Source organism: Erwinia sp. CGal63, from assembly GCF_037026505.1.
Lineage (GTDB): Bacteria > Pseudomonadota > Gammaproteobacteria > Enterobacterales > Enterobacteriaceae > Erwinia.
The window spans coordinates 114,554-172,224 of the sequence record NZ_JAKUMN010000005.1 but is presented as its reverse complement, the minus strand read 5'-3'; the positions used below and the strand labels follow the sequence as shown (position 1 = coordinate 172,224).

45 protein-coding genes and 1 pseudogene (2 of these 46 running past the window's edge) are annotated in these 57,671 nt (G+C 58.4%); 36 read left to right on the top strand and 10 right to left on the bottom strand.

The genetic code is table 11. The annotated features are described in order from the left end of the window. From MKZ79_RS16035 to MKZ79_RS16015, 5 genes are all read left to right on the top strand, one after another. On the top strand, positions 1 to 3,276 hold part of the coding region annotated (locus MKZ79_RS16035) for a BapA/Bap/LapF family large adhesin (RefSeq protein ID WP_336143551.1) (this coding region is incomplete at its 5' end). Its footprint begins 1,607 nt before the window's first position; 3,276 of 4,883 annotated nt are visible. Between the two features lie 105 nt (positions 3,277 to 3,381). Further along, on the top strand, positions 3,382 to 4,821 hold the full coding sequence (locus MKZ79_RS16030) for a TolC family outer membrane protein (protein WP_336143550.1): 1,440 nt from the start codon (positions 3,382 to 3,384) through the stop codon (positions 4,819 to 4,821). Positions 4,822 to 4,826: 5 nt separating this feature from the next. Continuing rightward, positions 4,827 to 6,998: a type I secretion system permease/ATPase gene (locus MKZ79_RS16025; RefSeq protein WP_442897168.1), complete on the top strand. Its 2,172-nt coding sequence runs from the start codon at positions 4,827 to 4,829 to the stop codon at positions 6,996 to 6,998. Further along, entirely contained in the window at positions 6,995 to 8,173 is a 1,179-nt protein-coding gene (locus MKZ79_RS16020; RefSeq protein WP_336143548.1) for an HlyD family efflux transporter periplasmic adaptor subunit, read from the top strand. The genes MKZ79_RS16025 and MKZ79_RS16020 overlap by 4 nt, the downstream gene beginning before the upstream one ends. 137 nt (positions 8,174 to 8,310) lie before the next feature. Further along, on the top strand, positions 8,311 to 8,769 hold the full coding sequence (locus MKZ79_RS16015; RefSeq protein WP_336143546.1) for an RcnB family protein: 459 nt from the start codon (positions 8,311 to 8,313) through the stop codon (positions 8,767 to 8,769). Positions 8,770 to 8,916: 147 nt separating this feature from the next. On the opposite strand, the gene MKZ79_RS16010 is transcribed toward MKZ79_RS16015, so the two are convergent. From MKZ79_RS16010 to MKZ79_RS15990, 5 genes are all read right to left on the bottom strand, one after another. Next, positions 8,917 to 9,312 (bottom strand): hypothetical protein, encoded by a 396-nt coding sequence (locus MKZ79_RS16010; RefSeq protein ID WP_336143544.1) that lies wholly within the window; start codon positions 9,310 to 9,312, stop codon positions 8,917 to 8,919. Positions 9,313 to 9,546: 234 nt separating this feature from the next. Beyond that, positions 9,547 to 9,948, bottom strand: a complete 402-nt coding sequence (locus MKZ79_RS16005) for a hypothetical protein (protein ID WP_336143543.1) — start codon at positions 9,946 to 9,948, stop codon at positions 9,547 to 9,549. A 267-nt stretch (positions 9,949 to 10,215) separates the two neighbouring features. Next, complete coding sequence (locus MKZ79_RS16000; protein WP_336143541.1) at positions 10,216 to 10,611, bottom strand: hypothetical protein; 396 nt, start codon at positions 10,609 to 10,611, stop codon at positions 10,216 to 10,218. Beyond that, a complete protein-coding gene (locus tag MKZ79_RS15995) occupies positions 10,612 to 11,790 on the bottom strand; it encodes a hypothetical protein (RefSeq protein WP_336143539.1) in 1,179 nt (392 codons plus the stop codon). It abuts the gene before it with no gap. Positions 11,791 to 11,918: 128 nt separating this feature from the next. Continuing rightward, on the bottom strand, positions 11,919 to 12,440 hold the full coding sequence (locus MKZ79_RS15990) for a PAAR domain-containing protein (RefSeq protein ID WP_336143537.1): 522 nt from the start codon (positions 12,438 to 12,440) through the stop codon (positions 11,919 to 11,921). Between the two features lie 268 nt (positions 12,441 to 12,708). Between MKZ79_RS15990 and MKZ79_RS15985 the strand changes: the two are divergent. Beyond that, positions 12,709 to 12,831: pseudogene (locus MKZ79_RS15985) on the top strand (RcnB family protein); the annotation flags it as partial. Positions 12,832 to 12,878: 47 nt separating this feature from the next. Here the strand turns inward: MKZ79_RS15985 and MKZ79_RS15980 are convergent. Together MKZ79_RS15980 and MKZ79_RS15975 are read right to left on the bottom strand one after the other, a co-directional pair. Next, positions 12,879 to 13,490 carry a hypothetical protein gene (locus MKZ79_RS15980; RefSeq protein ID WP_336143535.1) on the bottom strand — a complete coding sequence of 204 codons (612 nt, stop codon included), beginning with the start codon at positions 13,488 to 13,490 and terminating at the stop codon, positions 12,879 to 12,881. Positions 13,491 to 13,635: 145 nt separating this feature from the next. Continuing rightward, the gene (locus MKZ79_RS15975) at positions 13,636 to 14,226 is read right to left on the bottom strand and encodes an HD domain-containing protein (RefSeq protein WP_336143533.1); all 591 of its coding nucleotides are present in this window, start codon (positions 14,224 to 14,226) and stop codon (positions 13,636 to 13,638) included. A 66-nt stretch (positions 14,227 to 14,292) separates the two neighbouring features. Between MKZ79_RS15975 and MKZ79_RS15970 the strand changes: the two genes are divergently transcribed. The 25 genes from MKZ79_RS15970 (at position 14,293) to MKZ79_RS15850 (ending at position 47,622) form a co-directional block, all read left to right on the top strand. Beyond that, complete coding sequence (locus tag MKZ79_RS15970; RefSeq protein WP_336143531.1) at positions 14,293 to 14,751, top strand: MarR family winged helix-turn-helix transcriptional regulator; 459 nt, start codon at positions 14,293 to 14,295, stop codon at positions 14,749 to 14,751. Positions 14,752 to 14,869: 118 nt separating this feature from the next. Continuing rightward, on the top strand, positions 14,870 to 15,298 hold the full coding sequence (locus tag MKZ79_RS15965; RefSeq protein ID WP_336143529.1) for an organic hydroperoxide resistance protein: 429 nt from the start codon (positions 14,870 to 14,872) through the stop codon (positions 15,296 to 15,298). Between the two features lie 285 nt (positions 15,299 to 15,583). Next, positions 15,584 to 17,284 (top strand): kdo(2)-lipid A phosphoethanolamine 7''-transferase, encoded by a 1,701-nt coding sequence (gene eptB, locus MKZ79_RS15960; protein WP_336143527.1) that lies wholly within the window; start codon positions 15,584 to 15,586, stop codon positions 17,282 to 17,284. Positions 17,285 to 17,500: 216 nt separating this feature from the next. After that, entirely contained in the window at positions 17,501 to 17,833 is a 333-nt protein-coding gene (locus tag MKZ79_RS15955) for an EmrE family multidrug efflux SMR transporter (protein WP_336143526.1), read from the top strand. A gap of 622 nt (positions 17,834 to 18,455) precedes the next feature. Beyond that, positions 18,456 to 20,066, top strand: coding sequence for a dipeptide ABC transporter periplasmic-binding protein DppA (gene dppA / locus MKZ79_RS15950; RefSeq protein ID WP_336143525.1), 1,611 nt, complete (start codon positions 18,456 to 18,458; stop codon positions 20,064 to 20,066). A 182-nt stretch (positions 20,067 to 20,248) separates the two neighbouring features. Then, on the top strand, positions 20,249 to 21,268 hold the full coding sequence (gene dppB / locus MKZ79_RS15945) for a dipeptide ABC transporter permease DppB (protein ID WP_336143524.1): 1,020 nt from the start codon (positions 20,249 to 20,251) through the stop codon (positions 21,266 to 21,268). Positions 21,269 to 21,276: 8 nt separating this feature from the next. Beyond that, positions 21,277 to 22,179, top strand: coding sequence for a dipeptide ABC transporter permease DppC (dppC, locus tag MKZ79_RS15940; protein WP_336143522.1), 903 nt, complete (start codon positions 21,277 to 21,279; stop codon positions 22,177 to 22,179). 9 nt (positions 22,180 to 22,188) lie between these two features. Then, complete coding sequence (gene dppD, locus MKZ79_RS15935) at positions 22,189 to 23,178, top strand: dipeptide ABC transporter ATP-binding protein (protein WP_336143521.1); 990 nt, start codon at positions 22,189 to 22,191, stop codon at positions 23,176 to 23,178. Then, complete coding sequence (gene dppF, locus MKZ79_RS15930; RefSeq protein ID WP_336143520.1) at positions 23,165 to 24,190, top strand: dipeptide ABC transporter ATP-binding subunit DppF; 1,026 nt, start codon at positions 23,165 to 23,167, stop codon at positions 24,188 to 24,190. The genes dppD and dppF overlap by 14 nt, the downstream gene beginning before the upstream one ends. A gap of 187 nt (positions 24,191 to 24,377) precedes the next feature. Continuing rightward, the gene (locus tag MKZ79_RS15925; RefSeq protein ID WP_442897162.1) at positions 24,378 to 24,725 is read left to right on the top strand and encodes a type II toxin-antitoxin system MqsR family toxin; all 348 of its coding nucleotides are present in this window, start codon (positions 24,378 to 24,380) and stop codon (positions 24,723 to 24,725) included. A gap of 2 nt (positions 24,726 to 24,727) precedes the next feature. Further along, positions 24,728 to 24,937: a type II toxin-antitoxin system MqsA family antitoxin gene (locus tag MKZ79_RS15920; RefSeq protein WP_336143517.1), complete on the top strand. Its 210-nt coding sequence runs from the start codon at positions 24,728 to 24,730 to the stop codon at positions 24,935 to 24,937. Positions 24,938 to 25,593: 656 nt separating this feature from the next. After that, positions 25,594 to 26,325, top strand: a complete 732-nt coding sequence (gene bcsO / locus MKZ79_RS15915) for a cellulose biosynthesis protein BcsO (protein WP_336143516.1) — start codon at positions 25,594 to 25,596, stop codon at positions 26,323 to 26,325. Next, positions 26,316 to 27,113, top strand: coding sequence for a cellulose biosynthesis protein BcsQ (bcsQ, locus tag MKZ79_RS15910; protein ID WP_336143515.1), 798 nt, complete (start codon positions 26,316 to 26,318; stop codon positions 27,111 to 27,113). The genes bcsO and bcsQ (MKZ79_RS15910) overlap by 10 nt, the downstream gene beginning before the upstream one ends. A gap of 74 nt (positions 27,114 to 27,187) precedes the next feature. Continuing rightward, positions 27,188 to 29,284: a UDP-forming cellulose synthase catalytic subunit gene (gene bcsA / locus MKZ79_RS15905; protein ID WP_336143514.1), complete on the top strand. Its 2,097-nt coding sequence runs from the start codon at positions 27,188 to 27,190 to the stop codon at positions 29,282 to 29,284. Then, entirely contained in the window at positions 29,281 to 31,629 is a 2,349-nt protein-coding gene (gene bcsB / locus MKZ79_RS15900) for a cellulose biosynthesis cyclic di-GMP-binding regulatory protein BcsB (protein ID WP_336143513.1), read from the top strand. The genes bcsA (MKZ79_RS15905) and bcsB (MKZ79_RS15900) overlap by 4 nt, the downstream gene beginning before the upstream one ends. Then, positions 31,622 to 35,395: a cellulose biosynthesis protein BcsC gene (locus MKZ79_RS15895; RefSeq protein WP_336143512.1), complete on the top strand. Its 3,774-nt coding sequence runs from the start codon at positions 31,622 to 31,624 to the stop codon at positions 35,393 to 35,395. Before bcsB (MKZ79_RS15900) ends, MKZ79_RS15895 begins: the two co-directional genes overlap by 8 nt. Beyond that, complete coding sequence (gene bcsD / locus MKZ79_RS15890; RefSeq protein WP_336143511.1) at positions 35,395 to 35,859, top strand: cellulose biosynthesis protein BcsD; 465 nt, start codon at positions 35,395 to 35,397, stop codon at positions 35,857 to 35,859. Before MKZ79_RS15895 ends, bcsD begins: the two co-directional genes overlap by 1 nt. An 11-nt stretch (positions 35,860 to 35,870) precedes the next feature. Next, positions 35,871 to 36,869, top strand: coding sequence for a glycosyl hydrolase family 8 (locus MKZ79_RS15885; protein WP_336143510.1), 999 nt, complete (start codon positions 35,871 to 35,873; stop codon positions 36,867 to 36,869). Positions 36,870 to 37,349: 480 nt separating this feature from the next. Continuing rightward, the gene (locus MKZ79_RS15880; RefSeq protein WP_336143509.1) at positions 37,350 to 40,055 is read left to right on the top strand and encodes a type VI secretion system Vgr family protein; all 2,706 of its coding nucleotides are present in this window, start codon (positions 37,350 to 37,352) and stop codon (positions 40,053 to 40,055) included. Then, positions 40,055 to 41,923: a phospholipase gene (locus MKZ79_RS15875; protein WP_336143508.1), complete on the top strand. Its 1,869-nt coding sequence runs from the start codon at positions 40,055 to 40,057 to the stop codon at positions 41,921 to 41,923. The genes MKZ79_RS15880 and MKZ79_RS15875 overlap by 1 nt, the downstream gene beginning before the upstream one ends. Beyond that, positions 41,923 to 43,206, top strand: coding sequence for an SEL1-like repeat protein (locus tag MKZ79_RS15870; RefSeq protein ID WP_336143507.1), 1,284 nt, complete (start codon positions 41,923 to 41,925; stop codon positions 43,204 to 43,206). The genes MKZ79_RS15875 and MKZ79_RS15870 overlap by 1 nt, the downstream gene beginning before the upstream one ends. Positions 43,207 to 43,236: 30 nt before the next feature. Beyond that, positions 43,237 to 44,433 carry an SEL1-like repeat protein gene (locus MKZ79_RS15865; protein ID WP_336143506.1) on the top strand — a complete coding sequence of 399 codons (1,197 nt, stop codon included), beginning with the start codon at positions 43,237 to 43,239 and terminating at the stop codon, positions 44,431 to 44,433. Between the two features lie 16 nt (positions 44,434 to 44,449). Continuing rightward, positions 44,450 to 44,713, top strand: coding sequence for a PAAR domain-containing protein (locus MKZ79_RS15860; protein ID WP_336143730.1), 264 nt, complete (start codon positions 44,450 to 44,452; stop codon positions 44,711 to 44,713). A gap of 2 nt (positions 44,714 to 44,715) precedes the next feature. Continuing rightward, positions 44,716 to 45,933, top strand: coding sequence for a hypothetical protein (locus MKZ79_RS15855; protein ID WP_336143505.1), 1,218 nt, complete (start codon positions 44,716 to 44,718; stop codon positions 45,931 to 45,933). 198 nt (positions 45,934 to 46,131) lie between these two features. Continuing rightward, on the top strand, positions 46,132 to 47,622 hold the full coding sequence (locus tag MKZ79_RS15850) for a T6SS phospholipase effector Tle1-like catalytic domain-containing protein (protein ID WP_336143504.1): 1,491 nt from the start codon (positions 46,132 to 46,134) through the stop codon (positions 47,620 to 47,622). Between the two features lie 47 nt (positions 47,623 to 47,669). Here the strand turns inward: MKZ79_RS15850 and bcsG are convergent, their stop codons facing one another. From bcsG to bcsE, 3 genes are read right to left on the bottom strand one after another with little or no spacing between them, the layout of a single operon-like run. Beyond that, entirely contained in the window at positions 47,670 to 49,313 is a 1,644-nt protein-coding gene (bcsG, locus tag MKZ79_RS15845) for a cellulose biosynthesis protein BcsG (RefSeq protein ID WP_336143503.1), read from the bottom strand. Then, a complete protein-coding gene (gene bcsF, locus MKZ79_RS15840) occupies positions 49,310 to 49,495 on the bottom strand; it encodes a cellulose biosynthesis protein BcsF (protein ID WP_336143502.1) in 186 nt (61 codons plus the stop codon). The genes bcsG and bcsF overlap by 4 nt, the downstream gene beginning before the upstream one ends. Then, positions 49,492 to 51,033 carry a cellulose biosynthesis protein BcsE gene (gene bcsE / locus MKZ79_RS15835; protein WP_336143501.1) on the bottom strand — a complete coding sequence of 514 codons (1,542 nt, stop codon included), beginning with the start codon at positions 51,031 to 51,033 and terminating at the stop codon, positions 49,492 to 49,494. The genes bcsF and bcsE overlap by 4 nt, the downstream gene beginning before the upstream one ends. Before the next feature lie 176 nt (positions 51,034 to 51,209). Here bcsE and bcsR point away from each other — a divergent pair, with 176 nt between their 5' ends. The 5 genes in view from bcsR to bcsC are tightly spaced (at most 21 nt apart) and all read left to right on the top strand, a layout consistent with a single transcriptional unit that may run on beyond the window. Further along, complete coding sequence (bcsR, locus tag MKZ79_RS15830; RefSeq protein ID WP_336143500.1) at positions 51,210 to 51,404, top strand: cellulose biosynthesis protein BcsR; 195 nt, start codon at positions 51,210 to 51,212, stop codon at positions 51,402 to 51,404. Beyond that, entirely contained in the window at positions 51,404 to 52,132 is a 729-nt protein-coding gene (gene bcsQ / locus MKZ79_RS15825) for a cellulose biosynthesis protein BcsQ (RefSeq protein ID WP_336143499.1), read from the top strand. Before bcsR ends, bcsQ (MKZ79_RS15825) begins: the two co-directional genes overlap by 1 nt. Continuing rightward, the gene (gene bcsA / locus MKZ79_RS15820) at positions 52,129 to 54,723 is read left to right on the top strand and encodes a UDP-forming cellulose synthase catalytic subunit (protein WP_336143498.1); all 2,595 of its coding nucleotides are present in this window, start codon (positions 52,129 to 52,131) and stop codon (positions 54,721 to 54,723) included. Before bcsQ (MKZ79_RS15825) ends, bcsA (MKZ79_RS15820) begins: the two co-directional genes overlap by 4 nt. A 21-nt stretch (positions 54,724 to 54,744) precedes the next feature. Beyond that, the gene (gene bcsB, locus MKZ79_RS15815) at positions 54,745 to 57,042 is read left to right on the top strand and encodes a cellulose biosynthesis cyclic di-GMP-binding regulatory protein BcsB (RefSeq protein ID WP_336143497.1); all 2,298 of its coding nucleotides are present in this window, start codon (positions 54,745 to 54,747) and stop codon (positions 57,040 to 57,042) included. Further along, positions 57,042 to 57,671, top strand: the beginning of a protein-coding gene (gene bcsC / locus MKZ79_RS15810) for a cellulose synthase complex outer membrane protein BcsC (protein WP_336143496.1). The gene runs 2,838 nt beyond the window's last position; 630 of the gene's 3,468 nt are visible here — the first part of the coding sequence; its start codon is at positions 57,042 to 57,044; its stop codon lies beyond the right edge, outside the window. Before bcsB (MKZ79_RS15815) ends, bcsC begins: the two co-directional genes overlap by 1 nt.

The window sequence follows — 57,671 nt, the reverse complement described above, 5'->3', positions numbered from 1 at the left end:
CCGGCGGGTCAGCACAATGGTGAGGTGCTGCTGACGCTGGATATGTCGACGCTGGTTGACCAGGCCGGAACTTACCGCCTGGCTATCGTCACCACCGGCGCGGAAAACAAAGTTATCCTTGATATGGATGTCACCGTCGCCAGCACCACGGACTACGACATCACCGCCAGCCAGGCCGCGACGGGCAATCTGCTGACGGACGAAGGCGCCGACGGCGGCGTGGACAAACTCAGTTCTATTTATACCCGTCTCTATGCCAAAGCGGGCGACGCCAGCGCCGACAGCGGGATTGACGACAGCTATACCGCCGTGACGGAAAGCGGCGTGACTCTGGTCGGCGAGTACGGCACGCTGCTGCTCTACAGCGACGGCACCTATGTCTATACGCCGGACAGCACGACATTGCCGACAGGCTCGCAGGATATCTTTACCTACGCGCTGAAAGGGGCCAACGGCGCCGTAGTCAACGCCACGCTGACCATCAATCTGGGCGTGGAGGTGGACGGTAGCAGCGGCGGTTCGCTGATATTCCAGGGCACAGAGGCGAACGATGTCTTCGCCATTTACGATACGGATTTCGCGCAGGTGGACGGCGCGAACGGCAGCGACACGCTGGCGTGGCATGGTAAAACCGCGCTGACGCTGGGCGATATCGTCGCCAAAGTCAGCGATATCGAAACCCTGGCGCTGGCTTCCGAAAACTATGACGACAACGTCGTGGTAACCGCTCAGGACGTGGCGGATATCACCAATGACGCCAACACGCTCTATATCACCGGCGCGGCGGGCGATACGGTCACGCTGGAAGGAAGCTGGAGCGACAGCGGTACCGTAGTGGTCGACAGCGTATTCTATACCCACTATACGGGCGTGACCGCCGCAGGCGAGACGGTGGAACTCTATGTGCAGCAGGCTGTTGCGCTATCCACGGCCGCTTACGAAGAAAGCGTTGCAGGTACGGAATATGATGTGGCCGCTGCAGCAGAAGTGGCGGGAACGGACAGCGACGATCTCTTTAACGTCAGCAGCGCCGATTTCACCAGCATCGACGGCGGCGACGGATTTGACACGCTGGCGTGGAGCGGCACGGGCACGCTGACCCTTAGCGATATAGCTGCCAAAATCAGCAACATAGAAGAGATAGAGCTGGTAAACGACAGCGGCGTGAATACGCTGGCGGTCACCGCGCAAAACGTGGCGGATATCACCGACGAGAGCAATACGCTGTATGTGAAAGGATCGATTACCGATACGCTGACGCTCTCCGGCAGCTGGACGCTGGCCGATGGGCAGGTTCTTAATAACGTCAATTATCTGCACTACACCAGCGAAACCGCAGAGGGTCAAACGGTGCATCTCTACGTCGATGGCGATATCAAATCCAGCGGCGTGGAAACCGCTTCTGAAACCAATGCGGCGCAGGTCACGGGCCAGGTCGAGCTGCTCAGCGACAGTATCGATCAAACCGCTACGATGAAGGGCGCCACCGGCAGCTTTACCAGCGACGAGTTCACTATCAACAGCGCCACGGATTTGCAGACCATCCATATCAATGTCTATACGACAGTGCTGATGAATGCCAATAACAACCTGACGGTAAACTGGGCGTTGCAGGTCTACAACGAGCAGACCTATGGCTGGGATACGGTAAGGGAAGGATCGAAAGCCTATACGCGCGCAGACTCTTCTATCGACGTTACGCTGTCAGGTCAGGAGGCTGGAACCTATCGGGTGGTGGTTGAAGATACCCAGTCCGGCTATACCGGCGCGCTGTGGACCACTCAGTACGATGAAGTGACGGTGAAAGTCTCGGCGAAAATCGTCAGCACCTCGGACTACCGGGTCACCACCAGCAGCAGCGCCGCGGGTTCCGTCTTCAGCAGCGACGCGGCCAGCGACAGCAATCCGCTGGTGAAATCGATCGCGGCGGGCATCGTCAGCGGCACGGCCAGCTACACGCTGGTCACCGAGGCGGGCACCACCATTGCCGGCACTTACGGCTCGCTGACCATTCACAGCGACGGCAGCTACACCTACACGCTGAACAGCGATTCGGTAATTAAGCTTGCCGGCAGCGAGGATGCCTTTACCTATGTGCTGAGCGACGGCACCACACAAAACCTGACCATGACGCTGGGCGTCGCAGTGGATGGTTCGGACGGCGGCGCGCTCACCTTCGGCGGCACCATCGGTGACGACAGCTTTGCCATCTACGATACGGCCTTCACCACGCTGGACGGCAAAGCGGGCCACGATACTCTGGTCTGGCGCGGCACGGGCGAGCTGCAGCTTAGCGAGATCGCCGACAAGGTCAGCAACATTGAAGCGATCGACCTGCAGGATAACGGCACGGCCGCCGTGCTGGCGTTGAACGCGGACGATATCGCCAGCGTGACCGATGACGGCAACGCGCTTTATGTGCGCGGCGGCAGCGAAGATTCGCTTTCGCTGTTGGGCGCATGGAGCGCTGGCAGCGTGGAGACGCTGAATAATATCGTCTACCAGCTTTACACCGGCACCACGCTGGACGGTACGGCGGTGAAACTCTACGTGCAGGAAGGGTTGAGCTTTAACGAAGTGGCCGAAACGCTTTCCGGATCGCTGAGCGCGGAAGCGCTGCACGGCGGCACGGTGGTCTCCATCAGCCAGAATGGCGAAACCGTCGCCGTCGGCGATGAGGCCGCCAGCCTGAAAGGCGCCTGGGGCACGCTCACGCTCGACAGCGCCGGCCACTACAGCTACGTGCCGGACGATGGCGCGGCGCACAGCGGCAACACCGACACCTTCACCTGGACCCTGTCGGACGGCAGCAGCGCCTCGCTGAGCCTCAGCCTGGGCCTGACGGTAGACGGCAGCGCGGGCGGCGATATCACTTTCAGCGGCTCCGGCGGCAGTGATGTCTTCCAGCTTTACGATACCGACTTCACCTCGGTGAACGGCGCGGAAGGCAGCGATACCCTGGCCTGGTACGGCAGCGGTTCGCTGAACCTGAGCCTGATCTCGGCCAGAGTCGACAATATCGAAACCGTGGATCTGTTGGAGGACAGCGGGAACGACAACCTGATTGTCAGCGCGGAGAGCCTGCTTAAAGTCACTGACGACAGCAATACGCTCTACGTCAGGGGCGCGGACGGCGACACGGTGACGCTGAACGGCAGTTGGGAGCAGTCGACGGCTCAGCTGGTGAACGGCGTCCACTACGAGCACTACACCAGCGTTACCGCTGATGGCTCGGTGGTGCAGCTCTACGTGGAGGATGATGTCACCATCGGCTAACGGCCTGGCGGCATCGTTCTCCGCCACCGATTAGATAAGCCTCAGGCGACGGGCCGCATGCCCGTCGCCTCTGTTTCATGCTGCAAGTCAGGGACGCAATCTATTATGGAAAAGCGCTTTATCGCCTTTTGCTGCCTGCTGGTGCTGCCTTATGCCAGCCTGGCGCAGCTCTCTTCCCCTGTTAAACCAGCGCCGGACGGCTTCTGGGGCGTTTTCTCCGGCACGCCCGATAACGATCCTGCGGAGGTCGCGCAACTCAGCGCCGCCGCGGACGAAGCGGAAATGCAGCCGCCCGACGGCGGCGGCCGAGTTCCCGTGGAGTGGCGGGCCGCCGTTTTGCTGGCGGTAAATCATCATCCCGCCATCAGCAGCAGCGTCGCCACGCTGGAGTCGGCGGGCTTTGGCGTCGATAACGCCAGCGCGGGCTATCTTCCCGCGATCAAAGCGGGCATCACTTCAGGCCGCCAGCAGGACGAAGACAGCGGACAGATCGCCACGCTGGGCCTGTCGCAAATGCTTTATGACTTCGGTAAAACCGGCAGCGCCGTCGATCGGGCTACGGCGAGCTACCTGCGGCAGCAGGCCTCGCTGCTGGCGCAGATCGATAGCGTGATTGAACAGACGGCGCTGGCGCTGAACGAGGTGTTTCGCTATACGCGACAGCTGGAAAACGCCCGTAAGCAGGTCAGGGCGCTGCGGGATATTTTGCGGCTCACGGAGCTGCGCGCCGCAGCAGGCGCCAGCACGCGGGTCGATCCCGTACAGGCGCAGGCGCGCGTCGAGGCGGCCGAGGCGCAGCAGCAGGAGAGCGAAATCAAACTGCGCCAGGCGAGATACCACCTGCAGGCGCTGTTGGGCCAGCCGGTAGCGGATCGACCGCTTTCCGCGCCGCCCGATCTACAGCCGCTGATCCGCCAGATCGGCGCAAAGCTCGATCTGAACAGAAATCCCGCCGTGCTGATGGCGCAGGCCGACGCCGCCATCGCCAGCGCCGAGCTGCGCAACAGCAAAGCGCAGCGCTATCCCACGCTGTCGCTGGAAGCCAGCAGCAACAAATATATCGGCGATATCTCGCGCTACCAGAGCCGCAGCCAGTATCAAAACGTCTACCTGTCGCTGAACAGCACGCTTTATCAGGGCGGCGCGCTGGCGGCGCAGGAAAACGCCAGCGCCCGCGCGCTGGCTGCCGCGCGCGAGGCGGTCAACAGCCAGAAGCTGGAGCTGACCGATCGGCAGCGCAACGCCTTTCAGAGCATGAAAGGGCTGCAAAGCAACATCAACATTCTCTCGCGACGGCTGCGTACCATCACCGAAACGCGGGCGCTCTACCGCGAGCAGTATCTGGCGCTGGGCAACCGCAACGTGCTCGATTTACTCAACGCCGAGCAGGAGATCAGCCGCGCAGAGCTGGATCTGATCAACGCCCGCAGCGACCTGTGGGCCGCCGCCGTGGAGTATATCGTGCTGGCCGGCTGGGCCAGAGAAGCCTTCAGTATCGATCCTCTGAGCGTTCAGGGATCACGACAGACAGCGGACGAACTATGAGCCTTATGGAAAACGCCTTGACCGAAAACGACGCGGGCCAGGAGCAGAGCCGCTATCTTCCGTGGCTGGAAGCGCTGCTGCTGATCGCCAGACACTATCGCCTCGACGGCTCGCCGGAGCGGGTGAGAGGCGAAGCGGAATGGCAGCTCAATCAGCTGCCGCAGGAGCAGCTGGTGGAAAATATGGCGCGCCAGCTCGGCCTGCTGGTGCTATTCGACGATTTTCATTCCGACTGGCTGGACGCCTGGCGGCTGCCGCTGATCGTGGATTTCGGCGCGCGCGGCGTCGGCGTGGTAACCGCGATAAGCGCGGAGGGCCAGGCGAGCGTAATGCTGACCGGCGAACGGCAGCTGCAAAGCGTGCTTAGCGTAGAGGAGCTGAGCCTTCATGCGCGGCGCGTGCTGCTTGCCCGGCCTGAAACCGCCGTGCCCGACAGCCGGGTTGACGACTATATCCAGCCCTATCGCGCCAGCTGGCTGTGGCGCACGCTGCTGCAGGAGTGGCCGAGCTGGATTAACGTGATGTTCGCCTCGCTGATCACCAACGTGCTGGGCCTGGCGGCGATGCTGTTCACCATGCAGGTTTATGATCGCATCATTCCTTCGCAGTCCGTGCCGTCGCTGTGGGTGCTGTTCGGTGGCGTAATGATTGCGCTGACCTTTATTTTTATCCTGCGCGTAACCCGCACGCATATCTCGGATCAGGCGGGCAAGCGCGCCGATCTGCGCATCTCCGACAAGGTATTCGGCCACGCTTTGCGTATTCGCAACGACGTGCGGCCTAAATCCACCGGATCTTTTATCGCGCAGATCCGCGAACTGGAGCAGCTGCGTGAGTTGATCACTTCCACTACGATCTCCGCGGTGGCGGATCTGCCTTTCCTGATCCTGTTTCTGTTCGTGCTCTGGCTGCTGGGCGGCTGGCTGGTGCTGGTGCCGCTGACGGCGATCCCGCTGATCGTGCTGCCGGGACTGCTGGCGCAGCGGCCACTGGCGAAGCTGTCGAAATCGACCATGCGCGAGTCCGCGCTGCGCAACGCGATGCTGGTGGAGTCGGTACAGGGCGTGGATGACATCAAGCTGCTGCGGGCTGAGCCCTATTTCCAGAATCAGTGGAACCATCTCAACGACACCATCGGCAAGGCCGCGACCCGCCAGCGTTTTATCAGCGGGCTGCTCGCCAGCTGGACCAGCGAGGTGCAGACGCTGGCCTATATCAGCGTGGTGCTGGTGGGCGCCTTTCTGGCGATGAACGGCGATATCTCCACCGGCGTGCTGATCGGCTGTTCGATGCTGGCCTCGCGCATGATGGCGCCGCTGGGCCAGCTGGCGATGATTTTTGGCCGCTGGCAGCAGGCGAAGGTCGCCAGAGAAGGGCTGGAAAGCCTGCTGAACAGCGAGGTCGACCAGCCGGAACGCGGCGCGCAGATCCATCGTCCGCGGCTTTATGGCGAATACAGCCTGGAAAACATTCGCTACCGTTACGATCCTGACGCCGCGCAGGCGGTGCTGGCTATCGACAAACTGAAGATTCAGCCGGGTGAAAAAATCGCGCTGCTGGGCCGTAACGGCTCCGGGAAATCCACGCTGCTGCAAATGCTGGCCGGCTTGCTGACGCCCGAGGAGGGCGTGCTGCTGCTGGACGGCGTCCGGCTCTCTTCGCTCGATCCGCTGGACGTGCGGCGCGATGTCAGCCTGGTCGGCCAGTCTTCCTCGCTGTTTTTCGGCACCATTCGGGAGAATTTACGGCTGGGCATGCCGCTGGCGACAGAAGAGGAGATGCTGGCGGCGCTGGAGCTTAGCGGCGCCCTGAGCTTTATCCGTCAGCTGCCCGCCGGTATGGATTATCCGCTGCAGGAGGGCGGTAAAGGGCTCTCCGGCGGCCAGCGGCAGCTGCTGCTGTTGGCCCGCGCGCTGCTACGTCGACCTGGCGTGCTGCTGCTGGACGAGCCGACTGCCTGGCTGGATGACGCCGCCGAAAGCCGTCTGATTGAAAAACTCAAAGCCTGGTCAGGCGAAAAAACGCTGATTATCGCCACGCACCGTCCGGCGGTGATGCAGCTGGTGGATCGTATTCTGCTGCTGGAAAACGGCAAGATCGTGCGCGACGGAACCAAAGAGCAGCTGCTGGTGAAACCGGCCGCGCGGCGGACGAAAACAGAGGGAACGTTATCATGAGCGGTTTTTTCGGCGAGCGGAAGCGGCCTTTGCGACGGCGGCCAGGGCGCGGCGGCGCGCTAATCGTCTGGTCGGTGATGGCGATGCTGCTGCTGTTTTTTCTCTGGGCCAGCCTGTTTGAGCTGGACGAGGTGACGGTTGGCGTCGGTAAGGTGATCCCCAGCAGCCACGAGCAGATTGTGCAGTCGCTGGAAGGCGGCATTCTGAAAGAGCTGAAGGTACGTGAAGGCGATGTGGTGGAAGCGGGCCAGGTGCTGGCGCTGCTCGATCCCACGCAGCTGGATTCCGGGCTACAGGAGAGCACGTCGCGGATGCGGGCGGCGCTGGCGACGGCGGCGCGTTTGCAGGCGGAAACGGCGGGCAGCGAGCTGAGGTTTCCCCCCGAGGTACAGGAAGACCCGCAGCTGGTGGCGGCGGAGACGGCGCTTTACCACTCCCGCCGGGAAAACCTGCAAAAAACGCTCAGCGGCCTGCGCGAGGCGCTGGATCTGATCAACCGCGAGCTGAAGCTGACCTCGTCGCTGGTCGCGCAGGGCGCGGCGAGTGACGTAGAAGTGCTGCGGTTAAAGCGGCAGGCCAACGATCTGCAAAGCAAGCTGAATGACGCGCAAAACCAGTATATCGTGCGTGCGCGGGAAGATCTGGCGAAAGCCAACGCCGAGGCGGCTTCCCAGCGATCGGTGATTATTGGGCGTGCCGATTCGCTAAAAAGAACCACCATAGTTGCGCCGGTCAGAGGCGTGGTAAAAGCCATTGAAATCAATACGGTAGGCGGCGTAATCCCGCAGCGTGGTAACCTGATGGAGCTGGTGCCGCTGGACGAGCAGCTGTTAATAGAGGCGCAGATATCGCCGCGCGACGTGGCCTTTATCACGCCAGGCCAGCGCGCCGTGGTAAAGCTGACTGCCTATGATTTTAATATCTATGGCGGACTGGAAGGCAAAGTCGACTCCATTTCGCCAGACACCATTCAGGACGAGGTGCATCGGGATAATTACTACTACCGCGTCTATGTCCGCACCGATAAAGACTATCTGGTTAATAAAAAAGGGAAAAAATTCCCGGTGCATCCGGGGATGATCGCGATGGCGGAGATCCATACGGGCAGCAAAACCATTATGGCCTATCTGCTAAAGCCGCTGAACCGCGCGAAAGAGGCGCTGCGCGAAAGATAACGCGGCGGGAAAAGAGACGGCAGGCGCTTTTTCCTGCTTCCCTTGCCCGAAAAGAAAAGATAATGTGCGCGTGACGCAGTGGCGCTTCCTCGCTGACGGGTGCCACCTGATAATTCCTTTTCTCAGCGGAGAAACTCATGAGTAAGTCGAAGTCCGTTCTTTTTTCTGCCCTTTTACTTGCTGCCGCGCCGTTAGTTTCCACGGCTTTCGCAGAGGATGCCCAGCCACAGGTGCCGCAGACGCAGGACGCGCCAGCCGCGCCGGATGCCCCAGCCGCACCGGTCGCGCCGGAAGCGCAAACGCCAGCCCAGGCGCAGTCGCCTTCAGGCGAAGCCGCCGCGCCGCAGCGCGATCCGGCCCATCCTTATGAGATTCAATACTTCTTTGCCGATTTCCAGCGCTTTACCCTCGGCAGCGTGGTGCCCGATCGCTATCGCACTAAAAAATATGAGATCGTGGACTGGAAAACCCGCAATCTGCCCGCGCCAGAAGAAGGCAGCAACTGGACCTATATGGGCGGCAACTACGTTCTGATCTCCAAAGCCGATGGCCGTATCCTGAAAATAGAATCGGGCGATATTTTCTATAAGCAGTAAGGATAAGAAAGCCCGGCGCGATGCCGGGCTTTGCGGACTATCTGGCTATTTTTAAGCGGTCGCTACAGAGATAGCGAAGCGAGCAGGCAGAGCATATAACTGAACAGCATCTTATATCCGTGGAGAAATTCACTATATCAAACGATGTTAAGAAGATCCTTCTGCCTCTTTAATCTTGAACGTGTAGGTTTTATCAAACCGGCCACCTGTTGCTACATTAGTACCGAACAAGCCACCCGAGACGCGTACATTAACAATCCCGGGCTTAACCGGTACGCCCTGAACTCTGACACAGTTGCGGGCAGGAGAATCATTACAATACTGCAAACTTAATCCCGTATCGGAGGGAGTTATTTCGCCTATAAATCTTTTTTTACCATTGTAATCCAGAGAAGATACAGCTCCCCCAATTATATTTATTTCACTGTTATAGGGTATTCCAACTGTTGCATCGTTAAGAACATTACCTGCAGGAGTTACATCAGCATGCAAGGTGCAAGCTGATAACAGGATTGAAATGAAAGCTATAAAGAAATTCTTCATGTTTGTTTTAATGGTTTGAAACCATTCCTCCAAATTTTTGGTAAAAAATTCAAATGTTCAATCTCATTAAAGCAGTAAACAAACTCTTCCCAGAACAGTAAATTAAAAATTACCTGTCCAGTGCGCAGGGAAAGCATTGTAGACTGAGGGTAAAGCTTGACCAGGCCGATAAAAAACTGCTGTCTGAACAGCTTTTCGTATCCGCGAGAAGGTATGTGAACCACTCAAACAGTCTTAAAAATAACCTTCTGCACCTTTAATATTAATCGTATAGGTTTTATCGAATTCATCAGTTTTTTGAAACATCGCCACATTGAAAAAACCGGATATTCTGACTTTAATCACCCCTGTCCTGGTTGGTGTTCCTCTGATTTCAATGCAATTATTATCATATTTATTATCGTTGCAATGTTTTAAATATAACCCAGAATCGTCAGGGCTTATATTTCCAACAGGTTCTCTGTCGCCATAAGAATTTTTCAGCGAAGCAACATTCCCACCAACAATATTTATTTGAGCATAATATGGCACACCAACTAATGCATTATTAAGCTCATTGTTTTTCGGGGAAATGTCGGCATGTAACGTACAACCTGATACAATTAAGGAAATAAAAGAAAATTTTAATGTTCTCATGTCATTTTAATGGTTTGTATACCATCCCTCCAAATATTTTTTGCGAAAAAGGCAAATATTTTGCTGATCCAATAAGTTGTTTTTGCTAAAGGGAATAGCTTCAATTTTACATGTCCATGAGTGTCCTGTGTTACGGTTTATCCACAACGAAAAAATATCATATATTAAGGCTCAATCCTGGCCATTTCGATACGAGAGTGCCGCTACCCAAGCGGATTCTCGTATCTTTTTGGAATATTTGATACTGCATATTAACTTAAAACAATATTAAGGGTACTCTTTTGAATCTTTGATCGTAATTGTATAAGTTTTATCGAACTCACCTGCTTTCGAAAACATGCTGCCACTTAGGCCCCCATAGATGCGCACCCTGGCTATGCCTGCTTTTTGGGGTACTCCGGTAATCTGCAGGCAGTTATTGAGTTTTTTTGCATTACAATATTTTACCTGGAGGCCTGTATCATCTGGTTGGATTGTACCTGCAATTTTTTGGTGGCCATCAATGTCGTGAGAGAGAACCCTGCCGCCAGATATATTTATTTGACTATGGTAGGGAATACTAACAATAGCGTCATTAAGTTTTTCTCCTTCCGGAATAAAGGTTGCCCGTACAGAGCAGGCAGATAATAAAAATACAAAAAACACAAGGAAAAATATTCTCATTTAGCTTAATGGTTTAAAAACCATTCCTCCGAAAAATCTATTGATAAAAAAGTGCAAATCTTTTTGGGGTTTTATCCAGTTAATCGCTTTCCCCCAAGAAAAAAGATTCAAACTAATATATCCGTTAGTGTCTTGTGTAACTGGACTTTCCCATACAATCCAGTGTGTAGGTAACGTTGTTTTTTGCGTACTATTTTCGAGGAGCCCGTCATTGATCAGCGTAACGACTCTGTAGTCTTGCTCTATATATTTATTTAAATTTCTGATTCCCTGAATGCCTGCCTGAGTAATTCCCACATTACTAAAAACCTTTTCATAACCGGCTTTTTCAAACCATTCAGTTAGTGTTTGCCACATTGTGATACCTGCGACAGGGGAATCGAGAGTATCAAAACTTAATATCATGTTCTCTGAATCCCTTAGTCCAGCTAAAGTCATCCAGTCAGTTCCTGTTATCTTTGGATCGCCATTATCGAAATAGAAAATGCCAGCCGGGTGCCGGCAGCCTTCACCCGGTAAGATGATTAAATTACCTATTTTAGTTTTCCCGTATTGCCAAAGTTCACGGGCGGCTTGCGCATACACATCTGGACGATCCTTTTGCAGGCAGTAAAAAAATGCAGCGGGCCCACAGACACTTGCAGCTATCTGGCCAGGAAAATCGAATCCATTAAATCTTTTATCTATCTGGCGTTCTATTGTTTTTTTTTCAAAAGGGTCTCTGGGACTACCAACAGGATACTCTTTTGCAATAAACGGACGCTTCGGTCTGGTGATAGTTACCCGTTTTGTTTCGCCTCCCTGGCTCTCAGGCTTCATGGTTCCTGTGGTCTCAAAATAGCAGGGGTTCTCTCGCTTAACCGGGGACCAGGCTTTACCCGATGAAAATTCTGCCAGCGTGTACATTTTAGTAAAGGATTCAGGCGTTACGCAGCGCGTGTGCAACATGGTTTTTCGGTAGAGCCTGACTTCCATAATATAAATAGTTGTGGGCGAGTCATTTATATCTTCGGTTGGGTGGCTTTGCGTTTCGTAATTATGCTGAAGCGGCTGCTGTTTTACATCTACCAGAGAAAATTTATTCCTTTCGGAATCCATGCGATAAATACAAAGGTCGTACAACAGGGAATCTGCTGGAACATTAGAGTTGATACGGGTACTGAGGTGATAAACAGCCATAATTAATCCATTAATAAATGCAGGTTAATATTTTTAAAAAATTCAGCAAAAACCGCTCTGGCTTCCGCCATCGTAGCCCACTCCTGCTGATATTTTGCCGTATACGCTATTGTCGACATAACGCCTTTTTAGTCAGTGAGAATATGCAGACTAATATCGGCTGCCGATTCGGCATAATGCCATTCCGTCATGCCTTGCTCATCGGTTACGCCTGCTTCGGCGTGACCATCCGGAAACATCAGGGTATAGCGGCAGCTCGTCATTAACTGGCCATCGTCATCGACGCACTGGAAACGAATACAGTTTCTGGCGTTGGTGTCTCTTACCTGCTGGGCGGGCAGAGAAGAATGGCTGGTGCCTCGGGAAACCAGGGAGCCAGCTTCAGTGCTGGTAAATTGCATGGCAGAACCGAAGACATAATGGTCGGGACAGCGGCACAGGACTTTATCGCCAGTAGCAGCATATGCTTTGCCTTCTTCTGCCCAATCTTGTGCAGAGGCGAGGATGTCAAAATGGCCATTACATCTGCTGCATGACGCCTTATCACCAGTACGAGCAATGGCTTTATTGCCTTCAAACCAGCTCGCGGTTGCGGAAATAATTTTCCCATAACTTGTGTTATCGCCCAGACAGGCCAGCGCTCTCGCCATCACTAATCCCTCAGTAACTATGTGGTTAAAAACCCCGACATACTACAGTAATGATGACTTAACTCAAATCACCTGTTTCCGTTTATTGGCTCAACTTCAAAAAGATCGTGCGCCACTCCCACAATGATATTTTCCTGCTGGCCTGAACCAGATAGATGGCATGTGATGCGGCTTTCAGTAACGCGGTCTGCACGTGTTTGCCACCAGAGAGACGCAGGCGAAGTGTGGAACGTAATAAATAAGCAAAGCGGGTGCTATCGATATCCTTAATCTGCCCGCGCCGGAAGAAGGCAGCAACTGGACCTATATGGGCGGCAACTACGTGCTGATCTCCAAAGCCGATGGCCGTATCCTGAAAATTGAATCGGGCGATATTTTCTATAAGCAGTAAAGATAAGAAAGCCCGGCGCGATGCCGGGCTTTGCGGATCAGGATTTATTAACCCTTGAGCGGTCGGCTACAGAGATAGCTTAGCGAAGCGAGCAGGCAGAGGCTGTAGCCCAGCAGCTCGCAGCCTTCCTCCGCCATATTTTTCACCGTGTGGTTATAGCCGTCCAGCATCAGATGCTGCCAGAGATCGCGCATGCCGAACAGGCGGGCGAATACCAGAATCGTCAGCAGTCCCGCACACATCATGCCCCAGCCCGGATGGCGCAGCAGATCGGCCAGGCCAGCCACGGCGCGCTTCGGCTGCAGCAGGGCTACAGCGACGCAGACGGCGGCGGCGGCCAGCGCAAACCAGACCCAGCTGCCGTGCGACAGCTCGTCAAACAGAAAGTCCAGTTCGCGGATCAGCATACAGCTGAAAAAGCCGCCGATTAACATCAGCGAAGGCCGCACGTCCGGACGCCGATAAGCGGCGTGAAAGAAGAGCAGCGCGATAAACAGCAGGATCAGCTCCTGCGCCACCTCGGTAAAAGAAGATTCATGGACGCCGTCGTTCATCCAGCGAACATCGATAAATACCATTCCCATCATGGCGGCCAGAAACAGTGCACAGCCAATAAAAGCCAGCGCCTTGCGGCGGATAAAAAGTAAATCAGATTGCATAACACCCCTTATTTTTTGTCGGGGCGATTATAGGTTTTGATTTGGTAAGGGATTACCAAATAATGGCGCCAGCGACGGGCGATGGCGGGAAGTTGAGTCAAAAAGTGGTTAATTTGCGTTAAATGGCGCCAAAACACGCTCGTCGCTACTCCCGCAGCTGATATTTTTCCTGCTGGCGGGTGAACCAGGCAGGCGGCACGTGATGCGGTGCCTGCGTCAGCTGCTCGATGCCGCTTTCGATAATCAAAGAAGCCTGCCGCCACAGCTCGTTGTCGCCCGCTTTCAACAGCGCGATCTGCACGCGTTTCTCCACCAGATAGACACGGGCGAAGTGCGGGTCGTAATGAATAATCGAGCGGGTATTATCGATAATATCGGCCAGCTTGATGGTCTGGGCATCGGCCGAAGCCTGCGCCGTATGGCGAAAATGCGCCACCTTGCGCGCCGCGCGATTCTTTGCGTCGGGCTGCTTGCTGTCGGTAAGCATCGCCACCAGTCCGCTGACCTGCGGGCCAAAGTGGCTTTCAATATCCGCCAGCGTGCTGGGCGTATCTTCTACCGTATCGTGCAGCCACGCCGCCGCCAGCATAATCTCGTTGTCGGTGACGCTGCGTACCAGCTCAACCACCGCCGCCGGATGAACGATATAGGGCTCGTCGGTGTATTTGCGCCGCTGGCCCGCTTCAGCATGAGCCTTGCTGGCATAGCGTCGGGCCTGTTCTTCCAGTGAAATCATCGGTGTTCTCCCCTGAGCATTAAGATTCGCTTGCAATTATATAGTGCGCTATTTATATTTTTTGCCATGACCACAGATAAAGATGACAAAAAAGCGGAAACCTCGCCACTGTTGCTTGATCAGCAGCTCTGTTTCGCGCTCTATTCCGCCAATCTGGCGCTGCACAAGCTTTACCGGCAGCTGCTGGCGCAGCTTGATATCACCTATCCACAATATTTGGTGATGATGGTGCTGTGGGAGCGCGACGACGTGACGGTTTCCGCTATCGGCGAAAGGCTGTTTCTGGATTCCGCCACGCTGACGCCGCTGCTGAAAAGGCTGGAAGCGGCAGGCCTGCTGAATCGTCAACGCTCGCGTAAAGACGAGCGTCAGGTTGTGGTGACGCTGACCGAAAAAGGCCGCGAGCTGCGCCATAAAGCGCTCGATCTGCCGCAGGCCGTAAGCTGCGCCGCCGCCTGCGACCCGGAAAAAATGCGGACGCTGAAAGAAGAGCTGGAACAGCTGCGCGACAGCCTTAACGGCTAAGCGCGGCGAAGGGCGGGCCGCTACGTCCGCTGCAGAAAGACTATACTGACTAAGAACGCTGTATTAAATCGCTCGCGATTTAATCGTGTATATAAAACCTAATGAAAGGAGTTGCCTGATGTCCTTAGAAAAAGTCGTTTACCGCGCCAAAGCAAAAGCCACCGGCGGTCGTGACGGTCGCGCCACCTCTTCCGACGGCGTGCTGGACGTGAAGCTGGGCGTGCCGAAAGAGATGGGCGGCGCGGGCGGTGAGGCCACCAACCCGGAGCAGCTGTTCGCCGCTGGCTACTCGGCCTGCTTCCTGGGCGCGATGAAATTTGTCGCTAACCGCGACAAGATCGCCATGCCGAAAGACGCTTTTATCGAAGGTGAAGTCGGTATTGGGCCGCTGCCGACCGGTTTCGGCATCGAGGCTAAGCTGAATATTCATCTGGAAGGCATGGATGAAGCGGAAGCGAAAAAGCTGGTGGACGCCGCGCATATCGTCTGCCCTTACTCCAACGCGACCCGCAACAATATTGACGTTACGCTGAATATCATTAACTGATAACGGCTGCGGCCGGAAACGCGCTCGCGCTCCGGCCGTCCGACCCTTCTTCAACCATTCTGTTGCGATCTTTACCGCAAAATCCTGCCTTATTCCCGCGATTGCGCTGATAAATACCCGTTAATGTGGTTAACTACGCCGCTTACGCGTGAAGGTGAATGTTTTCCCTTCAGAATCATCCGGGAAAAGTTTCTCAGGGTGATAATCGACCGGTTTACCGAACTCTGGCGAAACGGCACGGTCTGATTAGCGTTTACATTTAAGCTACGCCGGGATAAAGGTTGCATGAATTACATAAAAACACTGACGCAGCAAAAGCTCTCGTTTTTGCTGGCGTTTTACATCGGTATCTTTCTGAACATTCCCGTTTTTTACCGCCGCTTCGACCCTTTTCTTGCCCATTTCACCGTCGCTGAGTGGCTTTCCGCCGTAGCGGAAGTGGTGGCGATCGTTCTGCTGACCTTTTTCCTGATGCGGCTGCTGTCGCTGGGCGGCAAAATTTTCTGGCGCGTGACCGCAACCGCGCTGGTGCTGATTTCCGTGGCCGCCAGCTACTATATGAGCTTCTTCAACGTGGTGATCGGCTACGGCATTGTCGCTTCGGTAATGACTACCGATACCGATCTGTCGAAAGAAGTGGTCGGCTACCACTTTCTGTTATGGATGGTGCTGGTCAGCGCGCTGCCGCTGCTGCTGATTTGGCGCAACTCGCTGCGCCTGACGCTGATTGAGCAGCTGAAAACGCCGGGCCAGCGACTGAAGCCGCTTGGCGTGCTGCTGCTGGCCGTGGCGCTGGTCTGGCTGCCAATCCGCTACTTCGACAAGCAGCAAAATATCAACGAGAAGCTGACCAATATCGATCTGCCCAGCTACGGCGGCGTAGTGGCGCACTCTTATCTGCCTTCCAACTGGCTGTCGGCGCTGGGGCTGTTCGCCTATACCAGCTATGACGAAAGCATGGACAGCAAAGCGCTGTTCGACCCGGCGAAAAAATTCACCTATGCCGCGCCTGCCGGACTGGACGATACCTATGTGGTGTTTGTGATTGGCGAAACCACGCGCTGGGATCATATGGGCCTGCTGGGCTACGATCGCGACACCACGCCGAAACTTTCCCGCGAAAAAAATCTGGTCGCCTTCCGTGGTGAATCCTGCGATACCGCCACTAAGCTGTCGCTGCGCTGCATGTTCGTGCGCGAAGGCGGCACCGATGAAGGGCCGGGACGAACGCTGAAAGAGCAAAATGTCTTCGCGGTACTGAAAGAGCTGGGCTTCAGCTCCGAGCTTTTCGCCATGCAGAGCGAGGTCTGGTTCTATAACAACACCAACGCGGACAACTTCGCGTTCCGCGAACAGATTGGCTCAGAGCAGCAGAACCAGGGTAAATCGGTGGACGATATGCTGCTGGTGCCGGAGCTGAAAAAGTCGCTGGACAGGCATCCTGTCGGCAAGCATCTGGTGGTGCTGCATACCAAAGGTTCGCACTATCTTTACTCGCAGCGCTACCCGCGCGAGTTCGCCCGCTATCAGCCTGAATGCATGGGCGTGGACGATAAATGCAGCAAGGCGATGCTGATCAACGCCTTTGACAACTCGGTGCTTTATACCGATACGGTGCTGGAGAGCGTGTTCGATCAGCTGCGCGATAAGAAAGCCATCGTGTTCTACGCGGCCGATCACGGCGAGTCAATCAGCGACAACATGCATCTGCACGGCACGCCGCGTCATATGGCGCCGCCGGAGCAGTTCCGCGTGCCGATGATTGTCTGGGCTTCCGATAGCTATCTGGCCGACCCGGCCAATCAGAGCCGCTTCGAACGCCTGCAGGCGCAGCAGCGTGTAGGCACCGGACACCGCCACGTAGAGCTGTTTGATTCTGTACTCGGCTGTCTGGGCTACACTTCTCCGGACGGCGGCATCAACCAGGCAAACAACTGGTGCGCGGATCCGGCTAAGGCTAAAGCTAAAGCGGCAGATAAAACTTAGCGCTAATTCGCTTTGCCAAACCCCGGCGCATTCTGGCCGGGGTTTTTTATTGCCTGCTATTAAGGAAGCGTTCAGGCTGGCGCGCAGAGTTATGCGCGGGATCAATAAGAAAGCGGGAATTTTCAGCAAGATAAGCCGCAGAGATGGCGCGCTACGGGGCGCCAGCACATCTGACCCCTAAACCGGCCAGGCCGGCACTCACAGGAGACGAGCACCATGTATATGTATATTACGCTGGGTATCGCCATCGTGGCGGAGGTTATCGGCACAACCTTCTTAAAAACCTCGGAAGGGTTTACCCGCCTCTGGCCAAGCCTGGGGACGGCGCTCTGCTACGGCGTCGCTTTTTACTGCCTTTCACTGACGCTGCAGCATATGCCTACCGGCGTCGCTTACGCCATCTGGTCTGGCGTGGGCATCGTGCTGATCTCGCTGGTCGCCTGGCTGTGGCACGGTCAGCGGCTGGATCTGCCCGCGATGATCGGTATGGGCTTTATTATTGCAGGCGTAATCATCATCAATACGCTTTCCCGCGCCGTTTCGCACTGAATTAACAAGCCTGCATCGCGATTCTGGTCGCCGTGACGCAGGCAGTGATTTATGCTGCTGCCTCAAAATCCTTCCGTGGCCGCTTCGCCTGCTGAATCGTTAAGAAAGCCTTTGCCGCTCTGCACCGCTGCGTTAATTCGCGCCGCGCTTCGCTCCGCGTAAAAGACGCGCGGCTGTCCATTTTTTATCCTGCCATTGCAGAACTTTTGCCTGTGATGGCAGGTATAAGCAAAGCGTATCGTTAAAAAAACGCCCTTCTGACGAATTTTTTTGGCGGTTTTTTTGCGACGCGTTTCGCTGGGCGAGGGGATAAAGACGATATTTTAAGCGGTATTACCGCATGGCGGCCTATTATATGCGCTGCTCAGGAGCGCTTTTGCTTATTTTTTATATTTGCCAGTAACCTCGCAGACTCTGTGTAAATAGCAGATAGCCGTATTGACGTTTTCTGCAACTGTTGACAAATTGATCGCCTGGCAGAGAAAGGATGCGGAATATTCTGATAGTACTCAGTGCCGTCGCTTTTCCTCCGTTACCGTCGCCAGACGGCACGCCCGGGCCAACATAAAAAAACAGAGGCCCGGCGAATTGCACAACACACCATCACAACTGGAGCAGAAGCATGCGTAACTCCCTGGCTAAAAACAGGATGCTGAAGGTTGGCCTGAGCCTGATCGCTATGACCGTGGCCGCTGGCGTCCAGGCCAAAACCCTCGTCTATTGTTCCGAAGGATCGCCTGAAGGTTTTAACCCACAGCTTTTTACCTCTGGCACCACTTATGATGCCAGCTCGGTGCCGATCTATAATCGTCTGGTCGAGTTCAAAATCGGCACCACGGAAATTCAGCCCGGCCTGGCGGAAAAATGGGACGTCAGCGAAGATGGCAAAACCTATACCTTCCACCTGCGCAAAGGCGTGAAGTGGCAGACCACCAAAGATTTTAAACCCACGCGCGACTTTAACGCCGACGACGTGGTGTTCTCCTTCGAGCGCCAGCTGGATAAAAACAACAAATATCACGGTGTTTCCGGCGGCAGCTACGAATATTTCGAAGGCATGGATATGCCGAAGCTGATCAGCAAAATCGAGAAGGTGGACGACAATACGGTGCGCTTCGTGCTGACGCGTTCGGAAGCGCCGTTCCTCGCTGACCTGGGCATGGATTTCGCTTCCATCCTCTCCGCAGAATACGCCGACAACATGCTGAAAGCGGGCACGCCGGAGAAAGTCGATCTTAATCCGGTCGGCACCGGCCCGTTCCAGCTGCTGCAGTACCAGAAAGATTCCCGCATTCTCTATAAAGCCTTCGACCAGTTCTGGGGCACTAAACCGAAAATCGATCGCCTGGTCTTCTCGATCACGCCGGACGCCTCGGTGCGCTACGCCAAGCTGCAGAAAGGCGAGTGCCAGGTCATGCCGTATCCGAATCCGGCCGATATTGCCAGCATGAAGGCAGATAAAAATATCAACCTGATGCAGATGCCGGGCCTGAACGTCGGCTATCTCTCCTATAACGTCGAGAAAAAGCCGCTGGATAACGTCAAGGTGCGTCAGGCGCTGACCATGGCGGTAAACAAGCAAGCGATTATCGACGCGGTCTACCAGGGCGCGGGCCAGGCGGCGAAAAACCTGATCCCGCCGACCATGTGGAGCTACAACGATACGATACAGGATTACCCTTACGATCCAGCCAAAGCCAAAGCGCTGCTGAAAGAAGCGGGCATGGCGGATGGTTTCAGCATCGATCTGTGGGCGATGCCGGTACAGCGTCCCTATAACCCGAACGCTCGCCGCATGGCGGAGATGATTCAGGCGGACTGGGCGAAAATCGGCGTGAAAGCCAAAATCGTTACCTACGAGTGGGGCGAATATCTGAAGCGCGCCAAAGCGGGCGAGCATCAGACCGTGATGATGGGCTGGACGGGCGACAATGGCGATCCGGACAACTTCTTCGCCACGCTGTTCAGCTGCGCCGCCGCGAAGGATGGCTCTAACTATTCTCGCTGGTGCTATAAGCCGTTTGAAGATCAGATTCAGCCGGCGCGCGCCGAAGCGGATCACAACAAGCGTATCGAATACTACAAGCAGGCTCAGGTCGTGATGCACGATCAGGCGCCGGCGCTGGTTATCGCTCACTCCACCGTGTATGAGCCGGTCAGCAAAAAAGTCTCCGGCTACGTGGTCGATCCGTTAGGCAAGCATCACTTCGAGAACGTCGATATTCAGGAGTAAAGAGAGCGGCCGGTTCGCCGGCCGTTTTACCCATCCCTGTGGGCCGAATTCAGCGGCCCGTCGCAAGGCTTTAAGTAAAAAGAGTCAGGACAGACGTCGCGGACGGGCTGCCCGACCGCGAGATGTGAGCAATTATAATCCTCCAGGTCACGGCCTGCGGGAACCTACAGAGAATCCGGATTATGCTGCAGTTCATACTCCGACGTCTGGGACTCGTTATCCCGACGTTTATTGGCATCACCCTGTTAACCTTTGCATTTGTCCATATGATCCCAGGCGACCCGGTACTGATTATGGCGGGCGAGCGCGGCATGTCCGCCGAACGTCACGCCCAGCTGCTGGCGCAAATGGGACTGGATAAGCCGCTGTGGCAGCAGTATCTCTCCTATGTTTGGGGCGTGCTGCACGGCGATCTCGGCATCTCCCTGAAAAGCCGCATTCCTGTCTGGCAGGAGTTTGTGCCGCGCTTTAAGGCGACGCTGGAACTGGGCATCTGCGCGATGATTTTCGCCGTCGCGGTCGGTATCCCGGTTGGCGTGCTGGCCGCGGTTAAGCGCGGTTCCATCTTCGATCACACCGCTGTTGGCATCTCGCTGACCGGCTACTCCATGCCGATCTTTTGGTGGGGCATGATGCTGATCATGCTGGTTTCGGTGCAGCTCAATCTGACGCCCGTCGCCGGACGCATTGGCGATACGGTCTTCCTGGATGACACTAAGCCGCTCACCGGCTTTATGCTGATCGACACGCTGTTCTGGGGCGAAGAGGGCGACTTTAAAGACGCCGTGATGCATATGATCCTGCCCGCCATCGTGCTCGGCACCATTCCGCTGGCGGTGATTGTGCGTATGACGCGCTCGGCCATGCTGGAAGTGCTGGGAGAGGACTATATCCGCACCGCGCGCGCCAAAGGGCTGACGCGGATGCGCGTGATCGTGATCCATGCGTTGCGTAACGCCATGCTGCCGGTAGTGACGGTGATCGGGCTCCAGGTCGGCACCATGCTGGCCGGCGCTATCCTGACCGAAACCATCTTCTCCTGGCCCGGCCTGGGCCGCTGGCTGATCGATGCGCTGCAGCGGCGCGACTACCCTGTGGTGCAGGGCGGCGTGCTGATGGTGGCTATCCTGATCATTCTGGTCAACCTGCTGGTTGACGTGCTTTACGGCGTGGTTAATCCACGCATCCGCCACAAGAAATAGGGGGCTGCATGTCTTTAGTGGATCCGGGCAGCGTGCCTGCCGCACCCAAGCCGATGACCCCTTTGCAGGAGTTCTGGCACTACTTTAAGCGTAACAAAGGCGCGGTGATCGGCCTGGCTTACGTGGTGATCGTTTTCTTTATCGCTATTTTCGCCAACTTCATCGCGCCGCACTCGCCGGCCGAGCAGTTCCGCGACGCGCTGCTGCATCCGCCAGTCTGGCAGGAAGGCGGTAGCTGGCACTATATCCTCGGCACCGATGACGTGGGTCGCGACGTGCTGTCGCGCCTGATGTACGGCGCGCGCCTGTCGCTGCTGGTCGGCTGCCTGGTGGTGGTGCTGTCGCTGATCCTCGGCGTAATTTTCGGGCTGATCGCGGGCTATGTGGGCGGCACCACCGACGCCGTGATTATGCGGCTGGTGGATATTATGCTGGCGCTGCCGAGCCTGCTGCTGGCGCTGGTGCTGGTAGCGATTTTCGGGCCGTCGATCGTCAACGCCTCTATCGCGCTGACCTTCGTGGCGCTGCCGCACTATATCCGCCTGACGCGCGCGGCAGTGCTGGTGGAGGTGAGCCGCGACTATGTGACCGCTTCCAACGTGGCGGGCGCTGGCCCAATCCGCCAGATGTTCGTCAATATCCTGCCTAACTGCCTCGCGCCGCTAATCGTGCAGGCTTCGCTGGGCTTCTCCAACGCTATCCTCGATATGGCCGCGCTGGGTTTTCTGGGAATGGGCGCGCAGCCGCCGACGCCGGAGTGGGGCACCATGCTCTCCGACGTGCTGCAGTATGCGCAAAGCGCCTGGTGGGTCGTGACCTTCCCCGGTCTGGCGATCCTGCTGACCGTACTGGCGTTTAACCTGATGGGCGACGGCTTGCGCGACGCCCTCGATCCGAAACTCAAGCAGTAAGAGGCAGCGATGGCGTTATTAACTGTAGACAAACTGTCGGTGCATTTCGGTGACGAAAAGGCGCCGTTCCGCGCGGTAGACCGCATCAGCTACCAGGTCGAGCAGGGCCAGGTGGTCGGCATTGTCGGCGAATCGGGTTCCGGCAAATCGGTCAGTTCGCTGGCGATTATGGGGCTGATCGACTATCCCGGCAAAGTGATGGCCGACAATCTGATATTCAACCAGCGCGACCTGAAGCGCATCTCTGAAAGAGAGCGCCGCCAGCTGGTGGGATCGGAAGTGGCGATGATCTTCCAGGACCCGATGACCAGCCTGAATCCCTGCTACACCGTGGGCTACCAGATTATGGAAGCGATCAAGGTGCATCAGGGCGGCAATAAAAGCACGCGCCGCCAGCGGGCTATCGATCTTTTGACCCAGGTCGGCATTCCCGATCCGGCGTCGCGACTGGAGGTTTATCCGCATCAGCTTTCCGGCGGCATGAGCCAGCGTGTGATGATCGCGATGGCTATCGCCTGTCGGCCAAAGCTGCTGATCGCCGATGAGCCGACTACCGCGCTGGACGTAACTATTCAGGCACAGATCATCGAGCTGCTGCTCGATCTTCAGCGTCAGGAGAATATGGCACTGATCCTGATCACACACGATCTGGCGCTGGTGGCCGAAGCGGCGCAGCACATTATCGTAATGTATGCGGGCCAGGTAGTGGAAACGGGCAGAGCGGTCGATATCTTTAAAGCGCCGCGCCATCCTTATACTCAGGCGCTGCTTCGCGCGCTGCCGGAGTTTGCGGCCGACAAGGCGCGGCTGGCCTCGCTGCCGGGCGTGGTGCCGGGCAAATACGATCGGCCAAACGGCTGCCTGCTGAATCCACGCTGCCCGTATGCGACCGATCGCTGCCGCGTGGACGAGCCTGAACTCCGTGATATTCCGGGACGCCAGTCCAAATGTCATTACCCTCTGGATGATGCCGGGAGACCAACCTATGAAGCCATCTGATTCCACCCTGCTGATGCAGGCGATCGACCTGAAAAAGCACTACCCGGTGAAGAAAGGCCTGTTCGGCCAGGAGCGGCTGGTCAAGGCGCTGGACGGCGTCTCGTTTAACCTGGAGCGCGGCAAAACGCTGGCGGTGGTGGGCGAGTCGGGCTGCGGCAAATCGACGCTGGGTCGTCTGCTGACCATGATCGAAACGCCAACCGAAGGACAGCTGTTCTACCAGGGACAGGACCTGCTGAAGCACGATCCGGAGGCGCAGAAGCTGCGCCGCCAGAAAATCCAGATCGTGTTTCAGAACCCGTACGGCTCGCTGAATCCGCGCAAAAAAGTCAGCCAGATTCTGGAGGAGCCGCTGTTGATTAACACCAGCCTCAGCAAAGCGGAGCGTCGGGAAAAAACGCTGGCGATGATGGCGAAAGTGGGGCTGAAAACGGAGCATTACGATCGCTATCCGCATATGTTTTCCGGCGGTCAGCGGCAGCGTATCGCCATCGCGCGCGGGCTGATGCTCGATCCCGATGTGCTGATCGCCGATGAGCCGGTTTCCGCGCTCGACGTCTCGGTGCGTGCGCAGGTGCTGAACCTGATGATGGATTTACAGCAGGAGCTGGGTCTTTCCTACGTCTTTATCTCGCACGATCTGTCGGTGGTGGAGCATATCGCCGACGAAGTAATGGTGATGTATCTGGGACGCTGCGTAGAGCGCGGCAGCAAAGAGGCGATTTTCGCTAATCCGCGCCATCCTTATACGCAGGCGCTGCTCTCCGCCACGCCGCGTCTGAACCCGGACGAGCGCCGCGAGCGCATCAAGCTGACCGGCGAACTGCCAAGCCCGCTGAATCCGCCTCCGGGCTGCGCCTTTAACGCGCGCTGCCGTCGACGCTTCGCGCCTTGTCCGCAGATCCAGCCAAAGCTAAAGCAGTACGGCGACCAGCAGATCGCCTGTTTCGCGGTGGATCAGGATGAAGGCGTGCCGGTGCCCGGCGGCCAGCAGCCGGTCGCGCAACCTTAAGCTCACCGACCAAAGGCCGCCAGGGTAAAACCGGGCGGCTTTTTATGTTAGAGCGGCGCGGCTTTCCGGCGCCGTCTGCTTCCGGAATCTGTCTCAAAAAATGGCTGCGTTTTCTGCCGCCGTTTTTCATTTTTATGCGGCGCTTCTCGATAAATTAAAATGAAGCCAGTATATTTTCGTCCTGCCGATGGGGGTTTCTCGTACACTCTTTTCCAGATTTGTTTCAAGGAAGAGCGCTATGGAAAAGCACGTACCTCATACCCGGCTAGCAATAGTTAAACAGCTAATCAGATCGGGCCGGATAAGAATGATGCGATTGGCAGCAGAAGGCGCAGAGGCGCTACAGCTGAGCTTTCAGCAGGTTTGTCTGATACTGCTTAATCTAACCGGAGAAGATTTTTATAAAAGCGTGACCTCATATGCGGATCATCGTATCTGGCAGGATGTCTACAGACCGCTGCTGAGCGGTCGACGTCTCTACCTGAAGATAGCGGTAAGGGAAGATCTGTTAGTGGTCTCATTCAGGGAGAAATAGCGATGAAATGTCCCGTTTGCGGTGGTGCGGAACTGGAGTTCGGCAGCAAAGATGTTCCTTATACTTTCGCGGGTCAGGCTACGCTACTGCGCGACGTGCGCGGTCAACACTGTCCGGCCTGCGGCGAAACCGTGATGAACAGGGAGGAAACCGAAGCGTATATGGGCAAGATCAAAACCTTTAAAAATACCCTGTCGGTCAGCACAAAGTAATATTTTTTTTATTAAGATGTTTACGTTACGCGATACCTGTTTTGACGTCAGCATTCCAAGAAAGCTGCCCACTGTTGATTTACCAATAAGAATCAACGGCTGGCAGCTCTGAAAATTAAGCCAGACGATATCTGACGTTATCATCCCTGAAGTTGCCGTTGCCTGGCAAACTTCTGGCATAGTAGCCCTGTGTGAAACAGTCGAGCTTTTCGACTCGCCGTTCCCTGATGCTCTGCACAAACGATTAGCAAAAACGGGCGATGATGGCAGAGTTGACTTAGCGTAAGCATTTTATCGTCACTGACAGATAAGGGCTTGTGACTACGTAATAGATTCAGCTTTCAGGGACAATAAGGCGCCCTATGTCAAATTAACCGGCGTCTGGCGGATGCCCGGCTTACGCGTCGCGCAACGTAAAAAGCAGCGCTTCCGTCCGCGATTAAAACAGCCTGCTATTGAATTAACGTACGGCAATTATTTAATTAAGCCAAATAATAACTGACCTGATTGATAGCCTGCGTAATTATCTTTACGCGCTGTCCTGTGAATATATTTAAACGCGGAATGATTTTTTATCGCTGGTAAGAATAATCTGATGTAAGTAAAAATTGTATGATATATTGCCGCGAGTTTCCTCATTCTCTACGACCGTTCCCATGAAAAGCTATGACGACCTGCAGCGTTTTAAAGAAAAAACGCAGACAAAACATATCGAATTCAAAGATATGTCTGAACAGACACGGAATGCCGACAATACAAACTGGGCTATTATCAGGCAGCTGACAGGCGCGGAATCAGACTTAGGGAATGGTCAGCGTATTGATGTCGCCGCGCCGCAGCCTGCCGCCGCCGATTTTTTCAGCCAGCCTGTTACGGAAGTCGCGCCGGTCAAAAGCCTGGCTAAAGCTTCCGCGCCGGTATCCTCCAGCGTGGCCGCTTTCGTTGCCGCTAAACCGGCCGCTCAGGGCGGATCGCTGCTCGACAGCATTTCCGCCTCGCTGAAGCCTGCTGCCCAGCCGCAGACGTCCGCGCAGGCGCCGCTCAGCGCCGCAGTCCCGGATATGCTGCGATCGTCGCCGGATACTTCAGGCGCATCGCCGCTGGAAACCAGCCTTAAGCCGACCACGCCTTCGGGCGCTTCGCTGCTGGATGCCGTGCGCGCGCAGGCTGCGCCAGCGCAACTTGCCCATCTGCAGTCTGGCCCGGTCTCGGCCGCTGAGCTTCCGTCTGCCGCCACTGACCGTCCGCATCTGTCGTCTGCCGACGAGCAGCCAGCACGCTTTAAGCAGCTGTTCAGCGCTGCCGGCGCGCGCGCGGCAGCCGAACAAGCCTTGCCGAAAGATACCCCGCTACAACCCCTGCTGGAGAGAATTGCCTCATGCCGTTAGTTTGTGTTTGTTCGCCGAAAGGCGGCGTGGGCAAAACCACGCTGGCCGCTAACCTGGCCTGTACGCTGGCGCGCGGCGGCAGCAAGGTGCTGGCGATCGATTTTGACGTCCAGAACGCGCTGCGTCTCCATTTTGGCGTACCGCTCTCGGATGGCCGCGGTTTTGTGGCGAAGTCGGCGGAATCGCCGGACTGGAGCCAGTCGATCCTGACCACCGGCGGCAATATCTTCGTATTGCCCTATGGCGAGGTCACGGAAGCGCAGCGCGTTGAATTTGAAAATAATCTTGCCACTGACCCTAATTTCCTCGCTCGCGGGCTGCAGACCGTCCTCAACTATCCCGGTCTGATTATCGTGGCGGATTTTCCTCCCGGCCCCAATCCAGCCCTAAAGGCAATGGCCGATCTTGCCGATTTACATCTGGTAGTGATGCTGGCGGACACCGCCTCGCTGTCGCTGCTGCCGCAGATTGAAAACGAAAAGATGATCGGTGGCGCGCTGAACCGCAACAAAGGCCACTTTTTCGTGCTTAACCAGAGCGACAGCCGCCGCAATATCAGCCGCGACGTCACCGCCTTTATGCAGCAGCGTCTGGGCGACAAGTTGCTGGGCGTGGTCAATCGCGACGAGAGCGTGGCGGAAGCCAACGCTTCGCAGCAGTCGGTATTTGATTTCAGCCCGGTTTCCGCGGCCGCTTTCGATATTGAACTGGTCGGCAAAAGGGTCGCCGCGCTGCTGGAGATCAAAGTAGGCGACGGCGAGCTGCAGGCGCCGTTGACCTCGCGCTAACTCGCTGTCAGAAAAGCTTTCTTGCATTCTGGGGCGCGTTCGCGTCCCGTTTATCATCGTTTTCAGGATGACTTATGAAAAAAGTCCTGTATTACCTGCAGCTGCTGATCTTATTGCCGCTGGCCGCAGTGATTGTTATCACCCCAATGGATAGCCAAAAACAATATATTTTTGGCCTGATCGGCATCGCTATACTTTTTGTGTTGGGTCTTAGTAAAAGCCATAAAATCACTATGGTGATGGTGTTTCTTTCCGCCTTAATGTCAACGCGTTATATATACTGGCGCGCCACTGAAACGCTGGCTTTTAATTCCGAAATAGAAGCGATTCTCGGTATCGGCTTATTTATCGCCGAGGTTTACGTTTGGGTTATTTTACTTTTAGGCTATCTGCAAACGTCCTGGCCGTTAAAAAGAACCATTGAACCGATGCCGGAGGATATCAGCCTGTGGCCGACCGTGGATATCTTTGTTCCAAGCTATAACGAAAGCCTGGACGTGGTGCGCGATACGGTGCTGGCCGCGCAGTGCATCGACTGGCCGCGCGATAAGCTGAAAATCTATCTGCTGGACGACGGCAAGCGCAGCGAGTTCGCGGTTTTCGCCGCTGATGTCGGCGTGGGCTATATCACACGTGACGACAACCGCCACGCCAAAGCGGGTAATCTCAACCACGCGATGACCATCACCAAAGGCGAACTGATTACCGTCTTTGACTGCGACCACGTCGCGACCCGCACTTTCCTGCAGGCGACCGTTGCGCCTTTCCTGAAAGATCCAAAGCTGGCGCTGCTGCAGACGCCGCACTACTTCTATTCGCCAGACCCTTTCGAGCGCAACCTTAAAGCGGCACGCGAGATCCCGAACGAAGGCGCGCTGTTTTACGGCCCGGTACAGCAGGGCAACGATAACTGGAACGCGACCTTTTTCTGCGGCTCCTGCGCGGTCATCCGCCGCAGCGCGCTGGAAGAGATTGGCGGCTTCGCCACCGAAACCGTGACCGAAGATGCGCATACCGCGCTGAAAATGCAGCGTCGCGGCTGGAAATCCGCCTTCCTGGCGCTGCCGCTGGCGGCCGGGCTGGCCACCGAGCGTCTGGGCCTGCATATTATCCAGCGTACCCGTTGGGCGCGCGGCATGACGCAGATCTTCCGCGTGGATAATCCGCTGCTGGGCCGCGGCCTGAAGTGGCAGCAGCGCCTTTGCTACCTGAACGCCATGCTGCACTTCCAGTTCGGTCTGCCGCGCGTGATCTTCCTGACCGCGCCGCTGGCCTACCTGCTGTTTAACCTGAATATCATTCACTCTTCCGCCAGCCTGATCTTCGCCTATGTGCTGCCGCATCTGGTGATGTCGCTCTACGTCAACTCGCGGATGAACGGCCGCTTCCGCGCCACCTTCTGGGGCGAGATCTACGAAACGGTGATGGCTTTCCATCTGGTGATCCCGACGTTGCTGACCATGATTTCGCCAAAACATGGCAAATTCAACGTGACTGATAAGGGCGGCCTGCTGAATACCGGCTTCTTCGATTTCAACATCGTGCGGCCGCACGTCATCTGCGCCGCGCTGCTGTCGGCGGGCGTCATCAGCGGGATTATACGCGCGACGGCGCACAACTATTTTGGCGTCGATCCCTGGGTTATCGCGCTTAACGTCGGCTGGGCGCTGTTCAGCCTGATTATCCTGATGGCCGCCATCGCCGTAGCGCGAGAAACCAAACAGACGCGTAAAACCATCCGTATCGACGTCAAAATCCCGGTGATCCTGCACTATGCCAGCGGCATCTCGTCGCGCGCCACCACGGTAAACCTTTCCATGGGCGGCGTGCAGGTGACGGCGCCCGATAACCGTCATGAAACCGACGCTATCGAAGCGATCGATTTGATGCTGCAATCTGGCGCTATCTCTATTCCCGTCAGCACTATCGGCGCGGATGATGGCGTTATCCGCCTGAAATTTGATGAAATTCCGCTGTCGCGCCGTCGTGAGCTGGTGCGCGTGGTGCTTTCCCGCGCCGACGCGTGGATCAAGCCGGAAGGGCCGAAAGATCGGCCGCTGCGCTCGCTGGTGACCATTATCCGCACCGTGTTCGAACTTTTCTGGCTGAGCTGGAAAGATGGGCGCGCCAGACGTCAGGCGGTGAAAGCCAAAGAGGATAGCGCGGCATGAAGAAGCTCTTATCCGTCCTTTGCCTTAGCGCGATGGCGTTAGGCCACGTGTGGGCCGCTGACAGCGTCACGCAGGACAGCAGCGCGCTATCGCAGATCCCGCCGCCGGTCGGAACCGGACAGGCGAATGGTTTGCCGCCGCTGCCGCCCGTCAGCGACGCCGCCGCGCCCGTTACGCTGAACCAGCCGCTCTCCAGCACGATCTCCGTCGCGCAGATGGGCCAGCCTGAGGGCATTTTGCTGACCGGCGGCCAGCTGCAGTCTGGCATCGTCTTTACGCTGCCCGCTGACGAGGTGATCACCAACGCGCGGCTGAATCTGTCGCTAAAAGTCTCCAAAGCGCTGGCGGCACGCAACACCTCTATGCAACTGATGCTGAACGGTCAGCCGCTGGGCACGCTGCCGCTGAGCGCCTCCGACAGCGCCAGCGAGGAGTACCAGTTGGATATTCCGGCCGCGATGGTGGTGTCCAGCAACAACCTCAGCTTTAAGATCAACGACGCCGACCAGCTGCTGTGCGAACGCGACAACGGCCAGTATCAGGTGACAATCCTGCCCGCCACCACGCTGGCGCTGGAAGGACAGCAGCTGAATATTGGCAATAAGCTGCGCAATTTCCCGCGTCCGTTTATCGACGCGCAGCGTATGACGCCCGCCAGCGTGGCAATGGTTTTCGGCGCCTCCGTGACGCCGGACAAGGTCAGCGCCGCAGCGACGGTCGCCTCCTGGCTTGGCATTCAAACCGACTATCGCGGCATCGATTTTCCGGTGCTGCGCAACGCCATGCCGGAGAAAAACGGCATCGTCTTCGCCCGAGCGGGCGAAACCCTCGCCGGGCTGAAGGTGCCGCAGGTCAACGGGCCGACGCTCACCGTCGTCGATAACCCCATCAATCCCGTTTACAAACTGATGCTGGTGATCGGCAATAACGACGACGAGCTGCGCCAGGCCGCCTGGCGGCTGACCCAGCCGCTGAGCGTCGATGACGCTTCGCTGTCGGTTGCCCGGCAAACTATTCCGATGAGCAAAGCCTGGGACGCGCCGCGCTGGATCACTACTGACCGCCCGGTGCGCCTGAGCGAGCTGCTGCGTAAAGATCAGAGCCTGACCACTACCGGCATCTGGCACGACGCGCTGAAAGTAAACTTCCGCGCCGCGCCCGATCTGTTCCTGTGGGATGGCGAATCGGTGCCGGTGCAGGTGAACTACCGTTTTCCGGCGGAAAGCTGGATCGACGAGGAGAGCTCATTCCTTAACGTCGGCCTGAACGGCACTTTCCTGCGCAACCTGTCGGTCAATAAAGTCGGCCTGCTGGAAAATATCTGGCATCGGCTGGGCGGTGACGCGCGCCAGGAGAAATATACCCTTAAGTTCGATCCGTACCTGATTTACGGCGACAACCAGCTGCAGCTCTATTTCGCTATCAAGCCGAAGGCCAGCGCGCCGTGCAGCGTGCTGACCAACAACAACATTAAAAGCCGCATTGAAGAGGATTCCTGGATCGATCTGAGCCATACGCGCCATTTCAGCCTGTTGCCCAATCTCTCTTATTTTGTCGGCGCCTCTTTCCCGTTCACGCGCTTTGCGGATTACTCGCAGACCGTGCTGATGCTGCCTGCCGCGCCCAGCGAGGCGGAAATCGGCGCATTGCTGGATATGGCCGGACGCGCGGGTAGCGCAACCGGCGTGGCGCTGAGTCATAACCGCGTGCTGTTCGGCGTGCCGAAAGGCAGCGCGCAGCTGCTGCGCGACAGCGATGTGCTGGCGGTTTCCACGCTGGCGCAGAGCGACTTCAATCAGGCGCTGCTGCAGCATTCGCCTTTTGAAGTGAACGGCCACACGCTGGGCGTTAAGGAGCCGTCGCTGCTGGATAATCTGCGCGGCTGGCTGGCCGGCGACTGGAACCGCCAGGCGGTAAGCGCCGATCGCTATTTCTCCTCCAACGAGGACTGGCGCGGTTTTGTCAGCTATCGCTCGCCGTGGAGCAGCTCACGCGTGGTGGTCATGACCGTCGCCACCGACGATGAGCAGCTCTCTCGCCTGCATAACGACCTGAAATTACAGCGTATCAATGCCGGTATCCGTGGCGACGCCGCCATCATCACCGATGAAAACGGCGTTCGCAGCTTTCGTGTCGGCGCGCAGTTCCCGAGCGGAGAAATGCCGTGGTACATGATGGTGGTGTGGTACGCCAACCAGCACGCGGTAGTGCTGGCGCTGTTGGCGCTGCTGATCTCCGCCATCGTGGGGCTGAGCACTTTTGTTTTACTGAAGCGTCATGCCTGGAAGCGTCTGCATCCGCAGCACGATCGGCCGACCTCTGGCGGGAAAAAAATAGATGACTAACAAAACGCTTATTGCGCTGGCGCTGCCCGGCATTACGCTGGCGACAAGCGCTTTCTCCGCGCAGGCGGCGGAAAATCCGGCAATCCAGGCGCTGTTCGGCCAGGCGAACTACTGGCACCAGAAGGCGCATGACGAGCTGGCGCGCGACGCGCTGAACAAAGTGCTGATGGTGGACGGCGACAACGTTCAGGCGCTCTATCTGCTGGCGCTGTGGGCGCAGCAGAGCGGCGACAAAGCGACCGCCGCCTCGTTCCGCGAGCGGCTCAGCCAGGTTTCGCCTGCCGATCCGAAACTCAGCGAACTGGACAATGCCCGCCAGCTCCAGTCGATTCCGACAGCGCAGCTGGCGCTGGCGCGTCAGCAGGCCCGCGGCGGCAATATCGCCGCCTCGCTGCAAACCTGGCGCAACACCTTCAGCGGCAACGAGCCGCCGGCCAGCGTTGCCGCCGAATATTATCTGACGATGGCAGGCGACCGTACGCTGCTGCCGCAGGCCGTGGACGCGCTGCGCCAGTTCGCCGCCGCTCATCCGCAGGATACCGGCGCTAAGCTGGCGCTGGGCAAGGCGCTGACCTACGAAGAATCGACGCGCCGCGAAGGGATAGAGGTTTTAAGCGGTATGGCGGACGGCAACGAGGACGCGGATCGTTCGCTGCGTCAGGCGCTGCTGTGGCTGGCGGCGAAGCCGGAAGACGCGTCGCTCTATCAGACTTATCAGCAGCGTCATCCGCAGGACAGCGCGACGATGGACTATTTCCGTAAAAACGCCGGCGGCGCGGAAAAAGGCGCGGGCTTTAGCGCGCTGAACAGCGGCAACGTTTCCGGCGCGCAGAGCGCCTTTGATCACGTGCTGCAGGCTAACCCCGAAGATGCCGACGCGCTGGCGGGCCTGGGCTATGTGGCTCAGCGCAGCGGCAACTATGCTGCCGCCGCAGATTACCTGGAGCGCGCCGCCAAACTGGGCGGCGATAACAGTCAGCAGCGTCAGCAGCAGGCCGCCGACGCCCGTTTCTACGGCCAGCTGGCCGTCGCGCAGCAGGCAATGAAAGCGGGCGATACGGCGCAGGCGCTGAGTCTGAGCGAGCCGCTGACCCAGGCGGAAGGCGAAAAAGGCGTGGCGGCGAAGCTGTTCCGCGCCGACGTGCAGCGCCGCAACAATCAGCCGGAGGCCGCTGAACAGACCTATCGCGCCATTCTGCAAAGCGACGCGGACAACCGTTCGGCGAAAGAAGGGCTGTTTTACGTGCTGCGCCAGCAAAACCGTGGTAGCGAAGCTAACGCGCTGCTCTCTTCGCTGCCGGAAAGCGTGCGGGCAAGCGTTGCGCCACGGCCAGGCGTTACCAGCGATCCGCTGCGTCGCGAAGCCAAACAGGCTTTGGCCGCAGGCAATCCGCAGCGCGCTATCTCGCTGTTAACCGCCGGTATGCAGCGTTTTCCGAACGATGCCTGGCTAAAGCTGGATCTGGCGCGTCTGTATCAGCAGCAGGGCGATACCGCACAGGCGGCTGGCGTCATGCAGCCTGCTTTCCGCTCGCAGGCCAGCAGCAGCGAAATCTACGCCGCCGCGCTGTTCGCCAGCGAAAGCGGCGCCTGGCAGCAGGCGCAGTCGCTGCTGTCGCGTCTGCATAACCAGAACGGCGAAATGCGCGAACTGTCGCGCCGCGTGAATTTCAATCTGCAAATGGCGGTCGCGCAGCAGTATCTGGCGCAAGGTTCCACAACGGCTGCGGCCAACACCCTGAAAGCGTTAGCGATTAATCCACCGACCAATCCGGCGGACGCCGGCAGCCTGGCGAAAAACCTGGCAGCAGCTGGTGATATCAACGCGGCGGTAGCCGTGGTGCGCGACAATATGCGGCGCGGCGTGCAGGGCAACGCGGGCGACTATGCGGCTCAGATCGCGGTGCTGAACCAGGCTGGCTTGAGCGGCGAAGCGCAAAGCTTCCTGAGCAATCCACAGCTGCAGGCCAACAGCACGCCGACGCAGCTGGCCGGTATCCAGAACGGCTATCTGATCAACGAGGCGGATCGCCTGCGCGCGCAGGGCAAATACGCGGCAGCCTACGACAAGCTGATCGGCGCGCTGCAGCACGATCCGCAGAACAGCGATCTGATGTTTGCGATGGGCCGTCTCTATCAGTCCGGCAAGATGAACAAAGAAGCGGGCGTAGTTTACGACTATCTGATCACGCGCGACACGCCGACTCAGGATGCGCGCGTCGGCGCTATCGACGTGGCGCTGGCGACGCACGATCTGCCGAAAGCGAAAGCGCTGGCCGCCGGACTGCAGGACGAACAGACGCCGGAACGGCTGCTGTTGCTGGCGCGCGTGGCCGAAGCCGATGGCGATCATCAGCAGGCGCTCGCTTATCTGCGCACCGCGCGCGGAAAAATGATTGGCCTGCAGGGCGCGGAAAGCGGATCGGCGCCGGTAATTGGCGGGATGGCGCTGGCGGACAATCCGTTTGTCAATCGCACCACGCTGCCGGCGCGCAAATCGCCTTCCGCTTACGGCGGCGTCATGCCGTGGCAGCAGGCTCCTGCTGGTGACGACAGCGTGCCGAACGGCACCGAAGTCGTGTCGCAGCAGGCGCGGACGCTGCATCAAATCGATACAATGATGGACGATCTACAGGAGCGTACCGGTAGCTGGGCGCAGGGCGGCGTGCAGGTGCGCGGTCGCGACGGCGAATCGGGTCTGAGCAAGCTGACCGAAGCCAAAGCGCCGCTCACCTGGTCGAGCGTGCCTTATGGCGATACGCGCTTTAACTTTACGCTGACGCCGGTCACGCTCAGCGCGGGCAGCGCGGCGGGCACCTCGGTTTCGCGCGTCGGTACTCAGGCGCTGGAGCAGGGCCGCATCGCGCAGGCCAACAAGATTACGCCATCGACCGTGCTGCTCAATTCGCCAGGCTCGCAGACTGCTTCCGGCGTGGAAGTCAATCTGGGCCTGAGCAACGACAGCTTTAAAATCGACCTCGGTTCCACGCCGCTGGGCCAGGATCTCAGTACGCTGGTGGGCGGCATCCAGTGGTCGCCGAAGCTTACCGACTATCTGACGCTGATCCTGACCGGCGAACGCCGCGCCGTTACCGACAGCCTGCTCTCCTATGTAGGCACGCAGGACAAGCTGAGCGGCAAGAAGTGGGGCGCCGTGACCAAAAACGGCGGCAGCGCGCTGTTGAGTTATGACAACGGCGACGCCGGCTTCTACGTCGGTGCGGGCGGCTACAGCTATATCGGTGAAAACGTCGCCAGCAACCAGAGCCTGAACGGCACGGCTGGCGCCTATGTGCGCCCTTATCACGACGGCAACAGCGAGCTGAAAACCGGTATCAGCATGAGCTGGATGGACTACTCGAAAAACCTCAGCTACTACAGCTACGGCCAGGGCGGCTACTTCAGTCCGCAGGATTTCGTTGCGGTTTCCTTGCCGGTGGACTGGAGCAAAAACTACGACGATCTCAAGGTGAAAGTGGGCGGCTCCGTCGGCTATCAGTCCTATTCGCAGGATCGTAGCGCTTACTTCCCGACCGATCCGGCCAAACAGGCGCAGCTGCAAAGCTACTACGACGCCGGTTACGCCACCGAGGCTTACTACGCGGGCGGCAGTAAAAACGGCATTGGCTATAATCTGCATGCGGGCGCGGATTACAAGGTTAACAAGGATGTCACCGTTGGCGGTCAGCTGGGTTACGACACCTTTGGCGACTATAACGAGAGCACGGCTCAACTCTACTTCCGCTATATGCTCGGAGACAAATAATGAGTGAATTTCAGGAACGTACCCTGAGCTACTACCGCCAGCAGCAGTATCAGCCCGGCTGGTTCGATCTGCTGAGCGCGATGATTGGCGGGATGCTCGGCAACGCGGGCGAGCAGGAGAGCCACGCGTTTTTACAGCAGATGGGCAGCAATCTGGCCGGGCGTTATCCACTGGGTACAGCGAATACCGTCAGCGAGCTGGAGCAGCAGATCAACCTGGTGCTGGCGCGCTTTAACTGGGGATTCGTCGACGTACAGCCTTATGAAACCGCTATCCTTATTCATCATCTGGCGCTGCCACCGGGCGACGGCCAGATGGACGAACGCCAGTGGCGTCGGGCGCTGGGCGCGGTATTGACCGGCCTGTACGCCCGCTGGCTGAGCGAACAGGGCGGCAGTCCAGCCGTGTCGCTGAGCTACGCCGAAACCGGCAGCGCGGCTGCCACTTTCCGCTATCAACTTTAAGGAAGCTGACCATGACTTTGCTCAGGGCGAGCGTACTGATGATTGCCATGATGCTGGGCTGCGTACAGGCCAGCGCCGCCGACGGCTGGAGCAGTTTTAAAAGCCGCTTTTTAACCAGTGAAGGCCGCGTTCAGGACACCGGCAACAAAAATATCAGCCATACCGAAGGACAGGGCTACGGCATGCTGCTGGCAGTTGCCAACAACGATCGCGCCGGTTTCGACAGCCTGTGGAACTGGACGCAAAAGCACCTGAAAAACCCGCAGAACGGCCTGTTTTACTGGAAATACGTGCCCGGCACGGCCGATCCTACGGCGGATAAAAACAGCGCTTCCGACGGCGATGTGCTGATTGCCTGGGCACTGCTGAAAGCGGGCCAGAAATGGCAGAACAACGCTTATCTGCAGGCTTCCGACCGTATTCAGCGCGCTATTGTCGATAAAGAGGTGATTAACTATGCGGGCCATACGGTCATGCTGCCCGGCGACAAAGGCTTTAATAAAACCAGCTACGTGGTGCTGAATCCTTCCTATTTGCTGTTCCCGGCCTGGCGAGATTTCGCCGCGCGCAGCCATCTGAAGGTGTGGACGAACCTGATCGACAGCGGCCTGGATCTGCTGCCGAAAATGCGCTTCGGCGACGCCGGGCTGCCGACCGACTGGGTGGCGCTGAACGCCGACGGCAGCGTCGCGCCCGCGATTGGCTGGCCGCCGCGTTTCTCTTACGACGCCATCCGCGTGCCGCTCTATCTTTACTGGCACGACGCGCAGAGCCTGCAGCTGGTGCCTTTCCAGCACTTCTGGACGAGCTTCGCGCGCGATAAAACGCCCGCGTGGATCGACGTCAGCAACGGCAATAAGGCGCCTTATAATATGGCCGGCGGCCTGCTGGCGGTGCGTGATTTAACCCTGAATCAGACCGGCTACCTGAGCGACCAGCTAACGGACGCGCAGGATTACTACTCCGCCAGTTTGCAGCTGCTCGCCTGGCTGGCCTATAAGGATCAGTAAAGCTTCGCCGCCTCATTCTCCCGGCGCTTCCCTCCTGGCCTGATTTTATTATTAAATGAAGGGTCAGGATGGAAGCATTAACGCTCAGGGAGAATGCTATGTTTAAAATCGGACTTATATCGACCGCGCTGGTGTTATCAGCCTGCGCGCCTCACGCGTTGCCGTTTAAATTGAAACGGCCTGATTAAGCCGCCAGCCGGACGCGCTGCTAATGAGAAGAACTCTTTACGCGGGCTATATGCCGGCGAGGCGACGCAGGCTGTTCAACGCTACCTTTTCTCTCACTCCCGCTAATCGTTCTTTTTTGCTGTTTTTTTGATCTGACGTGAATCATTCTTAAGTTATCTACTTTAGATTGGATCTGTTTGAGCCTGAAATTCCCCTTTTAACAGACTACTTATTGTCTTTCCGGCAGTGCTGTGACCTGCGTTGCTGAGTGAAGACGGAATCGATACCGCCTCAGTAGCGAAGGAACGCCTGATGAATAGTGCCGCTTTTAACTACTTTTCCATGAACCGCTATCTGCTGGTCATTGAAGGCTGCGATGCCGCCCTTGATGTCGAGGAGTTTAGCGGCAGCGAGGGGCTGAGCACTCTTTATCGCTACCGCGTCCGGTTTACCTGTCCGCAGGCTGATATCCCGATGGCGCAGGTGTTGCGTAAAAGCGCCTGGTTGACGTTGCGCGCGCTGCCACAGGAGACGACCGTGCCGTTGCCGGAAAGCCTGCGCACCGTGCATGGCGTGGTGACCGGCTTTCAGCGTCTGGCTGGATCGCCCGATCAGACCTGCTACGAAATCATTATTGAACCGTTTCTTGCGCTATTGTCGCGGCAGACGCGCAGCCACCGCTTTTTTCTGGGGAAAACAGTGCCAAAGGTGGTGGAAGAGGTGCTCAGGGAACACGGGCTGAAGGGCTGGGAATTTGAATTTCACCTCAAGGAAAGCTATTCGCCGCGTGAACAGATACACCAGTATCGCGAAAGCGACCTGGCCTTTATCGAACGTCTGCTGGCAGAGGTGGGCATCCACTACTTTTTCACGCTGCAGCCGGAGACGCTGACGGAGATAGTACATTTTGCGGACTGTCAGGATGCATGGCTTTACGACAAAACGCTGCGGCTGAACAGCCCGTCGGGCATGGAGGATGGCGGCGCAACGGCGGTTTGGGCGCTAACGGTATCGCATAGCGTGGCGGCAGCTTCGGTAACCACAGGCGATTATAACCCTCGCCAGGCGCATCTCCGGCTGGAGTCGGCAGCGGCAGACGTGTCCGGCGGTGATGACGAAGCGGTAACCTATGGCGATGAGTGGCTATACGGTACAGGCCACCATGAGCGAGGAGAGGCGCTGTGGCCAGCGGCGGAAACGGGAAACTTTTACGCGCGGCTGGCTCACGAGCGGCAGCTATGTCGCCGCACGGAGGTGACGGGAGAAAGCAGTGACGCAACGCTGGGGCCTGCCCAGGTGATAAGTGTGAAGGCGGATGCGATATCGCCGCTGCCTGAAGCGCTGAGCGGCTGGCTTTTAGTGGTATCGGTGACGCTGAGCGCAAGCCGCCGACAGGCGCTGAAAGTGACGTTCTCGGCGGTACCGGACAGAAGCCCGCAGGTGTGGCGGCCAATGCTGAAACCGCGACCGGTGGTGAGCGGCACGCTGATGGCGCGCGTGACCAGCGCGCGCTCAGGCGACCTGTATGCATGGCAGGACGCGGCGGGACTATATCGGGTGAGGTTCGATGCGGACCGCGATGAGCGCGCGGCGGGACAGGAGAGTATGCCGGTGCGGCTGGCGAAGCCCTATGGCGGGGATATGTACGGCTTTCATTTTCCGCTGATACAGGGCACGGAGGTGGCGATAGCCTTCCACAATGGCGACCCGGATCGCCCCTATATCGCGCACGCGCTGCACGACTCGCGGCATCCGGATCACGTGACGGAGAAAAACAGCACGCGCAACGTCATCCGCACGCCCGCCAACAACAAGCTGCGCATGGAGGACAAGCGTGGTGAAGAGCATATCAAGCTGGCGACGGAGCATGGGAAAACTCAGTTGAACCTGGGTCATAACGTAAACGCGGAGCGCCAGCTGCGGGGTGAAGGCGCCGAGCTGCGCACGGATGGACATGTGGCGCTGCGCGGCGGCAAAGGGGTATTTATCAGCGCGGAGGCGCAGCCGAAAGCGGATGGAGAGATGCTGGCGATGGCGGAGGCCGCAGAGCGGCTGACCGCAGCCGGAGAACAACTAAAAGCGCTGTCTGACGACGCGCAAACGGCGAAAGCGGAGCCGGCGCAATGGGAGGCGCAGCTGGCCTTTATGCGCGAAGAGATCGAGCGGCTGCAAAAGGCGGTCGCTTTGCTCAGCGCGCCGGAAGGCATCGCTCTCACCAGCGGCAAGCATCTGCAGCTGGCCGCTTCCCGCAATGTCATGGTCAACGCGGGCGCCGACGCGGATATAGGCGTGATAAAGCGTCTGTTTATCGGCGTGGGCGAGGGCGTCAGCCTGTTTGTACGCAGGCTGGGAATGAAGCTGATCGCTAATCAGGGCGAGGTAACGATTCAGGCGCAGAACGACCAGATGCAGCTGTTGGCTCGTCACGGGCTGGAGATAGTTAGTACCGAAGACGAAATCCATATTATGGCTAAAAAGAAGATCACGCTTAACGCGGGTGGCAGCTATATCACGCTCGACCCCTACCGAATTGAGCAGGGGACTCAGGGCGATTTTGCCGTCAAAGCGGTGGATTTTGACTATAGCGGCCCGGCCAGTATGCAGGCAGAGCATCCCGACTACCCGCCGCTGCAGGCGACAGCCGTGCAGTCTTTGCGCTTTAGCCTGCCACAGGCCGCTAACGCCACGGACAATGCCAGCTGGGTCGGGATGCCCTACACGCTTTATGCCAACGGCGCCCCGTTAAGTCAGGGCGTGCTGGATGCGAATGGCCAGCTGGAAATAGATCATCAGATTGCTACCCGCGATTACCGTCTGGTCATGGCGAACGGCGCCAGCTATGAGATCCCGGTGGTTAGCGAGTTTCGCAACCCCGATCAGGGCATATTGGCCAATCTTGGCCTACATAACCATGCTCCGCAGCCTGACGAGGAAGTCGTTTCGCCAGTGGATCATACTCACCATCGCCACCTCTACGTCGACATGTTACAGGGATCAACTAACAGGGAAGAAAACTGATGAATCAACAGGATATCGTGGTGCCCATCGCGCTGAACCGCAGCCGGGAGTGCACCATCACGCCGCCCTGGTTTATCCAGCGCACGGAATATCATCCTCTGCCGACCACCTGGCGGCCGCTGGTCAACGGGGAAGAAGCTTTTGCCGCCGTGCACCACGCCATTGCCAACGCCCGTAAATCCGTCGACATCATCTGCTGGGGGTTCCAGCCGTCGATGTATTTTATCCGCGACGGCCGCTCGCCCTGTATTGGCCGGCTGCTCTGCGAGCTGGCGGAAAAAAGGCAGGTGCAGGTGCGCATTCTGGGCTGGGAAAGCCCCTTCAATGCGGCGGGCTTCGCCGGAGAAGCCAACCTGCCCGGCAAGGGCGTGCCGCATCTCTGGGACCGCGCCGGCCAGACCACCACCAGACAGCAGTATGAGTACGACTGCCGCTGGTTTGCCGAACATGCGCTGGCGCTGCAGCCGAACGACGTTGTGTACGCCCAGGGCGGTATTCTTGCCCTGCGGGCGCAGGAGGAGAGGCGCCAGCAGCTGCTGCTGTGCCATAAGCCGCTGTTCGTCAGCCGCGGCTTCGATGCCAGAGACCGTACCGAAATAGCCCGGCTGACCGCGTATTCGGCGCTGGATCGCGAGCTGAGCGCCGCCGCCATCGCCACCATGGCCGCCACGCCCACGCACCACCAGAAAACCGTGCTGGTCGACTACGAGCTGCCGGAGCACGCGGTGGGCTTTGTGATGGGGCATAACATGCTGGATGAATACTGGGACACGGACGCGCATTCGGCGAAAGATCGCGGGCAGTTCAGGCCCGATCCGGACCGGGGGCCGCGCGGCAACCTGCCGCGTCAGGATATCTCCTGCCAGCTTACCGGCCCCATTCTGGAGCATCTGCACCACAACTTCGCCGTCGCCTGGCGGCGGGAAACCCGCCAGGATCTGCTGGCGCTGCGCCGCTCAAAAGAGGTCGCCGTCAAGCTGAAACCGCGTCCGGCGTTCGGCAGGCCGCTGATGGCGCAGCTGCTGCGCACCCAGGCGCAGGAGGGTAAACGCGATATCGAAAAGCTTTACCTGAATGCGGTCAACAACGCCACGCAGTTTATCTATATCGAGAACCAGTACTTTCGCTGGCCGCCGCTGGCGGAGGCGATTGTAAAAGCGGCGGAGGTGCAGACGCGGGCGGGCCGCAATCCCGGCCAACACGGGGCGCTGCATCTGTTTGTGGTCACCAACGTCACGGACGAGGGCATCGGCGCGGGCACGGTCAACACGCAGCGGATGCTCGACTGCCTGGGACGTGCCGACGCCATCCCGGAGGTCACGCGGCTGAAGCGCATTGAAAAACTGAAGGCGGAGCAGGGGCCGGCGCGCTATCCCGCTTATTCGGCCGCGGCGGCCGGCAAAACGCTGGAGCAGACGCTGGCGCTGGAGCAAAAGGTGCAGGCGCTGCGGGACGGCACCATCCTGCCGGAGGAGCGTCCGGGGCTGAAGGTGCATATCTGCTCGCTGGTGGCGCCGGACTCGCCGCCCGCTGACTGGATGCCGGTCTATATTCACTCCAAGCTGATGATTGTCAACGATACTTTTATTACGCACGGCTCGGCCAATATCAACACCCGCAGCATGGAGGTGGACAGCGAGCTGAATATCGCCCACGAGTGGTTCAGCGAGACGCGGGCGCTGCGGCGGCGGCTGTGGGATCTGCATACGGCGGGCCGGGGGGCGCAGGATGATGCGGCTAAAGCATTTAGTGCTTGGGGCGATCTTTTAAACATAAATGAAGGACTTCAGAACAGTAACGAAGCACCGCCTGATTCCCCATTAATTAAATTTAACTACGACAAACCCAATCTAAAGGATATGGACTGATGAGACGACTGCTGCTGCTGTGCGGCCTGCTGCTGGCGGGCTGCGACGGAAGTCCCACACCCATTCACAGGGAGAACGCCGTGAAGCCACTGACTGAAATCAAAGCCCGACTCGCCTTTACCTGTAAGCATGAAAGCATGCCTGAACCCCCGGCGGAGGCGGACGTGCTGTTTAAGTACGCCCGCTGGCTGCAGGTCAATAACCAGCTGAAGCGTGACCCGGCGGTGGACGCCGAAAGCGCCCGGCTCTACCGCATCGCGGCGGAAAACGGCCACGTAAAGGCGGCGATAAACCTGCAGAACGGCGCGCTGCGCGGACAGTACCTGCTCAGCGCGGCGGAGCGGATACGCATGAGCCAGCGGCTGATTGATGAGGGGGTAGCCACCGGCTACTACTTTATCGCGCTCTATCTGCAGCACGGCGCGGCGGGGCTGGCGAAGGACGAGGAGATGGCGCTGCGCTATTTTCGCAAGGCGGCGGACGAGGGTAACGCGCAGGCGCAGGCCTGGGTGGGGAAAAAGCTGGTGCCCGCTGACAGAGCGCCGGAGGTGGCCCGGCAGATGCTCCGCTGTGCTGCAGAACAGGGGGATGGTGAAGCCGCACGATCTTTAGCTATCAATTATAAAATCAAAGGTGAATATGTTGAAGCGATTGAACTATTTCAGCTGGGCGTAGCCGCAGGCGATGAGAGTTCAGCCAGCTTTCTGGAGCACGGGTTTGACGGGCCGGAGGCAACCGACCGGCTTTACTATCTGGATCAGCAAAAAGATCCGGAAAGGGTCAGTCGCTACGAAAAAATCTGGCGCATTCTTGCCAATTACTCCTATGCCCATCCCAAAGTGCCGGAAATCAATGAAATCGTGCCGCTGCCGCCGGCGGCGCTGCCGGAGTGGGACGGAAAGCTGCGGTGGCTGGAGGCGCGCGAGGCGAATATTGCGCCGCCGCAGCCGGACGTGTGGCTGATAGCGGAGCTGGCGCGGCGGAAACAGCTGAACCCGGAAACGGGCAGGCCGCTGCCAACGTCGCCGGACTTTGAAAAGTACACGGGCGCGTCTCTGCTGTGCGACAGCGGCAACGCCTGTCCGCGGAGCGGCTACTGGCAGGTGTCGCTGTGTAAGTGGGAGTGGCTGAGCGAGGACGTGCCGCAGATACGCTATTTTGCGCAGGGTAACAGGCTGCCGAGGCTGAGGGTGAGCTTTATGGCGCCGCGCATCTGGCCGCTGAGCGACAGGCACGTCAGCCGGGAACAGCCGGTGAGCTGGCAATTTATCGGCGAGGCGTAGCGGGTTTTCACGGAAGAAAAGGAGCGGACAATGATAAAGCGCTGCAAAAGCGGGCTGCTGCTGTGCGGCCTGCTGCTGGCGGGCTGCGACGGAAGTCCTACAGCCATTCACAGGGAGAACGCCGTGAAGCCACTGACTGAAACCAACGCCCGACTTGCCTTTACCTGCAAGCATGAAAGCATGCCTGAACCCCCGGCGGAGGCGGACGTGCTGTTTAAGTACGCCCGCTGGCTGCAGGTCAATAACCAGCTGAAGCGGGACGCGGCGGTGGACGCCGAAAGCGCCCGGCTCTACCGCATCGCGGCGGAAAACGGCCACGTAAAGGCGGCGATAAATCTGCAGAACGGCGCGCTGCGGGGGCAGTACCTGCTCAGCGCGGCGGAGCGGCTACGCATGAGCCAGCGGCTGATTGATGAGGGGGTAGCCACCGGCTACTACTTTATCGCGCTCTGTCTGCAGCACGGTGGGGCGGGGCTGGAGAAGGACGAGGAGATGGCGCTGCGCTATTTTCGCCGGGCGGCAGACGAGGGCAATGCCCAGGCGCAGGCCTGGGTGGCGGAGAAACTGGCGCCTGTGGATATAGCGCCGGAGGTGGCCCGACAGATGCGCCGCTGCGCAGCGGAGCAGGGCAATGGTGGCGCGGCAACCTCTCTGGGGGTCGATTTTCAAACTGACGGGCGCTATCAGGAGGCGCTGGAGGTGTTCCAGCTGGGCGTGGCCGCAGGCGATGAAATTTCGGCCAGCTTTCTGGAGCACGGATTTGACGGGCCGGAGGTAACCGACCGGCTTTACTACCTGGGCCAGCAAAAAGATCCGGAAAGGGTCAGGCGCTATGAGGCAATAGGCGAAGTTTTAGGCAACTACTCCTACGCCCATCCCAAAGTGCCGGAAATCAACGAAATCGTGCCGCTGCCGCCGGCGGCACTGCCAGAGTGGGACGGAAAGCTGAAGTGGCTGGAGGCGCGCGAGGCGAATATCGCGCCGCCGCAGCCGGACGTGTGGCTGATAGCGGAGCTGGCGCGGCGGAAACAGCTGAACCCGGAAACGGGCAGGCCGCTGCCAACGTCGCCGGACTTTGAAAAGTACACGGGTGCGTATCTGCAGTGCAACAGCGGCAACGCCTGTCCACACTACCAGCGATCCTGGCCGAACGTCGTATCAGGGTTAAGCGGTAACGGCTATCTGCCTTCAGGCAAATTAAAAAATATCACCATCACTAAAAGCTAATTAAGGAGCAACAATGATGAAAGGGATTATTCGCACAGGCGACGCGCATACCGGCGGCGGCCGCGTATTAAGTGGTTCCACTACGATGAGCTTTGACGGCAGAGGCGTGGCGAGGCTGGGCGATCCGGTCAGTTGTCCACTCTCCGGGCATGGCCAGAACCTGATAGTCGAAGGCCATGCTTTCTTTAAAGATCGCGGCGTTCCGGTGGCTTTGCAAGGACACAAATGCGCCTGTGGCTGCGTGCTGATTTCCAGTCTGCCGCAGGCTAAGGTGGAATAGCCATGACCGTAAACTTAAAGCAAATTCCGCCGCCCGAGCCGCAACCCGCGCCTCCCAACTACTTTCGATGGCTGCTGCTACTGCTGCTCGCGCTGGCAGTAAGCACCCTGTACGCTCTGGACAACCATACGATTTCCGCAGACGTTGATGTTAAAACCTTTATGGAGACCTGCGGGACAATTCCTCTGCTGGGATGGCTTCTACTGCTATTGTTTCGGCTGTGCTATTTTTCAGGCCAGCAAGGGGTAGCGGAAAAAAGCCAGCAACGCTACGAGCAGCTTGTCCGGCAGGAAACGAGTCGGGGACAGCGCGCGATGCAGGTGCTGGGCATCAGTCTGCATAGCGCGCTACGTAATCCTGAGGATAGTGACGGGCAGAAACAGTGGCAGGCGCTGCAGGATAAGGTTCAGGCAATAAAAACTCAGCCCGGCTGGCACAGTGAAGAAGGCATACGCCACAGCCGGTTAATCCCTCTGCAGGATGAAACGCCGGAGCAGCTATTAAGCAGGATGCTGAAGCAGACCCTGAAGGAGCTGAGTCGTCTTCTTGTGGCCGTGCCTGAAGATATGCCGCTGGCCGTGCTGATGGAGCAGAGCTGTAACCTGCCGGAAAACCAGCTGCAGACCCTGTGGCAGTCGGCATGGGCTGCCAGCCGTATCCGGCAGCCGGTTAAAGAAGCGACTGGTCAGGGTTTCGCCGCGGTGGATAACTGGCTTGACCAGCACGTTAACGACCGGGCGCTGCTGCTGGTTGTCGCGTTTCAGATTGATGCGGCGCAGCCGGAAGGCTCGGCTGAAGCCGTAGCGGGCCTGTTGCTGGCAACGCCTTATGCCGCCGCCGGTTTACCGCCGCTTGCCACGCTACATCGTCCGGAGCAGGCGCATCAAATCGGCGATGCGGATTTACGCTATGCTTTTGCTCAGTCTTTTGAATGGGTTCCTGTTGACGCGGGACGCGTCAGCAGCGGCTGGCTGACCGGCGTCGCGCCGTGCTGGCACCAGACGATCGCCGCAGAGCTGGCGGCGTTGTCCAGCCCGATAAATCCAGGCCAACATCTGCACAACCTGGATGCGACGCTGGGCTATCCCGGCGCGGCCGCTCCCTGGCTGGCCGTTGCCTGTGCAACGAAAGGCGCGCAGCGTGGCGAACCTCAGCTTATCGTCAGCGGCGATGCAACGGACGATACGCCATTATGGTCCACCCTGGTAACGCCCCTGTAATCATCGCAATGCGGCAGAGTGGAATCGCGTCAGCTTTACGTTCCGCCTCTGCTGGCAACAGATCGCTACAAATACTCAACAAACTGAATAATATACCAATTTTTACAAAGCCAGCGGCAATATATAGCGCCAGAAAACCTTTGTACTTTTTTAGCTTTAGCGGCTTACTTGGGGCTCCCAAAATTACCGGATACCCAGATGAGCCTGCTACAGCGCGCTTCTGCGGACGGCCAGAGCGCAGCATCCGCCGTCACTTTTACCCTCGGCCTCTTTTTCGACGGTACGGGCAATAATGCGCTCAATACCCGCAATAGCCTGGAAGTGGGCGAGTTTCTGCCGGATGACGGCGAGGCGCTGGTAGCCTGGACACAGGCTACAAAGCAGGCGCTGGGATTGCGCGACAGAGCCGTCGGCAGCCATCTCGGCTACTACAGCAACATTCACTGGCTCCACACGCTCTACGCCACCGATCTGCCTGACGGCCAGGTTCAGCAACGGCTCTATATCGACGGTATCGGTACAGAGCAGGGCGCGGCGGATAAGGCGCTGAATATGGCGTTCGGCACTGGCGAGAGAGGCATAGTGGCGAAAACCGATAAGGCCGTCGCCGCACTGGTGGAAGCGCTGCGCGACTACGTTCTGCGACGGCCAGGCCTGATTATCGCCGAGCTGCAGTTCGACATTTTCGGCTTCAGCCGCGGCGCGGCGGCCGCACGCCATTTCGCTAATCGGGTATTTAATCAGGACAAAGAGATTATCGACGCTATTCAGCGTGGGCTGGAAGGTGTGGAGTACCGCGGGCGGGCGGGCGGTAAAACCCGCTTTCTGGGGCTTTTTGACACGGTCGCCGCCGTCGCCACGCTGGCTAACGGCATGAATCCCAATAATGCGCATACCGGCGATGTGAACCTTGAGCTGCGTCCCGGCGTGGCCGAAAAGGTTTTTCATCTGACCGCACAGCACGAATGCCGTTTCAACTTCGCGCTGAACAGCGTCAAACCTGCCTGGCCGGAAGTCGCTCTGCCGGGCGCGCATTCGGATATCGGCGGCGGCTATCACGCCGTCGAACAGGAAACCTGCTTTCTGACGCGTCCGCAGTTTGAAACCGTGCCGCTCACCACTGCGGATAGCGTCACAAGACTTTACCGCGCCGCCAGCGAAGAGCTGGAGAGGATGAAAGCGTATCCGACGATTGCGCCCTATATAGAAAACGGCGAGACAGAGATCGGCACCTGGTTTGACGATCGTATGCCCGCCGATCGCTACGGTATGCTGCAAAAACGCAGCGGCGCGGCTGTGGTGCTGCGACGCATCGTGCGTAACGACTGGTCGAAAGTGGCCCTACGGGTCATGATCGACGCCGCGCAGGCGGCGGGCGTGGTTTTCAGCGAGATTGACGAAGAGGCGCTGAAACTGCCGGAAGAGCTGCAGCCGCTGTGTGAAAAAGCGCTGGCGCTGAGTCATGCCGTGCGCCACGGCCGGGAAGCTGTCGCTTTTACTGCAGAAGAGATAGCTTTGCTGGCGACCAACTACCTGCACTGCTCCGCTAACTGGAACGCGGTGACAACGGATGCCGATGGCAATATCAGCGGCGCGGTTAAAGCGCTGGAGCTGGCTTCCTTCGTTAATCGCCCCGATCGCCGCTGGCAGCGCACGGTTTATGATTTAAATGGCAAGAAGATAAGCTGAGCCTGAAAAAAAAGCACCGACGCCAGGTCGGTGCCTCTTCAGTCACGCTACTGCGGATAAGCGACCCAGTCGCCGCCGTTTAGCCTGATCCAGGGTTTGCCCTGATACATCATGACCACCGCGTTGTCGTTTTCCGACACTACCTGAGTCTGCGGCAGATTCTCGGTCAGCACCGACATATTGACGTTGGCGGCATTGAACACCTGACCATCCACCACGCGGGAAACCAGATCGGAGAGCGCCAGCAGGCTGGTTGGCGCTTCCACGGTGAGCGGCTGTCCCTGATGCGGCGCTTTCATGCCGACAAACTTAATGCCGACCGGCACATGGGTAATACTCGGGCTGGGGATATCGCGCAGGCCGGACATCTGCATTTTGTCGCCCTGCAGCGCCGCGCCATGCTCCGGCACCACCATCACCATCACGCGGCGACCCGATTTATCCAGATTGGTCAGGAAGGCGTCAAGCTGGTCGAACAGCAGTTTGGCGCGCGGCTGCCAGGCGGCGGTTTTGGTGCTGCCCAGCTCGCGCGTGCCGTCGTGCAGCGGGATCAGATTGTAGAAAGTCGCAGTACGGGCTTCCGCGCTTTTCTGTCGGTCATCCAGCCAGCGCTGCATCAGCTCGCCGTCGTTAAATACCGGCGTGCTGTCGAACGAGGTCCAGGAAGCACTGATGCCAGCCTGCGACATCAGCGGCGCCTGCAGATCGCCATCGTCGCGCAGCTCCTGCAGATAGTTTCCGAAGACGCCGGTATGATCCATCATCAGCTGCTCTTTAAAGCCCAGCTTAGCCAGGTTATCAAACAGATAACACTGTCGATCGGTCGGCTTGTAGAGATCGCTGTGCGAGGTCTGGCCGCAGCTGGCGCGCAGCAGGCGAATGCCCGCCGGGCCGCTGTAGCCGGTCGCGGAGTTATAGTTGTTCAGCACGATATCGAAATGCTTCCACAGCGGATGGCCGCGCAGCTGCGCGACGTCCACATCCGACCAGGCAAGCGAACAGATATTGATCACCAGGATATCGAAAGGCGCTGAATCTGCCGGCAGCGAATCGGGAAAATGCGTAACGCGCTGCTTTTCGCTGGCGTAAAACTTGTTCAGATAAGCGGTCAGATTGGCGCTGGTCGGCGGCGCGGACTGATCCATCGCGTTGGCATTGGCAGCGGCCTTATTCGGCTGCGCGGCGGTGTTAAGCGCCACCGGCGGCGTCGCCTCTTTGGTCGGCAGTAGCGCAAAAGAGGGCCCGGCCATATTCACCACGTTGATCCACAGCAGCATCAGCGACACCAGCACCGAGACGCGTAGCCACTGTGAGATAAACAGATAGAGCACCAGTATTACGAAGCCGACGCCGACCATTTGCCAGTTGATAAAACGGTTAGCCAGATCCAGCAGGTAAGCGCCGGAAAAACCGACCAGCTGGCTGCCTTCGCTGGCGATGCTCTGCGGGCCGGGCAGCCAAGTATCGTGCCAGAACAGCGCAAAGCCGACAGGCAGCGAGATCCAGTTGCGCCAGCGATGTAGCCGCTCGTTGGGCAGCGGCAGCAGCAGCCACGCCAGAAAGACCAGGTTGGTCAGGGCGTGGAAGTTAAGGTAACCAAACCACAGCAGCGCGAATTTGATCAAAAAATAGAAATTCCAGCCGCCCAGGCCACGCCAGGCAGCAGGTTGTCGAATCCTGGATTGACTCATGACTTATCCGATTCAGAAGAGTTACGCCGCCAGATGCCTTCATATTTCAGCGCGCGAGGCGGCGTAACCCGCAGCACCAGGCCCCGCCACTGCCTGGGCAGCCAGCGGGCGTAAAAGGGTTTCAGCAGCAGCAGCAGCAGAACCAGCAGGATCAGGATTTGCACGCCATCCATTAACGTCATGGCAGATTGTCCGGTGAATCCTGACCCAGGATAATGTTCTGCGGCTGCCGGCGCTCTGTTACCACAGGCGCGGCCACTGTTTGCTCCGGCGCCCGCGGTACAGGCGCGTCGCGCCAGGCGGTCGGCACCTGGCTGGTCATCTGCCGCACCTCCGACAGGATCTGCAAATCCTCGTGCCATACCAGTCGGTTAGAGAAAATCTCATCGTGCGGCAGCTGGAAGATAAACTTCAGCGCGGTATTCAGGTCGCTGAAGCGGCAGGATGAGAGGAAAAGATAAAGCCTGTCGCCCACCAGCGTGACCAGGTCGCCATAACGGCGCGGTTTGCACAGCGTCAGCGCCTGCTCTGGTTTCAGTTCGGGAACGGGACGCAGCGCTACCAGCAGCCCTTTGCCGTTTTCCGGCAGTAGCGTATTGTTCACCAGCAGCGTGACCGACTGACAAAATTCCGGCAGCGTCAGGTAGCCGCGCGCCTGTAAAGGCTGCATCGATTTCATCAGCGCCTGCAGGTCGGCCGGGACATGACGATTATAGGACTGGCCCTGGATGCCTTCCAGCATGGTCAGAAAGCGCGACATGGTGGCGTTGACCGGCACAATGCTGTTGACGCCGCAGGCCAGCAGCAGCCGCTCGTCGCTGTAGCGCAGCGAAGGGCGCATCTCACGCACCACGATTTTCAGGCCGCTGCCGCGCGTACGGCGCAAATTATGAATCTGCTCCGCCAGCGTGGGGATCTGATCGTTATGCTGCAGGCTGAAAATCACCGTCGCGGCGTTCGCCTGCTGCGCGCGATTATGCAGATCCGCGTTATCCTCATACAGCGTCCACTGATTCGACAAAGGCGGCGCGCCTTCCAGCACGGATTTCTCCGCCAGCCAGAGCGTTTCGTCGTTCAGCGTCAGCGGCGCGCTCTGTTCCTGCTCCTGAAGCGTAAACTGGTCCATATTCAGGGCCAGTCTTAATTCGCGATCTGCCAGCATGCCGCCGCCGTTGGCCCACCAGTTAATGCGGTAGTCCCAGCTGTCCTGCTGCCAGTCGAGCTGCGCCAGGCCATCCACATGACGATAAAGCGTCTGCAGCTGACCACGTAGCGTATTGATTACTGAACCAAAGCTAATGATTAGCAGCGCGATGGGTTTAGCAGCAAGAAAGTGTTGAAGCCTTTTCGTCCACTGCCGCAGCTCTTCCTGGCTGAGTTTTTCCCACAGCGTCGCCGGGGCGAAAAACAGGACCAGTCGCGGTTTTTCCGGAAGCACGCGAGCCAGATCGTTCGTGAAAGCGAGCAGCGCCCGACGGGTTTCCGGCAGGGAAAAAAGCGGGATGGCCGCAGGCCCGCCGACCGGCGCGGGCGAAAGCAGCGTTTCCGGCGCCAGGCCTGACGCGATCAGCGTTACCGAACGCTGCGCAGCGATGCACTGACGCGCCAGAATACGGGCGTCCTCCTGACGGTTGGCCGTCAGCCAGTAACATCCCGATGGCTGCATCAGCATCAACTCATCTCTGACTTGATCAAATCCTAACGTAAATGGCGATGTCATAAGATATTTCGCAACCCGGCTTATTCTACGGCTAGAGTGTAGTCCAGTTAAAAAATGAAGTAGCATCATTGTATTCTGGCTAATATACATTACAACTTATAGCAAACCGACCTGAACCCGACCTAAGAATTTTCTTGCTCGGGGCGGACTTTTTGCTGCCTTCTGGGGCTATCTCTATGAGTCAACTCGCTGATAAAACGCTGCCGTTGGCGCGTGAATCCCAGGACGATATTGCGCAACTGGAACGCGCTTTTTCACTACAGAACTGGCGCTATATCGATATCGATCGCCAGGAAAGGCTGGCCGGGATACTGAACCGCTGGCCGCTGCTGGCCGAGCTGGCCGGTGCTGCGCAGTACGAGGGGCAGTAATGACGGTTATTGCTTTACAGGGCGTCAGAGGCGGCGCCGGAGCGACTTCATTGACCGCCGCCTTCGCCTGGGCGTTGAACCGGCTGGGTGAACAGGTCATCGCTATCGATTTATCGGCCGATAATCTGCTGCGTATGCACTTCAATATGGCGGTCGGCCAGCCGCGCGGCTGGCTGCGCACGGCCCTTGACGGCTTACCGTGGCAGCAGAGCGCGCTGCGCTACGCGCCGGGGCTGGATTTTATTCCGGCAGGGCGGATCAACGACGACGAGCGCATGGATTTTATCCGCCAGCCGGAGAAATACAGCCACCTCTGGACGACGCAAATCGAAGCGTTAAAGCGGCTTTACCCCTGGATTTTGCTCGACGTGCCGGCTGGCGATACGCCGTGGACGCGGGCGATGCTGGCGCTGGCCGATCGCGTATTAATGGTGGCGACGCCGGACGCCAACTGCCATCTGCGTCTGCATCAGCAGACCTTTGTGCCGCATTCGCTGTTTCTGCTCAATCAGTTTTCGCCGGTTAGCAAGGCGCAGCAGGATCTGCACCAGCTGTGGGTCAACAGCCTGAAAAACTTTATCCCTTTAACGATTCATCGCGATGAAGCGGTGGCGGAAGCGCTGCTGAACAAGCAGCCGCTGGGCGAATACCGGCCGCACGCACTTGCGGCAGAAGGCATGATGACTTTCGCCAACTGGGCGCTGATTAATCTGCGGGAGCGTGCATGAGGCCGCTGCACTGGCTGTTGATGCCTGCGGCCACGGCGGCGCTGCGCGAGCGCTATTCCGGCTACCGCCAGCACGGCGCCGGCGGCGCGACCGCCGCTATTCAGTGCTTCTGGGTGGCGCTCGGCTGGGCTTTTTTGCGTTTTGAAACGCCAGCCTGGCAGCACGTGCAGGCGCAGCGCCGCCGCCTTTATCCGCATATCTCGCCGGAAAGGCCGCGTCCGGCAGATATTCTGCGCTATCTGCTGCAGACGCTGTGGCTGCTGCTGGTGATCCCTTTTAGCGGCGTTTCGCTGAGCGATCGCGCGGGCCGCTATACCCTGCGCACGCCGCGCCAGCGTTTTTACAACTGGCTGGCCAAACTGCCGGAAAAAGCGGAGGCGCGCGATATGGAAAAGCGGGTCGAGCGTAGCCTGCGCCGTTTGCCGCCGCTGCTGCGTAAAGCGCTGTTCGCCGTGGCGATTGTGGTGGCGACAGCGCTGGCGATCCTCTGTATTTCACAGCCGTTCGATCTCATGACGCAGTTTATCTTTGTGGTGCTGCTGTGGGGCGTGGCGATGGTGGTGCGGCGCGTTCCTGGCCGATTATCGACCATGATGCTGATCGTGCTGTCGCTGACCATCTCCTGCCGCTATCTCTGGTGGCGCTACACCTCGACGCTGAACTGGGACGATCCGCTGAGTCTGACCTTTGGCGTGCTGCTAATCGGGGCGGAAACCTACGCGTGGGTGGTGTTGATTCTGGGCTATTTCCAGACGCTGTGGCCGCTGAACCGGCCGCCGGTCTCCATGCCGGAAGATATCAGCAGCTGGCCGACGGTGGATCTGCTGGTGCCGACCTACAACGAGCCGCTGAGCGTGGTTAAACCGACGCTGTACGCCGCGCTGGGCATCGACTGGCCGAAGGACAAGCTCAACGTCTACGTGCTGGATGACGGCAACCGGCCGGAGTTCCGCGCCTTCGCGGAAAAAATCGGCGTGAACTATATCGCGCGGCCGACGCACGAACATGCCAAAGCGGGCAATATCAACCACGCGCTGCGTACGCACTGCCGCAGCGAGTTCGTCTCGATTTTTGACTGCGACCACGTGCCGACGCGTTCGTTTTTACAGATAACGCTGGGCTGGTTCGTTAAAGATCCAAAGCTGGCGATGCTGCAGACGCCGCACCATTTCTTCTCGCCCGATCCTTTTGAACGCAACCTGGGCCGTTTCCGCCGGACGCCGAACGAAGGCACGCTGTTCTACGGGCTGGTGCAGGACGGCAACGATATCTGGGACGCGGCGTTTTTCTGCGGCTCCTGCGCGGTGATCCGACGTACCGCGCTGGACGAAATCGGCGGCATCGCGGTGGATACCGTTACCGAAGACGCGCATACCTCGCTGCGTCTGCACCGTAAAGGCTACACCTCGGCCTATATCCGCATTCCCCAGGCCGCCGGGCTGGCGACGGAGAGCCTTTCCGCCCATATCGGCCAGCGTATTCGCTGGGCGCGCGGCATGGTGCAGATCTTCCGGCTGGATAACCCGCTGATGGGCAAAGGGCTAAAACTGGTGCAGCGTCTCTGCTACGCCAACGCCATGCTGCACTTTTTGTCCGGCATTCCCCGGCTGATCTTCCTGCTGGCGCCGCTGGCTTTCCTGCTGTTCCACGCCTACATCATCTATGCGCCAGCGCTGGCGATCGCCATCTTCGTGCTGCCGCATATGCTCCATACCAGCCTGACCAACTCGCGTATTCAGGGGCGCTGGCGACACTCGTTCTGGAGCGAGGTGTATGAAACGGTGCTCGCCTGGTATATCGCGCGGCCGACCACGGTGGCGCTGTTCAATCCGCACAAGGGCAAATTCAACGTTACGGCGAAAGGCGGCCTGGTCGAAGAGCAGCATCTCGACTGGGTGATTACGCGGCCCTATATGTTTCTGGTGTTGATCAACGTCGCCGGGATTATCGCCGCCATCTGGCGCCTGAACTACGGCCCGCCGAATGAGATCCTGACGGTATTGGTCAGCGTGGTCTGGGTGATTTACAACATGATTATTCTCGGCGGCGCGGTGGCGGTTTCCGTAGAGGCTCGTCAGCTTCGCGAGGCGCACAGGGTAGAGATTGCCATGCCTGCGGCGCTGGCCCGCGAGGATGGCCATATGCTGCCTTGTACGCTGCGCGATTACTCCGACGGCGGCGTCGGCCTGGAGCTGCGCGAAGAGAATCAGCTGAAAGAGAATGAGAAGGTCTGGCTGCTGCTGCGGCGCGGCCAGCAGGAGTTCAGCTTCCCCTGCTTCGTGCAGCGCACCTTTGGCCGCCGCGCCGGTATTCGTCTGCACGAGCTGACTACCGAACAGCATATCGAATTTATTCAGTGCACCTTTGCCCGCGCCGACACCTGGGCGCTGTGGCAGGACGGTTTTCCCGAAGACAAACCGATGCAAAGCTTCGCCGATATCATGGTGCTGGGCTTTAAAGGCTACCTGCGGCTGGCCGAGTACGGGCCGCAACCGCTGCGTGGCTTTTTTGCCGGGCTGACGCGCTTTACCGGCTGGGTAGCCTCATTTTTCCCGAAGGGCGTGGGACGACCCGATCCCGCCGCTCGCTGACGCAAAGTTGATGATGAAACGATGACGAGAAAACTACGCTGGTTCACTGCTGTTTTGATGGGCGTTATGCCGCTAACCCATGCGGCGCCCGACGCCGCGCCGCTGCCGATGGCCGCATCTGACGCGCCCGCCGCGCCGGTGAACGTCGATCCCGCCGCGCCTGTACGCGAAGTGACGCAGACCTTCGCGCAGATTGCGCCGCCGCCGGGCACTTTTAAACTGACCGGCACGCGCACGCAGGGGCAGATTGAATTTGGCGTGCGCAGCGACGAGGTGGTGACTAAAGCGGTGCTGAATCTGAGCTATCTGCCTTCGCCTTCGCTGCTGCCGTCGATCTCGCATCTCAAAGTCTATCTTAATGATGAAATGGTCGGCCTGGTGCCGATAACCCAGGAGCAACTGGGTAAACCCGGTCAGCTACAGCTGCCGCTCGATCCGCGCTTTATCGGCGATTTCAACCGCGTGCGGCTGGAGCTGGTCGGCCACTACACTAACCTGTGCGAAAACCCGGCCAACAGCGCGGTCTGGATGGATATCGGCAAAGAGAGCTCGCTGGCGCTGACGCTGCAGAAACTGCCGGTGCAGGACGATCTCTCTCATTTTCCGGAGCCTTTTTTCGATACGCGCGACAACCGTCCGCTGATCCTGCCGATGGTGTTTGCCGGCGCGCCCGATCTGGGCGAGCAGAAAGCCGCCGCCGTGCTGGCTTCGTGGTTCGGCACCAAAGCGGACTGGCGCGGCCAGTCGTTCCCGGTGATGTACAACAAGCTGCCTGAACAGCAGCATGCGGTGGTGTTCGCCACCAACGATCGCCGTCCCGACTTCCTGAAAGCGATGCCGCCGGTGGATAAACCCACCATCGCCATCGTCAATCAGCCGCAGGATCCCTACGAGAAAATGCTGCTGATTATGGGACGTGACGACCAGGATCTGTTGAAGGCGGTACAGGGCATCGCGCAGGGCGACGTGCTGCTGCGCGGGCAGAGCGCCACCGTGGACGAAGTCAAAGAGCTGGCGCCGCGCAAACTGTATGACGCGCCAAACTGGGTGCGTACCGATCGGCCAACCACGTTTGGCGAGCTGCAGCAGTACGCTGACCAGCTGCAAAGCGACGGACTGCAGCCGAACCCGATTGCGGTAACGCTGAAGCTGCCGCCGGATCTCTTCCTGGTTCGCGCGCGCGGCATCGATATGAATATCAATTACCGCTACACCACGCCGATGCAGGATGACGGCTCCAGGCTGGCGATTCACCTTAACAACCAGTTTGTGCAGGATTATCCGCTGCCCGGCAAAAACGATAGCGGCAAACAGCTGCTGCGCATTCCGCTGATTCAGGGGCTGACCGACGGCAGCACGCAGCTGACCATTCCGGCGCTGCGCCTGGGCGTGGTCAATCAGCTACGCTTCGATTTCGATTACGCCAGCATCTTTATGGGCGGCACCTATAACAGCGCCACCAATGAAGGACGCTGCGAAACCGTGACGCCGGTCGCCAACCATGTGGTCATTGACGAAAATTCCACTATCGATTTCTCCGGCTATCGCCACTATATGCAGATGCCTTCGCTGCGCGCCTTTGCTAACGCCGGTTTCCCGTTCAGCCGCAACGCCGACATGGCGCAGACGCTGGTGCTGGTCAATCCGCAGCCGGAAGCGGACAAGGTCAGCGCGCTGCTTAACGCGCTGGGTAATATCTCGGCGCAGACAGGCTATCCGGCGCTGAAAGTGCAGATGACCGATGACTGGAGCCGGGCGAAAGAACAGGATGACGATCTGCTGATGATCGGCGAAATTCCGCAGGAGCTGAAGGACGACAGTAAAATCAATCTGCTGGTGGACGCGGCGAAAAGCTGGGTCAACAAGCCGAATCGCCAGGATAATTTCTCCACGCAGCCGCTGTCGTCTGAGGATATGCACGCGGAGAGCCAGACCTCTATCAGCTCGAACGGCCCGATGGCGGCGATCATCAGTTTTAAATCGCCTTTCTTTGATCAGCGTAGCGTCGTGGCGCTGCTGGCGGACAGTCCGCGCGCCTGGCAGCTGCTGAACGGCGCTTTGATCGACAGCGGCAAGCGCGCGGCCATTTTCGGCTCGGCGTCGATTATCCGCGAATCCGGCGTTAACAGCCTGCGCGTGGGCGATACCTGGTATGTCGGTCATCTGCCGTGGTGGGAGAAAGTCTGGAACGCGCTGGCGACTCATCCGATGCTGCTGGCGCTGTTCGCCGCGATAGTGGTGGTGCTGTTCGCACTGCTGCTGTGGCGACTGATGCGCGCTGTCAGCCGTCGTCGCCTGGGCGATGAGGACGATCTGTAGTGAGCCCGCGCTGGATTGCTCCCGCGCTGCTGCTGCCGCTGGGCTGCGTGGCGGCTCAGGCGGCGGAAGTCGCGCCGCTCGACTGGCTGCTGCAGCAGGTGCGCGTTGGCGAGGCGACCAATAAGTTCGATCTGGTCAGCCAGTCGCTCTATCGTCTGGAGAAAATCGCGCCGGACAATCCGCAGGTTGTGGCGGCGCAGATCCGCCAGGATCTGCGTATGGGTCAGCAGGATCGGGCGCGGGAGAGGCTGGCGCGGCTAAAAAAGCTGGCGCCGGACGCGCTGTCGACGCGGCAGGCGGAAGCCAGCCTGGTGCTGATCTCCGACGAAGGCCGACAGCAATTCCAGCAGGCGAGGCTGCTGGCCGCTTCCGGGCGTCTGCCGGAGGCGCGCGCCGCCTGGGACAAGCTGTTTCACGGCGTTTTCCCTTCCAACGATATCGCGCTGGAGTACTGGCGGCTGGTGGCTCGTTTGCCTGACCAGCAGCCTGAAGCGCTGAAGCAGCTGGAGACGCTGGATCGCGACGCGCCGGGCAGCATCAACGTTAAAATGGCCATTGCGCAGCTGCAGCTGAGCCAGGACAACCGCGCGGCGGCAGTGAAACAGCTGCAGGAAGTGGCTAACGAACCC

Bases quoted from the DNA above. Each gene is read 5' to 3' on its own strand.
- bcsB (WP_336143497.1), top strand. From the start codon at position 54,745: ATGACGAGAAAACTACGCTGGTTCACTGCTGTTTTGATGGGCGTTATG.
- bcsQ (WP_336143499.1), top strand. From the start codon at position 51,404: ATGACGGTTATTGCTTTACAGGGCGTCAGAGGCGGCGCCGGAGCGACT.
- bcsA (WP_336143498.1), top strand. From the start codon at position 52,129: ATGAGGCCGCTGCACTGGCTGTTGATGCCTGCGGCCACGGCGGCGCTG.
- MKZ79_RS15995 (WP_336143539.1), bottom strand. From the start codon at position 11,790: ATGGCTGTTTATCACCTCAGTACCCGTATCAACTCTAATGTTCCAGCA.
- MKZ79_RS15850 (WP_336143504.1), top strand. From the start codon at position 46,132: ATGAGCCTGCTACAGCGCGCTTCTGCGGACGGCCAGAGCGCAGCATCC.
- MKZ79_RS16010 (WP_336143544.1), bottom strand. From the start codon at position 9,312: ATGAAGAATTTCTTTATAGCTTTCATTTCAATCCTGTTATCAGCTTGC.
- bcsR (WP_336143500.1), top strand. From the start codon at position 51,210: ATGAGTCAACTCGCTGATAAAACGCTGCCGTTGGCGCGTGAATCCCAG.
- bcsG (WP_336143503.1), bottom strand. From the start codon at position 49,313: ATGAGTCAATCCAGGATTCGACAACCTGCTGCCTGGCGTGGCCTGGGC.
- MKZ79_RS16030 (WP_336143550.1), top strand. From the start codon at position 3,382: ATGGAAAAGCGCTTTATCGCCTTTTGCTGCCTGCTGGTGCTGCCTTAT.
- MKZ79_RS15895 (WP_336143512.1), top strand. From the start codon at position 31,622: ATGACTAACAAAACGCTTATTGCGCTGGCGCTGCCCGGCATTACGCTG.
- MKZ79_RS15870 (WP_336143507.1), top strand. From the start codon at position 41,923: ATGAGACGACTGCTGCTGCTGTGCGGCCTGCTGCTGGCGGGCTGCGAC.
- dppA (WP_336143525.1), top strand. From the start codon at position 18,456: ATGCGTAACTCCCTGGCTAAAAACAGGATGCTGAAGGTTGGCCTGAGC.
- MKZ79_RS15885 (WP_336143510.1), top strand. From the start codon at position 35,871: ATGACTTTGCTCAGGGCGAGCGTACTGATGATTGCCATGATGCTGGGC.
- bcsQ (WP_336143515.1), top strand. From the start codon at position 26,316: ATGCCGTTAGTTTGTGTTTGTTCGCCGAAAGGCGGCGTGGGCAAAACC.
- MKZ79_RS15860 (WP_336143730.1), top strand. From the start codon at position 44,450: ATGAAAGGGATTATTCGCACAGGCGACGCGCATACCGGCGGCGGCCGC.
- dppC (WP_336143522.1), top strand. From the start codon at position 21,277: ATGTCTTTAGTGGATCCGGGCAGCGTGCCTGCCGCACCCAAGCCGATG.
- MKZ79_RS15920 (WP_336143517.1), top strand. From the start codon at position 24,728: ATGAAATGTCCCGTTTGCGGTGGTGCGGAACTGGAGTTCGGCAGCAAA.
- dppF (WP_336143520.1), top strand. From the start codon at position 23,165: ATGAAGCCATCTGATTCCACCCTGCTGATGCAGGCGATCGACCTGAAA.
- MKZ79_RS16025 (WP_442897168.1), top strand. From the start codon at position 4,827: ATGGAAAACGCCTTGACCGAAAACGACGCGGGCCAGGAGCAGAGCCGC.
- bcsO (WP_336143516.1), top strand. From the start codon at position 25,594: ATGAAAAGCTATGACGACCTGCAGCGTTTTAAAGAAAAAACGCAGACA.
- MKZ79_RS16015 (WP_336143546.1), top strand. From the start codon at position 8,311: ATGAGTAAGTCGAAGTCCGTTCTTTTTTCTGCCCTTTTACTTGCTGCC.
- eptB (WP_336143527.1), top strand. From the start codon at position 15,584: ATGAATTACATAAAAACACTGACGCAGCAAAAGCTCTCGTTTTTGCTG.
- MKZ79_RS15865 (WP_336143506.1), top strand. From the start codon at position 43,237: ATGATAAAGCGCTGCAAAAGCGGGCTGCTGCTGTGCGGCCTGCTGCTG.
- MKZ79_RS15955 (WP_336143526.1), top strand. From the start codon at position 17,501: ATGTATATGTATATTACGCTGGGTATCGCCATCGTGGCGGAGGTTATC.
- MKZ79_RS15875 (WP_336143508.1), top strand. From the start codon at position 40,055: ATGAATCAACAGGATATCGTGGTGCCCATCGCGCTGAACCGCAGCCGG.
- MKZ79_RS15880 (WP_336143509.1), top strand. From the start codon at position 37,350: ATGAATAGTGCCGCTTTTAACTACTTTTCCATGAACCGCTATCTGCTG.
- MKZ79_RS15970 (WP_336143531.1), top strand. From the start codon at position 14,293: ATGACCACAGATAAAGATGACAAAAAAGCGGAAACCTCGCCACTGTTG.
- MKZ79_RS16020 (WP_336143548.1), top strand. From the start codon at position 6,995: ATGAGCGGTTTTTTCGGCGAGCGGAAGCGGCCTTTGCGACGGCGGCCA.
- bcsB (WP_336143513.1), top strand. From the start codon at position 29,281: ATGAAGAAGCTCTTATCCGTCCTTTGCCTTAGCGCGATGGCGTTAGGC.
- bcsE (WP_336143501.1), bottom strand. From the start codon at position 51,033: ATGACATCGCCATTTACGTTAGGATTTGATCAAGTCAGAGATGAGTTG.
- MKZ79_RS15980 (WP_336143535.1), bottom strand. From the start codon at position 13,490: ATGCAATCTGATTTACTTTTTATCCGCCGCAAGGCGCTGGCTTTTATT.
- bcsD (WP_336143511.1), top strand. From the start codon at position 35,395: ATGAGTGAATTTCAGGAACGTACCCTGAGCTACTACCGCCAGCAGCAG.
- MKZ79_RS15965 (WP_336143529.1), top strand. From the start codon at position 14,870: ATGTCCTTAGAAAAAGTCGTTTACCGCGCCAAAGCAAAAGCCACCGGC.
- dppD (WP_336143521.1), top strand. From the start codon at position 22,189: ATGGCGTTATTAACTGTAGACAAACTGTCGGTGCATTTCGGTGACGAA.
- bcsA (WP_336143514.1), top strand. From the start codon at position 27,188: ATGAAAAAAGTCCTGTATTACCTGCAGCTGCTGATCTTATTGCCGCTG.
- MKZ79_RS16005 (WP_336143543.1), bottom strand. From the start codon at position 9,948: ATGAGAACATTAAAATTTTCTTTTATTTCCTTAATTGTATCAGGTTGT.
- MKZ79_RS15975 (WP_336143533.1), bottom strand. From the start codon at position 14,226: ATGATTTCACTGGAAGAACAGGCCCGACGCTATGCCAGCAAGGCTCAT.
- MKZ79_RS15855 (WP_336143505.1), top strand. From the start codon at position 44,716: ATGACCGTAAACTTAAAGCAAATTCCGCCGCCCGAGCCGCAACCCGCG.
- bcsF (WP_336143502.1), bottom strand. From the start codon at position 49,495: ATGACGTTAATGGATGGCGTGCAAATCCTGATCCTGCTGGTTCTGCTG.
- dppB (WP_336143524.1), top strand. From the start codon at position 20,249: ATGCTGCAGTTCATACTCCGACGTCTGGGACTCGTTATCCCGACGTTT.
- MKZ79_RS15925 (WP_442897162.1), top strand. From the start codon at position 24,378: ATGGGGGTTTCTCGTACACTCTTTTCCAGATTTGTTTCAAGGAAGAGC.
- MKZ79_RS16000 (WP_336143541.1), bottom strand. From the start codon at position 10,611: ATGAGAATATTTTTCCTTGTGTTTTTTGTATTTTTATTATCTGCCTGC.
- MKZ79_RS15990 (WP_336143537.1), bottom strand. From the start codon at position 12,440: ATGGCGAGAGCGCTGGCCTGTCTGGGCGATAACACAAGTTATGGGAAA.